This is a genomic window from uncultured Roseobacter sp. (genome assembly GCF_947491795.1).
Lineage (GTDB): Bacteria > Pseudomonadota > Alphaproteobacteria > Rhodobacterales > Rhodobacteraceae > Roseobacter.
Window position 1 is genome coordinate 1 of sequence record NZ_CANLKW010000006.1, and the last position, 56,493, is coordinate 56,493.

General features: G+C 62.7%; 55 protein-coding genes (1 of these 55 only partly in view). 18 read left to right on the forward strand and 37 right to left on the reverse strand.

Translation table 11 applies throughout. The annotated features are described in order from the left end of the window. Positions 1–48 precede the first annotated feature (48 nt). The 6 genes from bchY to Q1A34_RS19025 form a co-directional block, all read right to left on the reverse strand. Positions 49–1,620: a chlorophyllide a reductase subunit Y gene (bchY, locus tag Q1A34_RS19000; RefSeq protein WP_300038230.1), complete on the reverse strand. Its 1,572-nt coding sequence runs from the start codon at positions 1,618–1,620 to the stop codon at positions 49–51. Further along, the gene (locus Q1A34_RS19005; protein ID WP_300038233.1) at positions 1,617–1,793 is read right to left on the reverse strand and encodes a hypothetical protein; all 177 of its coding nucleotides are present in this window, start codon (positions 1,791–1,793) and stop codon (positions 1,617–1,619) included. Before Q1A34_RS19005 ends, bchY begins: the two co-directional genes overlap by 4 nt. Then, on the reverse strand, positions 1,780–2,784 hold the full coding sequence (locus Q1A34_RS19010; RefSeq protein ID WP_300038235.1) for a chlorophyllide a reductase iron protein subunit X: 1,005 nt from the start codon (positions 2,782–2,784) through the stop codon (positions 1,780–1,782). Before Q1A34_RS19010 ends, Q1A34_RS19005 begins: the two co-directional genes overlap by 14 nt. Beyond that, the gene (gene bchC / locus Q1A34_RS19015) at positions 2,781–3,722 is read right to left on the reverse strand and encodes a chlorophyll synthesis pathway protein BchC (RefSeq protein WP_300038237.1); all 942 of its coding nucleotides are present in this window, start codon (positions 3,720–3,722) and stop codon (positions 2,781–2,783) included. Before bchC ends, Q1A34_RS19010 begins: the two co-directional genes overlap by 4 nt. A gap of 125 nt (positions 3,723–3,847) precedes the next feature. Beyond that, positions 3,848–4,975: a methyltransferase gene (locus tag Q1A34_RS19020; RefSeq protein ID WP_300038240.1), complete on the reverse strand. Its 1,128-nt coding sequence runs from the start codon at positions 4,973–4,975 to the stop codon at positions 3,848–3,850. Continuing rightward, positions 4,968–5,855: a polyprenyl synthetase family protein gene (locus tag Q1A34_RS19025; protein WP_300038243.1), complete on the reverse strand. Its 888-nt coding sequence runs from the start codon at positions 5,853–5,855 to the stop codon at positions 4,968–4,970. The genes Q1A34_RS19020 and Q1A34_RS19025 overlap by 8 nt, the downstream gene beginning before the upstream one ends. Before the next feature lie 94 nt (positions 5,856–5,949). Between Q1A34_RS19025 and crtD the strand changes: the two genes are divergently transcribed. Both crtD and crtC read left to right on the forward strand, forming a co-directional pair. Next, positions 5,950–7,500: a 1-hydroxycarotenoid 3,4-desaturase CrtD gene (crtD, locus tag Q1A34_RS19030; RefSeq protein ID WP_300038246.1), complete on the forward strand. Its 1,551-nt coding sequence runs from the start codon at positions 5,950–5,952 to the stop codon at positions 7,498–7,500. After that, on the forward strand, positions 7,497–8,369 hold the full coding sequence (crtC, locus tag Q1A34_RS19035; RefSeq protein WP_300038488.1) for a carotenoid 1,2-hydratase: 873 nt from the start codon (positions 7,497–7,499) through the stop codon (positions 8,367–8,369). Before crtD ends, crtC begins: the two co-directional genes overlap by 4 nt. 29 nt (positions 8,370–8,398) lie before the next feature. Here crtC and Q1A34_RS19040 read toward each other — a convergent pair whose 3' ends face one another. The 4 genes from Q1A34_RS19040 to Q1A34_RS19055 form a co-directional block, all read right to left on the reverse strand. After that, positions 8,399–9,220 (reverse strand): prephenate dehydrogenase, encoded by an 822-nt coding sequence (locus tag Q1A34_RS19040; RefSeq protein WP_300038249.1) that lies wholly within the window; start codon positions 9,218–9,220, stop codon positions 8,399–8,401. 249 nt (positions 9,221–9,469) lie between these two features. Next, entirely contained in the window at positions 9,470–9,952 is a 483-nt protein-coding gene (locus Q1A34_RS19045; RefSeq protein WP_300038252.1) for a TspO/MBR family protein, read from the reverse strand. A gap of 3 nt (positions 9,953–9,955) precedes the next feature. Further along, positions 9,956–10,993 carry a 15-cis-phytoene synthase gene (crtB, locus tag Q1A34_RS19050; RefSeq protein ID WP_300038255.1) on the reverse strand — a complete coding sequence of 346 codons (1,038 nt, stop codon included), beginning with the start codon at positions 10,991–10,993 and terminating at the stop codon, positions 9,956–9,958. Continuing rightward, positions 10,990–12,534, reverse strand: a complete 1,545-nt coding sequence (locus Q1A34_RS19055) for a phytoene desaturase (protein WP_300038258.1) — start codon at positions 12,532–12,534, stop codon at positions 10,990–10,992. The genes crtB and Q1A34_RS19055 overlap by 4 nt, the downstream gene beginning before the upstream one ends. A gap of 105 nt (positions 12,535–12,639) precedes the next feature. On the opposite strand from Q1A34_RS19055, the gene crtA reads away from it, so the two are divergent. The 4 genes from crtA to bchO are packed head-to-tail and all read left to right on the forward strand — an operon-like array spanning position 12,640 to position 16,901. Continuing rightward, complete coding sequence (gene crtA, locus Q1A34_RS19060) at positions 12,640–13,356, forward strand: spheroidene monooxygenase (protein ID WP_300038261.1); 717 nt, start codon at positions 12,640–12,642, stop codon at positions 13,354–13,356. After that, positions 13,353–14,357, forward strand: coding sequence for a magnesium chelatase ATPase subunit I (gene bchI / locus Q1A34_RS19065; protein WP_300038264.1), 1,005 nt, complete (start codon positions 13,353–13,355; stop codon positions 14,355–14,357). The genes crtA and bchI overlap by 4 nt, the downstream gene beginning before the upstream one ends. Next, the gene (locus tag Q1A34_RS19070; protein ID WP_300038267.1) at positions 14,354–16,027 is read left to right on the forward strand and encodes a magnesium chelatase subunit D; all 1,674 of its coding nucleotides are present in this window, start codon (positions 14,354–14,356) and stop codon (positions 16,025–16,027) included. Before bchI ends, Q1A34_RS19070 begins: the two co-directional genes overlap by 4 nt. Before the next feature lie 4 nt (positions 16,028–16,031). Then, on the forward strand, positions 16,032–16,901 hold the full coding sequence (bchO, locus tag Q1A34_RS19075; protein WP_300038270.1) for an alpha/beta fold hydrolase BchO: 870 nt from the start codon (positions 16,032–16,034) through the stop codon (positions 16,899–16,901). Here bchO and Q1A34_RS19080 read toward each other — a convergent pair. Then, positions 16,885–17,952, reverse strand: a complete 1,068-nt coding sequence (locus Q1A34_RS19080; RefSeq protein ID WP_300038273.1) for a ParB N-terminal domain-containing protein — start codon at positions 17,950–17,952, stop codon at positions 16,885–16,887. The two genes, bchO and Q1A34_RS19080, sit on opposite strands and share 17 nt — an antisense overlap. Then, on the reverse strand, positions 17,949–19,253 hold the full coding sequence (locus tag Q1A34_RS19085) for an AAA family ATPase (RefSeq protein WP_300038276.1): 1,305 nt from the start codon (positions 19,251–19,253) through the stop codon (positions 17,949–17,951). The genes Q1A34_RS19080 and Q1A34_RS19085 overlap by 4 nt, the downstream gene beginning before the upstream one ends. A gap of 519 nt (positions 19,254–19,772) precedes the next feature. Between Q1A34_RS19085 and Q1A34_RS19090 the strand changes: the two genes are divergently transcribed. Next, positions 19,773–20,453: a hypothetical protein gene (locus tag Q1A34_RS19090; RefSeq protein WP_300038278.1), complete on the forward strand. Its 681-nt coding sequence runs from the start codon at positions 19,773–19,775 to the stop codon at positions 20,451–20,453. A 24-nt stretch (positions 20,454–20,477) separates the two neighbouring features. Here Q1A34_RS19090 and Q1A34_RS19095 read toward each other — a convergent pair whose 3' ends face one another. From Q1A34_RS19095 to bchF, 17 genes are all read right to left on the reverse strand, one after another. Continuing rightward, a complete protein-coding gene (locus Q1A34_RS19095) occupies positions 20,478–20,960 on the reverse strand; it encodes a YHS domain-containing (seleno)protein (RefSeq protein WP_300038281.1) in 483 nt (160 codons plus the stop codon). 67 nt (positions 20,961–21,027) lie between these two features. Next, positions 21,028–21,465 carry a cytochrome c gene (locus Q1A34_RS19100; protein WP_300038284.1) on the reverse strand — a complete coding sequence of 146 codons (438 nt, stop codon included), beginning with the start codon at positions 21,463–21,465 and terminating at the stop codon, positions 21,028–21,030. A gap of 83 nt (positions 21,466–21,548) precedes the next feature. Then, positions 21,549–21,974, reverse strand: coding sequence for a c-type cytochrome (locus tag Q1A34_RS19105; RefSeq protein WP_300038286.1), 426 nt, complete (start codon positions 21,972–21,974; stop codon positions 21,549–21,551). A 71-nt stretch (positions 21,975–22,045) separates the two neighbouring features. Then, complete coding sequence (gene hemA, locus Q1A34_RS19110) at positions 22,046–23,260, reverse strand: 5-aminolevulinate synthase (protein ID WP_300038289.1); 1,215 nt, start codon at positions 23,258–23,260, stop codon at positions 22,046–22,048. Beyond that, on the reverse strand, positions 23,250–24,086 hold the full coding sequence (gene puhE, locus Q1A34_RS19115; protein WP_300038292.1) for a putative photosynthetic complex assembly protein PuhE: 837 nt from the start codon (positions 24,084–24,086) through the stop codon (positions 23,250–23,252). The genes hemA and puhE overlap by 11 nt, the downstream gene beginning before the upstream one ends. A gap of 157 nt (positions 24,087–24,243) precedes the next feature. Further along, the gene (gene acsF / locus Q1A34_RS19120) at positions 24,244–25,380 is read right to left on the reverse strand and encodes a magnesium-protoporphyrin IX monomethyl ester (oxidative) cyclase (RefSeq protein WP_300038295.1); all 1,137 of its coding nucleotides are present in this window, start codon (positions 25,378–25,380) and stop codon (positions 24,244–24,246) included. Then, positions 25,377–25,673 carry a hypothetical protein gene (locus tag Q1A34_RS19125; protein ID WP_300038298.1) on the reverse strand — a complete coding sequence of 99 codons (297 nt, stop codon included), beginning with the start codon at positions 25,671–25,673 and terminating at the stop codon, positions 25,377–25,379. Before Q1A34_RS19125 ends, acsF begins: the two co-directional genes overlap by 4 nt. 19 nt (positions 25,674–25,692) lie before the next feature. Beyond that, positions 25,693–26,160: a photosynthetic complex assembly protein PuhC gene (gene puhC / locus Q1A34_RS19130; protein ID WP_300038301.1), complete on the reverse strand. Its 468-nt coding sequence runs from the start codon at positions 26,158–26,160 to the stop codon at positions 25,693–25,695. Positions 26,161–26,164: 4 nt separating this feature from the next. Continuing rightward, entirely contained in the window at positions 26,165–26,812 is a 648-nt protein-coding gene (gene puhB / locus Q1A34_RS19135) for a photosynthetic complex putative assembly protein PuhB (RefSeq protein WP_300038304.1), read from the reverse strand. A gap of 110 nt (positions 26,813–26,922) precedes the next feature. Beyond that, positions 26,923–27,690 carry a photosynthetic reaction center subunit H gene (puhA, locus tag Q1A34_RS19140; protein WP_300038307.1) on the reverse strand — a complete coding sequence of 256 codons (768 nt, stop codon included), beginning with the start codon at positions 27,688–27,690 and terminating at the stop codon, positions 26,923–26,925. 22 nt (positions 27,691–27,712) lie between these two features. Next, a complete protein-coding gene (locus tag Q1A34_RS19145) occupies positions 27,713–29,143 on the reverse strand; it encodes a PucC family protein (RefSeq protein WP_300038310.1) in 1,431 nt (476 codons plus the stop codon). Next, the gene (bchM, locus tag Q1A34_RS19150; protein ID WP_300038313.1) at positions 29,140–29,883 is read right to left on the reverse strand and encodes a magnesium protoporphyrin IX methyltransferase; all 744 of its coding nucleotides are present in this window, start codon (positions 29,881–29,883) and stop codon (positions 29,140–29,142) included. Before bchM ends, Q1A34_RS19145 begins: the two co-directional genes overlap by 4 nt. Then, the gene (gene bchL / locus Q1A34_RS19155) at positions 29,883–30,782 is read right to left on the reverse strand and encodes a ferredoxin:protochlorophyllide reductase (ATP-dependent) iron-sulfur ATP-binding protein (protein WP_300038316.1); all 900 of its coding nucleotides are present in this window, start codon (positions 30,780–30,782) and stop codon (positions 29,883–29,885) included. The genes bchM and bchL overlap by 1 nt, the downstream gene beginning before the upstream one ends. Before the next feature lie 94 nt (positions 30,783–30,876). After that, positions 30,877–34,449, reverse strand: a complete 3,573-nt coding sequence (locus Q1A34_RS19160; RefSeq protein ID WP_300038319.1) for a magnesium chelatase subunit H — start codon at positions 34,447–34,449, stop codon at positions 30,877–30,879. Further along, the gene (bchB, locus tag Q1A34_RS19165; RefSeq protein WP_300038323.1) at positions 34,439–36,001 is read right to left on the reverse strand and encodes a ferredoxin:protochlorophyllide reductase (ATP-dependent) subunit B; all 1,563 of its coding nucleotides are present in this window, start codon (positions 35,999–36,001) and stop codon (positions 34,439–34,441) included. The genes Q1A34_RS19160 and bchB overlap by 11 nt, the downstream gene beginning before the upstream one ends. Before the next feature lie 70 nt (positions 36,002–36,071). After that, positions 36,072–37,358 carry a ferredoxin:protochlorophyllide reductase (ATP-dependent) subunit N gene (locus Q1A34_RS19170; protein WP_300038326.1) on the reverse strand — a complete coding sequence of 429 codons (1,287 nt, stop codon included), beginning with the start codon at positions 37,356–37,358 and terminating at the stop codon, positions 36,072–36,074. Further along, positions 37,355–37,867: a 2-vinyl bacteriochlorophyllide hydratase gene (bchF, locus tag Q1A34_RS19175; RefSeq protein WP_300038329.1), complete on the reverse strand. Its 513-nt coding sequence runs from the start codon at positions 37,865–37,867 to the stop codon at positions 37,355–37,357. The genes Q1A34_RS19170 and bchF overlap by 4 nt, the downstream gene beginning before the upstream one ends. A gap of 296 nt (positions 37,868–38,163) precedes the next feature. Between bchF and Q1A34_RS19180 the strand changes: the two genes are divergently transcribed. The 10 genes from Q1A34_RS19180 to Q1A34_RS19225 all read left to right on the forward strand — a co-directional run bounded on the left by Q1A34_RS19180 (position 38,164) and on the right by Q1A34_RS19225 (position 48,394). Next, positions 38,164–38,946, forward strand: coding sequence for a cobalamin-dependent protein (locus Q1A34_RS19180; RefSeq protein ID WP_300038332.1), 783 nt, complete (start codon positions 38,164–38,166; stop codon positions 38,944–38,946). Next, a complete protein-coding gene (gene ppsR, locus Q1A34_RS19185; protein ID WP_300038335.1) occupies positions 38,943–40,370 on the forward strand; it encodes a transcriptional regulator PpsR in 1,428 nt (475 codons plus the stop codon). Before Q1A34_RS19180 ends, ppsR begins: the two co-directional genes overlap by 4 nt. A gap of 56 nt (positions 40,371–40,426) precedes the next feature. After that, positions 40,427–41,326 (forward strand): chlorophyll synthase ChlG, encoded by a 900-nt coding sequence (gene chlG, locus Q1A34_RS19190; RefSeq protein ID WP_300038338.1) that lies wholly within the window; start codon positions 40,427–40,429, stop codon positions 41,324–41,326. Next, on the forward strand, positions 41,323–42,627 hold the full coding sequence (locus Q1A34_RS19195; RefSeq protein WP_300038342.1) for a BCD family MFS transporter: 1,305 nt from the start codon (positions 41,323–41,325) through the stop codon (positions 42,625–42,627). The genes chlG and Q1A34_RS19195 overlap by 4 nt, the downstream gene beginning before the upstream one ends. 1 nt (position 42,628) lies before the next feature. Next, complete coding sequence (locus Q1A34_RS19200; RefSeq protein WP_300038345.1) at positions 42,629–43,810, forward strand: geranylgeranyl diphosphate reductase; 1,182 nt, start codon at positions 42,629–42,631, stop codon at positions 43,808–43,810. Beyond that, the gene (idi, locus tag Q1A34_RS19205) at positions 43,807–44,346 is read left to right on the forward strand and encodes an isopentenyl-diphosphate delta-isomerase (RefSeq protein ID WP_300038348.1); all 540 of its coding nucleotides are present in this window, start codon (positions 43,807–43,809) and stop codon (positions 44,344–44,346) included. The genes Q1A34_RS19200 and idi overlap by 4 nt, the downstream gene beginning before the upstream one ends. A 152-nt stretch (positions 44,347–44,498) precedes the next feature. Then, the gene (locus Q1A34_RS19210; RefSeq protein ID WP_300038353.1) at positions 44,499–45,137 is read left to right on the forward strand and encodes a paraquat-inducible protein A; all 639 of its coding nucleotides are present in this window, start codon (positions 44,499–44,501) and stop codon (positions 45,135–45,137) included. Positions 45,138–45,148: 11 nt separating this feature from the next. After that, positions 45,149–45,754 carry a paraquat-inducible protein A gene (locus Q1A34_RS19215; RefSeq protein ID WP_300038490.1) on the forward strand — a complete coding sequence of 202 codons (606 nt, stop codon included), beginning with the start codon at positions 45,149–45,151 and terminating at the stop codon, positions 45,752–45,754. After that, complete coding sequence (locus Q1A34_RS19220; protein WP_300038355.1) at positions 45,747–47,831, forward strand: MlaD family protein; 2,085 nt, start codon at positions 45,747–45,749, stop codon at positions 47,829–47,831. Before Q1A34_RS19215 ends, Q1A34_RS19220 begins: the two co-directional genes overlap by 8 nt. A gap of 2 nt (positions 47,832–47,833) precedes the next feature. Further along, positions 47,834–48,394, forward strand: coding sequence for an ABC-type transport auxiliary lipoprotein family protein (locus tag Q1A34_RS19225; RefSeq protein WP_300038358.1), 561 nt, complete (start codon positions 47,834–47,836; stop codon positions 48,392–48,394). Here Q1A34_RS19225 and Q1A34_RS19230 read toward each other — a convergent pair whose 3' ends face one another. Next, positions 48,395–49,522, reverse strand: a complete 1,128-nt coding sequence (locus Q1A34_RS19230; protein WP_300038361.1) for a pyridoxal phosphate-dependent aminotransferase — start codon at positions 49,520–49,522, stop codon at positions 48,395–48,397. It abuts the gene before it with no gap. A gap of 44 nt (positions 49,523–49,566) precedes the next feature. On the opposite strand from Q1A34_RS19230, the gene Q1A34_RS19235 reads away from it, so the two are divergent. Next, a complete protein-coding gene (locus tag Q1A34_RS19235; protein WP_300038364.1) occupies positions 49,567–50,319 on the forward strand; it encodes an N-acyl homoserine lactonase family protein in 753 nt (250 codons plus the stop codon). Here the strand turns inward: Q1A34_RS19235 and Q1A34_RS19240 are convergent. The 7 genes in view from Q1A34_RS19240 to Q1A34_RS19270 are tightly spaced (at most 11 nt apart) and all read right to left on the reverse strand, a layout consistent with a single transcriptional unit that may run on beyond the window. Then, on the reverse strand, positions 50,316–51,038 hold the full coding sequence (locus tag Q1A34_RS19240) for an SDR family oxidoreductase (protein WP_300038367.1): 723 nt from the start codon (positions 51,036–51,038) through the stop codon (positions 50,316–50,318). The genes Q1A34_RS19235 and Q1A34_RS19240 overlap by 4 nt on opposite strands. Then, the gene (locus Q1A34_RS19245) at positions 51,035–52,306 is read right to left on the reverse strand and encodes a flavin-dependent oxidoreductase (protein WP_300038370.1); all 1,272 of its coding nucleotides are present in this window, start codon (positions 52,304–52,306) and stop codon (positions 51,035–51,037) included. The genes Q1A34_RS19240 and Q1A34_RS19245 overlap by 4 nt, the downstream gene beginning before the upstream one ends. Then, positions 52,303–53,415, reverse strand: a complete 1,113-nt coding sequence (locus Q1A34_RS19250; RefSeq protein WP_300038373.1) for a CaiB/BaiF CoA-transferase family protein — start codon at positions 53,413–53,415, stop codon at positions 52,303–52,305. The genes Q1A34_RS19245 and Q1A34_RS19250 overlap by 4 nt, the downstream gene beginning before the upstream one ends. Then, positions 53,412–54,374, reverse strand: a complete 963-nt coding sequence (locus Q1A34_RS19255; RefSeq protein WP_300038376.1) for an oligopeptide/dipeptide ABC transporter ATP-binding protein — start codon at positions 54,372–54,374, stop codon at positions 53,412–53,414. Before Q1A34_RS19255 ends, Q1A34_RS19250 begins: the two co-directional genes overlap by 4 nt. Next, a complete protein-coding gene (locus Q1A34_RS19260; protein ID WP_300038379.1) occupies positions 54,374–55,354 on the reverse strand; it encodes an ABC transporter ATP-binding protein in 981 nt (326 codons plus the stop codon). The genes Q1A34_RS19255 and Q1A34_RS19260 overlap by 1 nt, the downstream gene beginning before the upstream one ends. Positions 55,355–55,356: 2 nt before the next feature. Then, positions 55,357–55,812, reverse strand: coding sequence for a DUF2059 domain-containing protein (locus Q1A34_RS19265; RefSeq protein ID WP_300038382.1), 456 nt, complete (start codon positions 55,810–55,812; stop codon positions 55,357–55,359). 11 nt (positions 55,813–55,823) lie between these two features. Continuing rightward, positions 55,824–56,493 carry the 3' portion of an ABC transporter permease gene (locus Q1A34_RS19270; protein WP_300038385.1) on the reverse strand. The gene runs 287 nt beyond the window's last position, so 670 of the gene's 957 nt are visible here — the last part of the coding sequence; its start codon lies off the right edge, out of view — the gene reads right to left on this strand; the stop codon is at positions 55,824–55,826.

A 56,493-nucleotide genomic window follows, 5' to 3' on the forward strand; every position in this document is an offset into this window, starting at 1 on the left:
CGCTGATCGCTGCCGCGCGCCGTGCGCGTTTATGATCATAAACGCGCATTAAATCATCTGCGCGGCTTTCGCCGCCCTTGCCTGTTTGTCCAGTTTCTTCTGATGCTGGGCACGGAAGTCCGGGCGCAGGTTTGGCGCGCCTTCCCAGACACCGGCGGTGTCGGCGTGCCCCACATCCTCGAAAAAGGCCTTCATCCTGTCCATACGGCCCTTGTTGGCGATGGCCGCATTGATCACCTGCGCGAGCGATCCCGCGCCGGCCACACCCATCAGCGGCCGGGCCGAAATCAGGTTGGTGAAATAGAGCCCGGGGATGCCCAGTTCCTTGGCCTTCTGCACAACAGGTGTGGTGCCGATGGCCAGGTCCGGCTGAACCGCTTCCATCGCGGCACAGTCATCTTCCAGCGACGCGCGGTATTTAACCTTCACACCTTTGGCTGCAAGCCATTCTGCGTCTGCGGCCGACCATTGGGATTTCGCACAGGCTGTCCCGACATAGGGCACATGCGCCCCGCTTTCGATCAGCAGACGCGCAACCAGAAGCTCTGATCCCTCATAGCCTGACAGCGTGATCGTCCCCTCAATGGGCGTCGCCGCCAGCGCTCCTTTGATCGCGGGCAACACGGCGTTCTGGGCCGCTGCGATCTGGTCTGCGGACACGCCATAGGTCTCGCCGATGGCCTGCAACCAGTCCGCTGTTCCGTCATGTCCTACAGGGGCGGATCCGACAACAGGGCGCCCTGCTGCCTGAAACTCACGGACTGTATCTGTATAGAACGGGTGGATTGCAGCCACGACCGAACAGTCGAGTGCTGCATAAAGCTCGCGCCATTCCCGACAGGGGATCACGGGCCCGGCCGCCAGGCCCATAGGTGCCAGCATCTGGCCGATCATCATCGGATCTGCGGGGAACATCTCTCCCAGCATCGCCACCGTGGGACGCGCGGATTTGCCACCGACAGGGGCTGCGACAGGTCCCGCCTCGGCCTCTGCGCGGGCATATTTCAGCATGGCACCCGCCAGCACATCCTTGGCCTCGGCATGGGTCGGAACCCCAAAGCCCGGCACGTCGATGCCCACGATGCGCACACCGTTGATCTCATCGGGCAGCAGCCGCAGCGGCACACCACTGGCGGTCGGCACACACAGATTTGTCACCACAATCGCGTCATAGCGGTCGGGATCGGCCAGCTCATGCACGGAATCGCGGATGTCTTCGTAAAGCTTGCCTGTCACCAGGCTCTCGGAATTGAACGGTACATAGCCGACAGAGCGCCGCGCACCGTAGAAATGCGACACAAAAGTCAGGCCATAGACACAGCAGGCGGACCCGCTGAGCACAGTAGCCACCCGCTTCATCCGCAAGCCCACCCGGAGCGATCCGAATGCCGGACACATCGACTGGGGCTTGTCATGCGGCCCCACCGGGTAATCCGCGCGGAACTTGTCCAGCAGCTCGGACTGACCGGCTTTGCGCGCCGCTTCTTCCATATCCGCACCGGAATGGCATCCCATCGCATCCGCAGGCGCGTCCGTGGCCACACGTGTCACCTCCCCATGGGGGTGACCTTTGATCACCTCAACCTCCGAGGCGTCGTCATATGTGACTTCTGATTTCATGTGTCCTGCTGCCAGTGGCGGTGTTCGGCGCGGCTGATATCGTCCAGCAACTTCTTTGCACGGGTCAGCACATCACTGGCATTCTCGACAATCCGCAATGATTGCTGGCCAAGATGCCGCGCGCGCTCCGTGGGTCTGGCCCCGGGCAGGTCGTCCGGATCAGGCCTCATCATAAACCACCTCCAGCGATGGCTTTGGTGCCGCGTTCTTGCCGCGCATATCCTCATCGGTTGCCGGTTCCAGCACAAAATCTCCGCCGGTTTCCGAGGCATCAAAAAGCCCCAGCAACCCATCCTGATCCAGCGGCGCGGGCCGCACCGGCGGGGCCACAGCGACATTGTCACCCAGGGCGGCAAAGAGATCGCCCCACTGAGACTGCGCCGTGCCGACGATCTGATAGTTTGCGGATTTCTTGCGCAGGTCATCATCCTGCGGGATTGCGGCCAGGATCGGAATGTCCACCGCTTCGGCAAATGCAGCTGCCTCGCCCGAGCCGTCATCCTTGTTGATCACCAGGCCCGCGACGCCGACGTTACCGCCCAGCTTGCGGAAGTACTCCACCGCCGAGCAGACGTTGTTGGCCACATACAGCGACTGCAGATCATTCGAGGCGACCAGAATGACTTTCTGCGCCATGTCCCGGGCAATCGGCAGACCGAACCCGCCGCAGACCACATCGCCCAGAAAGTCGAGCAGCACATAGTCAAAGTCCCAGTCATGAAAGCCCAGCTTTTCCAGCAGTTCAAATCCGTGGATGATCCCGCGTCCGCCACAGCCACGACCCACTTCCGGGCCGCCCAGTTCCATCGCAAAGACACCGCCGCGCTTGAAACAGACATCCCCGATCTTCACCTCTTCGCCCGCCAGTTTCTTGCGGGTCGAGGTCTCGATGATCGTGGGGCAGGCCTTGCCGCCGAAGAGCAGGCTTGTGGTGTCGGATTTCGGATCGCAGCCGATCAGCAGAACGCGTTTGCCCTGCTCGGCCATCATGTGGCTCAGGTTCGCCAGCGTAAAAGACTTGCCGATACCGCCCTTGCCATAGATCGCGATGATCTGGGTTTTGGACGTGGGCTCTCCCTGCGGGACTTCCAGCGTCGGCTCGGCCTGGGCCTCATCGCGCAAACGCTTGTCGAAATCCTTCAGGTTCGGGACCTCATCTTTCATGCCGCGTCCTTCCAGTTCAAAATCATTTTCAGGCACCCCGGATCAGAGAATGCCTGCGCATAGGCCGCCGGAGCTTCCGCCGCGGGGCGTGTATGTGTGATCAGCCCGTCAAGGCTCAGGTTGCCTGCCTCGACCAGCGCGCGTGTGGCGGCCAGATCGTCATGCGTCCACTCTGCCGCCACCCGGAACCGCGCCTCTTTCATAAAGGCGGGCGGAAAGGCAAAGCTGATCGGATCGGTGTAAAACCCGGCGAGGACGATCTCGCCGCCCCTGGCCACCCGCGCCACCAGTTCGTTGAGCACCTCAACACTGCCGGAGGCGTCATAGACAGATGTGTAATCACGGCGCGGATCTTCGGCGGGGTCGATGACCTCATAGCCTGTGGCACCGCCGCGACGGTCGGGGTCGGTTTCCCAGACGACCGGCGCCGGGGCACCTGCTGCCATTGTCAGCCGGGCCAGCAGACGGCCCAGCACGCCGTGACCCACAATCAGGTCCGGCACGGATTTGTTCAGACCCGCCATCGCGTGGCGCGCTGTTGCGGCCAGTGCCAGCAGCGCGCCTGCCGGGCCCAGCGTGGAATCGATTCGTGTCACACGGTCCGGGGCGGTGATCACCCGTGACGCCGCACCACCGAACAGGCCAAAGGCACCGTCGTAACAGTTGGCACCGGGAACAAAGACGCGGTCGCCCACGCGGTAGCCGGAACCGGTCGAGGCCTCGACCACTTCGCCCACGGCCTCATAGCCGGGCACCAGCGGATAGCCCATGCCCGGAAACGGCGGCATCTGACCTGACCAGAAGAGTTTTTCCGTACCGGTTGAAATCCCGGAATGAGAGATGTCCACCACCAGATCGTCCGCCCCCGGCGCGGTCAGCGTCAGGGTATCAACGTCCAGGTCCCGCGGACCTTTCAGAAGAACGGCGGTGGTTTGCAAGGCTCTCTCCCTCTCAGTTCCGGCGTGTTTTGATCTGCGTCAAAGACTCACCGGGATAGTCTGTTCTGATTGTCAGTTTAAACTTACATAACTGACTGTCAATTAAAATGGACACATTGGCGAAATCAGGCGCCGGGCTTTACGGCGGTCAGGGTCCGGGTCACATAGGCCCGCGCGGGTGCGGGGCTGGAAATGCCGGTAAATCCGGCATCGCTGCACAGCCTCGAAATCTCTTCTGACGACCGGGTCCGCCCGGTCTGCATCGCCATCGTGTAAAAGGCGAAATAGATATCACCCGCACGGTCCGGCGCGGCACCACCGCCCATCGGCTCGGAAATGATCAGCCGCCCACCGGCGGGCAGCACATCGAAAACAGCGCCCAGCAGGGCCGCGACCGTGTCATCGGCATGGTCATACAGGACCCGGATCAGCGACACCGCATCCGCGTCTTCTGGCAGCGGATCATCCCGGAACGAGCCGGGATGCAGCGTCACGCGGCCCGACATGCCCGCAGCGCCAAAGCGCTCGACAGCGCCGGGCGTCACCTGCGGCAGATCAAACAGCACCATCTCCAGGTCAGGCCAGGCCGTGCCTGCCGCCTCGAGAAACGCGCCCGTGCCACCGCCAATGTCCATCAGCCTGCGCACACCTTTCAGCGACACAGCCCGCAGCGTGTCCTCGGCCACCAGCTTCTGGCTTTGCGCCATCAGGTCGGAATAGGTCTCGGCCACGCCAGGATCAATGTCGCCCTGCGCGCCGAATACATAGGGCCAAAACTGCGACAGCTCTGTCGTCTCAGGCCCGCGCAGCAACCCGACGGGATCTGCCAGATCGGCGTAAAAGGCCCGGTGATGCCGGATCATCGCCTCCAGCCCCGGCACACCCATCAGGGCCGCGCCCTTGCGCGCCAGATGAAACCGGCCGGACCGGTCGCGCCGCAGCAGTTTCAGCGCAGCGGCCGCCTGCAACAGAATGGTCATCCGCTCCGCAGGAACACCCGTGGCCTGGCTCAGCTGATCCGCCCTCAGCGGACCACCGCGCAACCGGCGGGGCAGGTCCAGCTCGACCACAGCCATCAGAACCTGGCTCTGAACAAACCCCTGAACGATATCAAACAGCACCGCTCCGTCCCGCCGGGCCTGACCGCGCGTCAGCGGAAAACGGCTCGCCCAGCTCTGGAAACCGGGCCGGGCGACCAGCCGGTTCAGCCAGCCGCCGCGCCAGTCCGGCAAGCCGGTGCTGAGATCAGACATGGCCCGACCGCGCCGCGGCCACACTGGGGGCCACCGGCGTCAGACGTTCGGCATACATGCGCACCATTTCGGCGAGCTTTGCCTCGCCCGGGCAGGACGGAATGGAGGCAATCGCACCGCCCAGAATATCCTTGAGCCGCGAGACAGCGCCCTGAACACCCAGCAGCGTCACCGCATTGGGGCGACCGTGCAGATCATCCTGGCCCGCGGGCTTGCCCAGCGTCTCCGCATCATAGAGCGCGTCGCGCAGATCGTCCGCGACCTGAAAGGCCTCGCCGATACGTGCGCCCAGTTCAAACCAGGGCTCTGCGTCCTGACCTGCGGAAATCGCACCCATCTGGGTCGCCGCGATGAACAGCGCGCCGGTCTTGGCCTGGTGATAGGCAGACAGGTCAATCTCTGTCTCGCTTTCCCACCCCTGCCCTGCACAGATGCCACCGGGCATACCGGTACGCTGCGCCAGGGTCATGATCAGCTGCGCCACCCGGTCCGGTGCCTGCCCCGACTGACGCGCGAGAATTTCAAAGGCCAGCACGATCAGGCTGTCGCCGGTCAGCACCGCCAGCGGTTCGGAATAGGCTTTGTGCACAGATGGCTTGCCGCGCCGGATATCCGCATCATCGAAACAGGGCAGATCATCATGGACCAGGCTCGCGCAGTGAATAAGCTCCAGCGCCGAGGCCGCCGCATCCGACACTTCAGGACGGTCGTCGCCACAGGCCAGCGCCACCGACATACAGATCGTCGGGCGTATCCTGGCACCCCCCGGTTCGGTCGCATACCCCAGGGCCGAGGCCAGCCGGGGCGGCACGGCACCCCTGCCCTGACCCACCGCAACTGATTGTGCAATTGCCGTTTCGATCCGCGCGTTCATGCCCATCAGCCTGTCCTTTCAGAGATTAAGTGTCATTTTATTGCGACACTAAAGTGTAAATCATACTGGACAGTTTGCATTTGCGAGTCAACAATTGCCTATGCGCATCGAAACCGCCCCTCTGCTGCCCGATCGCCCGCGCGCCGTGGTGATCGGCGCCGGTATCGCCGGGCTCGCCACCGCCCTGCGGCTGGCCTGTGGCGGCATGGCCGTCACGCTACTGGAACGGCACGCCCATGCAGGCGGGAAAATCCGGACCCTTCCCAGCGCGGCCGGCCCGGTGGATGCAGGGCCCACCGTGCTCACCATGCGCCACGTGTTTGACGCACTTTTTGCCTGTGCGGGTGCGCGGCTCGAAGATCACGTCACCCTTTTCCGGCAGGAAACGCTCGCCCGGCACTTCTGGCCCGATGGCAGCTGCCTTGATCTGTCCGAAGATCCGGAGGTCAGCGCCGCCGCCATCGCCGGGTTTGCCGGACCCGGTGCGGCGGATGAGTTCCGCAGCTTTCACAAACGCACCGCCCGCCTCTTTGCGGCTTTTGACGCGCCCATGATGCAGGCGCCACAGCCGCGCCTGTCCGAACTGGTGCCGCATGTGCTGCGCCAGCCCGGGCTGATCCCGGACATGGCACCGCTGTCAACGCTGAAAACCTCTCTGGCGCGGCAGTTCTCCGACCCGCGTCTGGCACAGCTCTTCGGGCGCTACGCCACCTATGTCGGCGGCGCGCCACATCTCAGTCCGGCCATCCTGTCACTGATCTGGCAGGCCGAGGCCGCAGGCGTCTGGGTCGTGCAGGGCGGCATGCACCGGCTGGCAGGTGCCATTGCCGGGCTTGCCGCCGAAAATGGCGTCGACATCCGGCTGGGCACCCATGTCAGCGAAATCGCCAAGCGCCATGGTGCTGTGTCCGGCGTCATCCTGCAGAACGGCGCGCAGCTGCCCGCCGATGCCGTGGTCTATGCGGGGGACCCGCGCGCGCTTGCCATGGGCAGCCTGGGCGACAGCTTTACAAAAGTCGCCCCGCAAACGGCCACCCTGCCGCGGTCCTTTTCGGCGCGGGTGCACAGCTTTGCCGCCACACCGCAGGGCCTCGATCTGGCCCATCACAACGTATTCTTCGACGCGGACCCGGACAGCGAATTTGACGACCTGCACGCAGGCCGCATCCCGCGCAATCCGACGATCTACCTCTGCGCTGAAGACCGGGGCCAGAACACGCCCCCCCCCGACACCGAGCGTTTCGAGATCATTTGCAACGCCCCCGCAACAGATACACCCAACGACCCGACGGAGCTCACAGAATGGCACCATCAGATCATGCAGAAGATGGCGGATATGGGGGTGAGCTTCACACCCATGCCGACCGCGACGACCATCACGACACCGCAGACCTTCGCCGCGATGTTCCCGGACAGTCTCGGCGCGCTTTACGGGCAGACGCCGCACGGAATGACCGCCGCGCTCAAACGCCCGACAGCACAGACATCTGTCCCGGGGCTCTGGCTGGCGGGGGGCGGCACGCACCCGGGTGCCGGTGTGCCGATGGCGACACTCTCCGCCCGGCACGCGGCCGGGGCGATCTTACGCGCCCAAACTTTAACATCCCCGTTGCCCCCAACGGCTATGCCTGGTGGTATGTCGACGGGCTGAGCGACTGCGGCACGCGCGCGGTCTCTGTCATCGGCTTCATCGGCTCTGTCTTTTCGCCCTGGTACCGCTGGTCGGGGCGCAAAAACCCTCAGAACCACGTCTGTATCAATGTGGCCACCTATGGCCCCGGCGGGCGGTTCACCATGACCGACCGGGGCCAGGACGCGCTGCGCCAGACCGCCAGCCGGTTCGAGGTCGGCCCCTCGATGATGCGCTGGGAAAACGGACAGCTGATCATCGATATCGACGAGGTGTCGGGCCCGCCGGTTATCAGCCGCATCCGCGGGACAATCACCGTAACCCCCTCTGCGATCACCTCGGTCGAGCTGCCGCTGACACCCGATGGCGCGCATATCTGGCGGCCCTTTGCCCCCTGTTCGCGCATTGACGTGAACATCGACCGCAAAGGCTGGCAGTGGCAGGGCGAGGGGTATTTTGACGCCAATTTCGGCAGCCGCGCGCTCGAGGAGGATTTCAGCTACTGGACCTGGGGCCGCTACCCGACATCGCGCGGGGCCACATGCTTTTACGACGCGACCCGGCTGGACGGATCAGAGCTGGCCGCTGGTTTCCGCTTTGGCCACGACGGCCAGGCCTTTCCGATCCCCCTGCCCCCCAAAACGCGCCTGCGCCGCAGCCTCTGGGCCGTGGCCCGCGAAACCCGCGCCGATGCGGGTGCCAGCGCGCGCCAGACCCTCAACATGCTGGACGCGCCGTTCTATTCCCGCTCGGCGGTGGAAACCGTTCTGGACGGCGAACGCACGGTCGGCGTGCACGAGGCGCTGGACCTCAAACGTTTCCGCTCGCCCCTGCTCAAACCGATGCTGGCCGTCAGAGTACCACGCCGCAAAGGCTGGCGCTGGGACTGAAGGGCGGTTGTGCGCACAGGGCTGCGCCCTCAGTGTCCGGTGTCCCTGACAGGCAGTGACCTCAAAGCTGTTTCCTGCTCGACACTCAGACTTGCTGCCAGATCAAAAAACTGTCGCCGGACCGTCCCGGCGTAGGGATTAGCCTTCTCAATCGCTTCGAATACTTCCGGTGCATCATGCTGAACCATGGAAATCGCCTCAGACAGCAGGTCAAAGCTTTTGGTTGTCATGCGCGTCGGCAGCGGTCCCATCCGCAGCAGCACTTTGGCGATAAGGTGCGTGAGGCCCTGGACGACTGCGGCTTCCCGGTCGTGATCTTCAGGTGTCGTGACGATGACCGTCAGACCAAGTGCTTTACGTAAAAACGCGGCCACCCTCGCATGTCGTTTTCCCTGAATGGGGCAGACCGCAATTTTCAGACCCTCAATCCCTGTCGTGGCACTCTGAGGACCGAACAAAGGGTGAGTGGCCACGATGTCTGCATGGGCCGGCAGCAGCCGTCGCATAATCTCCGAGGGACCAACCTTGACCGAGCCGACATCGACAATCAGCGCGCCGGGTTTGCAGGCAACGGCGATCTCGCTGACAACCTGCTCAAATGAGGACACCGGTGCCGCGATGAGGACCACATCAGCCTGCGATACTGAGTTCAAGGATGACAGACGCACACCAAGGTGCCGGGCGGCTTTGGCAACCTCCGGGGACGGGTCATAAGCTGTAATGTCAAAATGCCGGCGCAAATGACGGGCTGCGAGCTGGCCAAAGGCACCAAATCCCACGATGCCCAGCGACGCGTTCTGATTATTGTTGTTGTTCATTTTTTCGACCTTTGAATATGCCGCCCGGCACAAGGTCGATTGTTTGTTGACCGCTGTCAGGGCAGCGGAAAAACAATGATGAATTGCCCGCAGCTATGGAAGCTGAGGGTAATAGTCCTGCAGTGCAAAGAACGGTTTCATCATGACGTCAGCGATAAGTCACCCGGGGCAGCAGTGTCAACGGTGTTGCCGCGCGGCGGGAGGTGATTGTGGCGCAGAATTCCGGCGGTATGGCCCCGGACGGGCCATCCACCCCCGTCCCTCCAAATCGGAGTTTCCCGCCTACCGCGGCGTCTCGGGCGGGTTGCGGGCGGCGTCAGGGTTCAGGCGCCAGACCTCTGCATTGAGCGCAGAGGCTATACTCACCCAGATCAGATAGGGCACAAAGAGCAGCCCCGCGATGCGGTCCACCTGCCAGAAAACCAGGATACAGGCCAGCACCACGACCCACAGAAACCCGACAACCGCCATGCCGAGCCGGATGTTCTGTTTTCCGAAAAACACCGGCGTCCACAGACCGTTGAAAGCGATCTGCAGTGCCCAGAGCGCCAGCGCCAGACCCGCGCCATCGGCCAGGGCAATGCGCGCACCCGCCGTGGCCATGCACAGGTAAAGCAGTGTCCAGGTTACCGGAAACACCCAGTCGGGCGGCGTGAACCAGGGCTTGTCCAATGCACGGTACCAGGGCCCGGGCGGGAAAAGCCCGCCTGTCGCCCCTGCGCCAAGGCAGGCCACCAGAAAGACACCAAACAACATCCAGAACATCGCTCAGATCACTCCCGCGCGGTTTTGCGCCACTCCGGCCCGCTTGTTCTGGCTGTGCTGTTCCAGCGTCGCCAGCACAGAGATCAGTGCATCGCTGCGCGACGTCTCCGGGGTGCCACGGGCAGCAGCCTCCACCAGAAAGCGGACCTCCTCCAGCGGTCTGGCATAGAGCACCGCAGAACGCGGCATGACCATGCTCGCCCCGCTCAGCAGCAGGGACTGGCCCAGCCAGCCGATCTTTTGCCATTTGTTCGTGCGCGCCCGCGCCGAGATCGAATCGTAATCCATCTGTCTGAGCTGACTGCCGATGCCTGCATAGATGAAACGCGCGCCATAAATGCCCGGGCGGCAGCTGCGCGGCAGCGCGCTGACCCCGGCCTCGGACCGCATGTACAGACGGTTGGCCTCCATCACCAGGCGGCGCACCATCAGACGCACGGCCTTGGTGGGCTTTGGATCCTCCAGGAACTGCTCTGTGTCCATCCCGGCCTCTTCCAGCCAGTCCAGCGGCAGGTAAATCCGCCGCTCCAGCGCATCCTCGCCCACATCGCGGGCAATGTTCGTCAGCTGCATCGCGACACCCAGATCGCAGGCCCGCGCCAGCGCATCGGCATCGCGCACGCCCATCAGAACGCACATCATCGCCCCCACGGCCGAGGCCACGCGGGCCGAATAATCCCGGACGCCTGACAGGGTCTGATATCGGCGCGCCTCTGCATCCCAGGCCAGCCCTTCGAGCAGCGCATCCGGCAGGGCGCGCGGCATCTCGAAATCCTCAACAATCGCGGCAAAGGCCCGGTCGGGTGCGGCATTCTCCGGATGGCCCGCATAGACCGCATCCAGCCGGTCGCGCAGCCGCAGGACCGACCCGACCTTATCCGCCTTCAGATCGACCTCGTCATCGGCCAGACGGCAAAAGGCATAAAGCGCCAGTGCCGGATCGCGCACCCGCGCCGGCAGCAGTTTCGAGGCCGCATGAAAAGACAGCGAGCCATGGCGGATCGCCTCGCGGCAGTGCTCCAGGTCCTGCGGATCAATCATCTGACGCCCTCCGGGTCCGGCACCAGTGTGTCCAGCACCTCTGCCGTGGAAATCACGCCGGGCACCCCGGCACCCGGGTGCGTGCCCGCGCCCACAAGATAAAGGCCCTGCGCCTCTTCGGATATGTTATGCGGGCGGAACCAGGCGCTTTGCAGGATGCGCGGCTCGATCGAAAACCCAGCACCAAACGGGCTGAGATAGCGGTCGCGGAAGGTCTCGGGGGTAAAGACCACCTCGGTGCTGATCCGCGCGCCCAGACCGGGCAGCAGCTGCTCTTCGAGAACCTTCAGCATCTTTGCCTTGTACTTCGGCTCTTCGACGGCCCAGTCAACACCGTTGTCATGGCCCAGATGCGGCACCGGGCTGAGCACGTAAAACGAATCGTCCCCTTCGGGCGCCACGGACGGGTCGGTGACAGAGGGGCGGTGCACATAAAGGCTCATGTCATCGCTCAGCGTGCCCTTGATGAAAATATCCCGCAGCAGACCCTTGTAACGCGGCCCGTTCAGAATGGTGTGATGGCCCACATCCGGCCAGTCGCCGCGCGTACCTTTCGTGCCGAAATACCACACGAACAGAGACATCGAATACCGCGTGCGGGCCAGCCGCTTTGGCGTCCAGCGGCGGCGTGTGTGGTTGCGCAAAAGGTGGTTGTAGGTATGCCCGGAATCGGCGTTGGACACGACAACATCCGCGCCCATTTCCAGCCCGCTTTTCAGACGCACACCGGTCACAGCTCCGTCGTTCAGAACGATCTCGTCCACTTCGGTATCCATCAGCAGCGTGCCGCCCTGCTCTTCAATCACCCGGCCCATGGCCTGCGCCATCCCCGCCAGACCGCCCATGGCGTAATGCACCCCGAATTCCTTTTCGAGATAGGCCACAAGGATATACATCGATGTGACGTGGCAGGGGTCACCGCCGATAAAAAGCGGATGAAAACTCAGCGCCATGCGCAGCTTTTCGTCTTTGACCCGGCTCGCGGCATGGGCATAGACCGACCGGTCCGCACGCAGCCGCGCAAAGGTGGGCAGCACGGCAATCAGGTCCATAAGCTTATGCATCGACCGGCGGCCCAGATCCTCGAAGCCGAACCAGTAGCGTTTTGCGCTGTCTTCCAGAAACTTCTCAAACCCGGCGACGTCCCCGGGGGCCAGGCGGGCCACTTCGGCGCGCAGCCGGTCGGTATCCTGACAGGCGGTGAATTTCGTGCCATCAGGCCAGCGGATCTCATAGAACGGGTCCAGCGCCTTGAGCGTGACATCCGCATCGAAATCCCGACCGCAGGCCGCCCAGAGTTCACGGTAAAGCTGTGGAACAGTGACGATTGTGGGTCCCAGATCAAAGCGGTGCCCGTCCTGCCAGATGGCCGATCCGCGCCCGCCGGGCACATCCAGCCTGTCGATCACCGTCACCCGGTAACCGCGCGCGCCCAGACGCATCGCCGCCGCCAGACCGCCGAGGCCCGCGCCGATGACAATGGCCCGGTCTTTCCGTCCGGAACCGGCAGCAACAGATTCTATGGGATCAACACGTGTCATCAATTAAGTACAGTAGATGTGTCCAGTTTGATTTACAATTGTGTTCTTCCCATTTGGGCAATTGCGTGTCAGACTTAGTTGACACTTTTGAGACCAGCGCGCGCCATGACGGACACTCCGATCGTAACACTGAGCTTTTTCCGCTTTGCCGGGCCGGTTGCGCGTGCCTGGGCCCTGGGCATGATGGGGGCTGCGCGTTTTGCGATGCCGCGCGTGCCGGGCATCGGCTTCTGGAAACTCTGCGGCTCGGGCACGGGCGAGGGGTTTACCCCCCTGCCCAACACCGCCGTCTATGCCATTCTGGCCAGCTGGCCCGACGCCGAAACGGCCCGCCGCCAGACCCGCGATGCCGCCATCTACCAGCGCTACCGCAGCCGCGCCTGCGAGGACTGGACCGTCATTCTGGAAACCAGCACCGCGCGCGGCCTCTGGTCGGGAACAGAGCCGTTCTTTCCCACCGGGCGCGCGCCCGACGGCCCCCTTGCCGCGCTGACACGCGCCACGATCCGCCCCGGCATTGCGCTGAAATTCTGGCAGCGTGTGCCCGATATCAGCCGCATGATCGGCTCTGACCGCAACGTCGCTTTCAAGATCGGCATCGGCGAGGTGCCGCTGCTGCATCAGATCACCTTTTCCATCTGGCCCGACGCCGGGGCCATGGCCGCTTTTGCCCGCACAAACGGCCCCCACGCCGCCGCCATCCGCGCCGTGCGGGACGGCAACTGGTTCTCCGAAGAACTCTATGCCCGCTTTGCCATCCTCGGCGACAGCGGCACATGGGGCGGCGACAGCCCCCTGAAACATCTGGAACTGCCTGCATGAAGACCCCCTTCCCATTTTCCGCCATCGTCGGCCAGACCGAGATGAAACAGGCCATGATCCTGACCGCCGTAGACCCCGGTATCGGCGGCGTTCTGGTGTTCGGCGACCGGGGCACCGGCAAATCCACTGCGGTGCGCGCCCTGGCCGCCCTGCTGCCACCCATCACCGTTGTCGAAAGCTGCCCCGTCAACGCCGCCTCCACCGCGGAATGTCCCGAATGGGCTGAATTAGGCTCGAAAAAGCGCGTCAAACGCCCGACCCCGGTGATCGATCTGCCGCTGGGTGCAACCGAGGACCGCGTCGTCGGTGCCCTGGACATTGAACGCGCGCTGACCCGTGGCGAAAAGGCCTTCGAGCCGGGTCTGCTGGCCCGCGCCAACCGCGGGTATCTCTATATCGACGAGGTCAACCTGCTGGAGGACCATATCGTCGATCTGCTGCTCGATGTGGCCCAGTCCGGCGAGAATGTGGTCGAGCGCGAAGGGCTGTCCATCCGCCATCCCGCACGCTTTGTCCTGATCGGCTCCGGCAACCCCGAAGAGGGCGAGCTGCGCCCGCAGCTGCTCGACCGTTTCGGCCTGTCGGTCGAGGTACGCTCGCCCACAGATGTCGCCGAGCGGGTCGAGGTGATCCGCAGGCGGGATGCCTTTGAAAGCGACCCGGCGGGCTTTATGGCGACCTGGACCCCGCAGGACGAAAACGTGCGGGACGCCATTCTCAGGGCCCGCAAAAAGCTGGCGAAAATCCAGACCCCGGACGAGATCCTGAACGACTGCGCCGAGCTTTGCATCGCCCTTGGCTCTGACGGGCTGCGCGGCGAGCTGACCCTGCTGCGCACCGCGCGGGCGCTGGCCGCCTTTCAGGGCGCGCGCAAGCTGAAACGCGCGCATCTGCGCGCCATTGCCCCCTCTGCCCTCTCGCACCGTCTGCGCCGCGATCCGCTGGACGAGGCAGGCTCCGGCGCACGGGTGAAACGCATCGTCGCGGATGTGCTGGGGTGAGTGTTCCCGCCGACAGCTGGCACCGCGCCGCGCTCGGCCTCAGCCTGCTGCTTTTTGACCCGCACCGCCTGGGCGGGCTGCACATCCGGATGCGCGCAGACCCGGCCCGCGACAGGGTTCTGAACGCCCTCGCCCCGCTGGCACCGCGCCGTGTCCACCCGGGCATCAGTGACGACCAGCTTTTTGGCGGGCTGGATCTGACCGCGACGCTGAGAACAGGTCAAGTAATTGAAAATACAGGATTTTTTTACCAGCCCTGCTGCATCATGCTGACCATGGCAGAACGCTGCCCACCCGGCCTTGCCGCGCGGATCGCACAGCAGATGGACACAGACGCAGGCCATTGTCTGATTGCACTGGACGAAGGGGCCGAACCGGACGAGGCCCTGCCCCCTGCCCTGTCCGAACGCCTGCCGCTTTTCATCGCGCCCGAGGGCCGGATGCCCGATCACTGGGGTCCTGTCCCCGCGGGGACAGATGCCTGCGACCCGGCCTGTGTGACCGCCACAGCACAGGACCAGGAGGCGCTCACGCTGCTGGCGGCAGAGTTCGGCATCGACAGTCTGCGCGCACCCCTGGCGGCTCTGCGCGTGGCCCGGGCACATGCAGCATTTCAGGGCCGGGGCAGCCTGTCCGGGGCCGATCTGGAAGTGGCCGTCACCCTCGTCTATCCGCAGCGCGCAACCCGGCTGCCCGATGACGCGCCCGAGGACACGCCCCAGGACGCGGACACACCGCCGCCCCCGCCGCCGGACAGCGATGAAAACGACCCCGGAGAGCAGGGCGAACCGGACAGTCTGCCCGACGGTGATATCCTCGTGGATGCGGTGCGTGCGCTGCTGCCTGCCGACCTTCTCGCCGGTCTTGTCCCCGCGGGGACAGCGCCCCGGTCGGGCGGTGCAGGGGCCGGCAAAGCGCGCAAGGGCAACCGGCGCGGGCGCCCCCTGCCCTCCCGTCCCGGACGGCTCGACGGCACCGCGCGGATTGATCTGGTGGCCACCCTGCGCGCCGCCGCGCCCTGGCAGCCGCTGCGCAGACAGGCGCAACCCGACGCACCGGGTCTGCTGATCCGCCCGTCGGACATCCGTGTGAAACGCTTTGAAGAGAAATCCGACCGCCTGCTGATTTTCACGGTGGATGCCTCGGGGTCTGCCGCCATGTCCCGCCTCAACGAGGCCAAGGGCGCGGTCGAGATGCTGCTGGCCCAGGCCTATGCCGCCCGCGATCATGTCGCGCTGATTTCCTTCCGCGGTACCGGGGCCGATCTGTTGCTGCCGCCCACCCGGTCGCTGGTACAGACCAAACGCCGTCTGGCCAGCCTGCCGGGCGGTGGCGGCACCCCGCTGGCCGCCGGTCTGGAACAGGCGGCGCAGCTTGCCACACAGAGCCGCGCGCGCGGCCTGTCGCCCACGGTGGTGATCCTGACAGACGGGCGCGCCAATGTGGCGCTGGATGGCAGCCCGGACCGCGCCGCAGCGGCAGAGGACGCGACCCGTTTTGCCGGGCTGATCCGGGCCGAAGGCATCGGCGCACTGGTCATCGACATGTCCGCCCGCCCGCAGGACGCCCTCAAACAGCTCGCGGCCCATATGGACGCGCCATACCTCGCCCTGCCACGGGCGGACGCACAGCGGCTCACAGGCGCTGTGAGCGCCGCTCTGGGGGCCTGAGGCCATGCGCTGGCCTCCACCCGGCGACTGGCCCCATGCGGCGCTCTCGCGGCAGGTTCTGTGCGCCCCGCACCGCTGGCATCTCCAGGAGACGGGAACAGGTCCGCTGGTGCTGTTGCTGCACGGGGCAGGCGGCAGCACCCACAGTTTCCGCGATCTGATCCCGCTGCTGGCCGGAACCTTCCGCGTTATTGCCCTGGATCTGCCGGGCCAGGGGTTCACACAGCTGGGCGCGCGGCACCGCTGCGGCCTGGATGCCATGGCGCAGGATATCGCAAAGCTCTGCGCGCATGAGGGCTGGCAGCCCACGGCCATCATCGGGCATTCGGCGGGCGGCGCGCTGGCCCTGCGGCTGAGCGGGCAGGTGCTGTCCCCGCGGGGACACACCCCGGATGTCATCGGGATCAACGCCGCACTGGATACCTTTCAGGGGCTGGCGGGCGTGCTGTTTCCGGCTCTGGCGAAAATGCTCGCGGCGGTGCCTTTTACCGCGCGTGTGTTCTCTGCGGCGTCGTCTTCGCCTGCGCGGGTTGAGGCTCTGATCCGCAGTACAGGCTCTGAATTAGACTCTGACGGGCTGGCGCTCTACCGCCGTCTGGTGGCCGACAGGGACCATGCGGATGCCACGCTGCTGATGATGGCACACTGGTCGCTGGAGGACCTGCTGGCAGACCTGGAAAACATCCCCGCCAGAACGCTTCTGCTGGCCGGGCGGCGCGACAAAACCGTCCCGCTGCCTGTGTCGGAAAAAGCCGCGCGCCGGATACCGGATGCGCGGTTTGTGCCGCTGGAAAACCTGGGCCATCTGGCCCATGAAGAAGACGCGGAGACCGTCGCAGGCCACATCCGCGATTTCCTCAGCCCGGGTCCTTGAGACTGTCGAGAAAGGCCCGCGCGGCCAGTTCCAGACGGCGCGGATCAACCGTGCCGAAATCATGATCCAGCAGCACCTCAAACTTACCCGCCGAGGCCGTGCAGCGCGCGACCCCTTCGGGCCGGTTCAGCCGGATCGTCGTGCGGGCGGATGACCGGGGGGCGACGGCCTTGCCGGGTTTTGTCTGCGCCTTTGCGGCACCGGCCACGGCCCCGCGCAGCAGGCTGACCTCGGTCGCGGCATCGCGGTCCGGCTGGCTGGTCAGAACGGCCCGCACCTGGGCCGCAAACCGGGGTTTTGCCTCGATCAGTTTTGCAATGCTGAGCCCGGTGGCCCGGGGGATGCTTTCGGGGTGTTTCAGCTCATCGCCCAGGGACGTCAGCAGGCGCACGAAATGCCCGATGTAATTGCGCTTCTGACGCGCGGCAGAGGCATAGAGCGTCTCGATCGCGGTGGTCACCGTATGGCCGCCGCGTTCTGCATAAGACATGGCCAGCTGCGCCATTTCGGCAAAGGAGATATCGCGGCGCACCAGGTTCTCATCGACCATGCGCCGGTACAGCTGGTCGAGCTGCACGCCGCGCGCCTGGAGCGTTGCGGGGATGCGCGCATAGGTGTCCCCGCCGGTTTCGGCCAGCAGTTCACGCCAGGCGCTGAGCCGCCGGAACCCCTGGATCAGCTCATAGCCACCTTCGACCTCTTCGACGTGGATCGGGTTGGACAGGCCGACATCGCGGATCGAGGCCTTGAGCTCATCGAGCTCCGGGTCGCGCCCGGGCATTCTGTCGCGCACCAGCTTGGAGGCGCTGATCAGCGCGGGATCAATCAGCCCCAGGATCTGACCGTTTTTCTTGAGCGCCACGTACTCATGGGCCAGGCGGTCATTCTCGGCGCGGATCTCGGCCTCGGCCGTCTGGCGGGCATTCAGCGCATCGGCATTTTCCGAAATGGCCGCCGCCATGGGGCCCCGTCGTGTGGCCGCAGGTTCTTCTGTCCCCGCGGGGACACCGGCCTCGTCAAAGTCGATATCAAAGACGCGTCGCTTGCTCATTGCTCATCCTCCAGCTCATCCCACGCTGTGCACAGGTGGGTTCGGAATTCTGCATAGGCCTGGTCAAAAGAGGCGCGGGCGCGCCGCCAGGTTTCCCGGGTCATATCGCGGTAATCGATCTCGTAGATCGACGACAGGAACCGCCCCGACTGTTCCACCGCGCGGGTCATCTCGATGGGGTGTTCGGCCACTCTATCCCCCCAGACTTTGATAAAGGCCTGCTGCATCGCACGGTGCAGATCGTTGTTCGGCTCGAACCTTGTGAGCAGGAAACGCAGGTCCAGAAACGCCTTGGGCAGGTTCATTGTCCCCGCGGGGACAAGCCCGGAAAACCGGCTCAGATCCTCCAGCGCTTCGGCCAGCTGACCGATAAAGGAGGTGGTCGAATCGTATTCCCAGTAGCCGGGGCCGGAGGGGATATAGAGCATATCGGCGGCAAAAACCGCGTTCATCGACTGGTAGCCGATGGCGGGCGGGCAGTCGAAGAGCACCAGGTCATAGGCGTCTGCGGGCAGCTGATCGAGAAAGCGCGACACCGCGGCAAAAAACGACCATTCGGGATTGAGGTGCCGGTACTGGGCAGAGGCAAATTCCACGAAAGCCGCATTGGCACAGGAGGGCACAATGTCGATGGTGGGCCAGTTGGTCGGCTTGATAAAGTCGGTGGTGCGCAGATCGCCCAGCCCCATGTCGGTGATGCTGGCGGGCAGGCGGCGGCGGGGCAGGGCGGTGCCGCTCTCCGCTCCTTGCGCGCTGCGGTTCATGCGCTCCGTCTCGGCGGCGAGATCGCGCGCCATGATGCCCCAGACGGTGTATTCCTCGGCCACGTCCGACAGGCCCATCGAATGGCTGAGTGTGGCCTGGGGGTCGAAATCGACACAGAGCACACGGTAGCCATCAAGCGCGGCGGCATGGGCGAAATGCAGCGCCACGGTGGACTTGCCGGCACCACCCTTGAAGTTGGCGATGGCCGCGCGCATCGCCCGTTTGCCCGCAGGCCGGTAGGGCATCAGCGATTTGCGGTTCACCTTGAGGCGGCGGCGCAGCTCGTTGATCTCTTCGAGACTGTACCAGTGCTGGCGGCCATCGGCCTCGACCGTGCCCTGGGGCAGGGTCGGGTCCGCGGCCAGCCGCCCGCGCATCGTCGACTGGTTCACGCGGAAGATCAGCTCTGCCACCTCCCAGCTGGAGAAGCGGCGCAGGGTCTTTTCGTTCTGCGGGCTGTAGGTCTGCTGGCGGATGAATCCCTGCATCCGGAGGGATTGCGCCTGCAGATGTGCGAGGTCTTTGTGCGTAAACATGCGCGGCCTGTCTGCTGTTTCTGTCCCCGCGGGGACGCTAATTCTTGTTTTTTCCAGATTTACGCGGATTTGCCCGAAAAAGCAAAAGAGAATATCATCTTTTGCGGGAAGCGGCGGGAAGGCCCGCACGCCTGTCGGTAAAGGGGCCACCGGGGTCTGCACTGATTCCCGCCACCGGACGCCAGGGTGGCCAGAAGGCCAGGGCAGAGGACAAAATATAGGGGACAGTTTGCGACGCCCTACTTGCAATAGGGGGACAAAAGGAGCCAAATAGGGGACATACAGGGCGTCCCCTAATACCTTATAACCGGATTCTTTTTCTTTTCTGAGGGGCGCATCCTTGCTGGCTCCAGGCAAAGACTTGACAGAATCGGCGTTTCGGACGCAAATCAGACATCGATTGCGAAAAACGGCGAGATCAGCCATGATGATCGCCAAGAGAGGCTGACACATCAGCCCGTTCCCGAGGCAGCAAGGGCCACAGCGCTGGTCCTGCATCACTGAAATTGAGGGCAGGCTATGCTTTCCACGAAACCCGTGGGTCGTGGCGCTTCTGCACGCAAATATGATCTGCTGACAGCGATGGGGGCTTTTGCCCTGTCGCAGGGCAAGCATGATCAGCGCCGCGTGCTGAGGCTGATGACCCTGATCACCGCCAGATACAACTGGGCCCGCGATGAGCTTGCCGTGGGCCAGCGCGAGATTGCGCGGCTGTGGTCGGTGGACGAACGCACGGTCAAACGCGAGATGGCGCTGTTGCGGGCGCGCAGCTGGCTGGTGGTGCGCCGCCAGGGTGCGCGGGGCAGGGTGACGGAATACCGTCTGGGCATTGAGCGCATTCTGGAGGACACGGCACCCCGGTGGGCCTGTGTCGGGCCGGATTTTGAGCTGCGCATGGGCGCGCCGGAGGCGCCGGATGTTGTCCCGCTGCCTGTGCGGGGCACTGTGCCTGCGCCGCAGGTATCAGACGGGACGGAATGGGCCCTGGCACAGGCCGTGCTGCATGCCGGGGATCCGGGCACCTATGCCTCGTGGCTGGCGGCGCTGGAGCGGACAGAGAGAGCAGGGGGGCGGCTGACGCTGCGCGCGCCGTCACGCTTTCACGCGGCCTATGTGCAAACCCATCTGGAACGCCGCGTGCTGGCGGCCTGCCGGGATGTGGACGCGGATGTGTCAGAGATCCGCATCATTGCCGGGTGATCCCCGGCGCGCACCGCTGACGGATCAGCCCTGCAGAACCTTTGGCCAGTTGGCGTCACCCGCCTGAATGCGCGCGGTCTCATCACGTTCCCATTTGCGCTGGAACCGGCGCGAATAGTTCAGAAAGAGACGGCCATCGACGATTTTCCAGGCCTCGGGCACGGTTGAGGCGGTGTAGCCTTCGCTGACGGCCCAGGCGCAGTAGCCACCGTATTGCGGGGCCCAGGCTGCGGGATCACCGGCAAAGGCGTCGCGGTTTTCTGCCGAGGCAAAGCGCCAGGTGGCCCCGTTCCAGTCCAGGGTGATGTCGCGGCTGCCGGGCACGGGCCTGCGTTCGGTGAAATAGGCAACCGGGTCGGAGCCGTCGATTGCAATGCCCCGTTCCATATAGACCGGGGGCAGGGCGGCCAGTGCGCCCCGCGCAAAGAGGGTGGCGACTGGCAGGGCGCCTGCTGTGGCCATCAGGGTGCGTCGTGTGAGGATCATCGTGGTCTCCGGTCGCGTCATGTCTGTGTCAGTCAGGTGGGGCCCTTTGCGGGCGGTGCAAGCGATCACACGCGCCTGTGACCGCCGGTTATTCCCGGAACCGTCCGTGGCAGGCTTTGCAGTTGGCGGCCAGCGCGCCCATGGCCGGGCGCAGATCGGCCGGAGAGCTGATGGTTTGCGCCAGCTCTGATGCCAGGACCTGCAGTTCGTCCGACAGCCCGGTAAAGGTGTCATAGCTGTCCCAGATCACGGGCAGAGCTTCTGATTTCGGATCGGTTTCCGGCGCTTTGAAGAGGGCAGGGACAGCGGCGGCATGCTCTGCGATGCCTGCTGCGGCGGCGCGCGCAGTTGCGGCGTCAAAGGCGCGTGTGCCTTTGGTCATCTCACCCAGGGTTTTCAGGTGCCCGGAGATGGCCGTCATGCCCTGCATGCGTGCCATGACCGCCGGATTGCTGACCCCCTGGTGGGCCAGAACGGCTGTGGCGGTGGCCAGTGTCAGGATCGTAGTGATGCAGGTACGTTTCATTCAGGTCAGTCCGGGTGGTTCACAAAAAAGCCGCTGCCCGGTGTCGGGGCAGCGGCCTTGGTGTTCTCCGGGCGGCGCCGGGATCAGCTTTGCGGGCCGACCGATGCCAGATAGGCCGCGACGTCCTCGCCACCCTTTTTCAGCTTGAAGGCCATTTTGGATTTGGCTTTGCTGTCGTCGAGATATTCGCGCAGGAAGGCGCGGGGGTCCTTGGTGTATTCCGCCAGATTGGCTTCGTCCCAGACGAGGCCTGCTTCGCCTGCGGCGACCAGATCGTCACCATAGCGGAAATCAGCTGTGCCCGCTGTGCGACCAATCACGCCATAGAGGTTCGGGCCGGTTTTACCGCCCTTGACGATGGTTTCGCCCGCATCGGATTCGATCATGTGGCAGGCTTTGCATTTGTTAAACTCTTTCTCGCCGGCGGCGGCGTCGCCTGTCGAGTGGCCGTCCGCGAAAGCGGGCGCTGCAAAGCTCAGTGCGATCAGTGCTGCAAAAGTGCGTGTCATCGGTATCTCCTACGTTTGTTACCGTACAACGTAGAAGATACTGACGAGAGTCAACAGTCACAATTGAGCGATTATGCCACCGCGTGGGAAATCGCGCATTGTCTCCACAGTTCCTTGAGCGCCAGCACCAGATGCTCGATGTCTTCGATGCTGTGCAGGGGCGAGGGCGTAAAGCGCAGACGCTCTGTGCCCTTGGGCACAGTGGGATAATTGATGGGCTGCACGTAGATGCCGTATTGCTGCATCAGATAGTCCGCGATCATGCGGCATTTGACCGGATCCTTGATCATCACCGGGATGATATGGCTGGGGTTGTCCAGATGCGGGATACCTTCCTGGTCCAGACGTTTGCGCAGATAGGCCACGCGTTCGCGCTGCAGTCTGCGCTCGGACGACGAGCTCTTGAGATGCCGGATCGAGGTCTGGGCCGCCGCCGCCACAGCCGGGGGCAGGGCGGTCGTAAAGATAAACCCGGAGGCAAAGGAGCGGATAAAGTCGCACAGCGCCTCAGAGCCGGTGATATAGCCGCCCATGACGCCGTAGGCCTTGCCCAGGGTGCCCTCTATCAGGGTGATGCGGTCTGCAAGCCCCTCGCGCTCGGATACGCCGCCGCCACGCGGGCCATAAAGGCCCACCGCGTGGACTTCATCCAGATAGGTCAGCGCGCCGTGTTTTTCGGCAACCTCGACGATCTCCTGCATCGGGCAGATGTCGCCGTCCATGGAATAGACACTCTCAAAGGCCACGATCTTGGGGGCGTTCGCGGGCAGGGCAGAGAGTTTGCGGTCCAGATCCTCGGGGTCGTTGTGCTTCCACAGCACTTTGTTCGCACGGGAGTGGCGGATGCCCTCGATCATCGAGGCATGGTTGAGCTCATCGCTGAGGATGACAGCGTCAGGGATGCGGCTGCCAAGGGTGCTGAGTGCTGCCCAGTTGGACACATAGCCCGAGGTAAAGAGCAGCGCGCTTTCCTTGCCGTGCAGGTCCGCCAGTTCGGCCTCGAGCAGTTTGTGGTTGTGGTTGGTGCCGGAGATGTTCCGCGTTCCGCCCGCACCGGCGCCGCAGTTGTCGATGGCGTCTTTCATGGCGCCGATGACATCGGGGTGCTGGCCCATGCCCAGATAGTCGTTCGAGCACCAGACCGTCACCTGGTCGGGGCTGTCGTCGTCATGGCATTTCGCCCGGGGGAAGGCACCAGCCTTGCGTTCCAGTTCGGCAAATATCCGGTAGTTGCCGTCGTCTTTCAGTGCGTCCAGTTGTGTTTGGAACAGTGCATCAAAGTCCATGATGTCCCCCTTCTGTTTTCCCTGTAGGTATCGTGTCTTCTGGTTTCGTGAATTCGGACGGACCGGCAGCCGGGATCATCCAGCGCCAGAGTTTTTCGTCCGGAATGGGCAGTACCATCATCCAGTGCTCAAAGAGTGCGAGTGCTGTAATGGCTGTCAGTAAAGCAAATCCTGCTGATGCGCCCGGTCCTGATGTTGCGGCGATGCGTTCCAGCCAGCAGGCGGCGGCAAATGTGAGCGCGGTCACAGAGACCGGAAAGAGCCAGTTCATCGTGCGGTGACGGAAATGGCTGGGCAGATGGGCGAGTGTTTCGGGCAGGAAATCGACGTTGATCTTGGGCACGCCCAGAAACAGGTTCAGCTTGGCCGAGATGCGGGCGAAAAAGAGCACCGCAAAGGTCCACAGACCAAAGGGGTTCACATGGTCCCAGCCCGCCAGGAACATGGCGATGAGCGTGCCCGCCAGCAGCATTTCGTGATAGGCCAGCGTGCCCCAGGCGCGGATGAACCGTTCCCATTCGGGCACATCGCGAGGCAGCGGGCTGGTGTTGGGGCCGGTGATGATGCCGGTCAGAAAGGCCAGCTCGATCCAGCCCCAGATCGCCAGTGCTGAAACAAAGGCCACATAGATGCTCAGCAGATCACTGCTCCAGAGCGTGGTCCAGAAGCCCAGAACCCCAAGGCCCAGCACGGGGAGCCCCAGCAGCACCGCCCGGCGGCGCGCGGCCAGGCCCCGGCGGTCGGCAGATTTGACCACCCACAGGATCGCACCGGTGGAAAACCACCAGGCAAAGAGCGCAAAAAGGGCAGGGATCCAGAGGCTCACGATGCGGCCCTCCTGCCCGGTGTGCCAGCCGGCACTGCCCGCCCCCACAGAGCGCCGGACACCGGTCGCAGACCGGATGTCCCGCACGCGCAGGGCCTCGTATGGCCCAAGGGTGCGCGCCTGTCCGCAGGTGCGGCGGTTATGCCGGCGGGCTGTTTCAATAGGCCGGCTCCAGGCGGGTCTGTGCAGGCACCTGATGCTTTTTCGCAGGGATCAGCAGCAACGAGACAAAGGCACTGACGGCGCGGGCCTGGGCCCCGAGTTTCGCAAAAAAGCGCCCGTCCTCTTTGGCCTGTGCCAGATCGGCGTTGGCTTTCTGCATTTTCTCCAGTCCCGGTTGCCAGCGCGGGTGTTCGATATCGAGCGTGATCGGGAAAATCTGCTCGCTGAGCTTGCTGGTCTTAGTAAAGACCTCATGCGCGTACCAGTCCGGGTCCACGCCGAGGGCTTTGTGAAAGGCCGGGCGCTGGTGGTCGCGCACATACATCGTGGAATAGACTGCCGTCAGGAAGAATTTGATCCAGAGGACGTTCTTTCCTTTTGTCAGTTTGGGGTCGGTTTTCATCAGCAGGGCAAAGGCTTCGCCATGGCTGAACTCGTCATTGCACCACTCTTCGAACCATTTGAAAATCGGGTGGAACCGGTGCTGGGGGTTTTCCTGCAGATGCCGGAAGATGGTGATGTAGCGTGCATAGCCGATCTTTTCCGACAGATAGGTCGCATAGTAGATGAACTTGGGCCGGAAGTAGGTGTATTTCTTCTTTTGCGTCAGGAACCCGAGGTTCACGCGCAGGCCCGCCTCGCGCAGGGCGTCATTGATAAAGCCTGCGTGCCGGGCTTCGTCCCGTGCCATCAGCTGGAACAGACGGGTGATGTCTTCGTTGTTGCCGCGCCGTTTCATCTCTTTGTAGAGCACGCAGCCCGAAAACTCGGCCGTGCAGGACGAGATCAGAAAGTCGATGAACTCCTTTTTGAGCTGCGGCTCCATGTTTTCCCAGTCCACGGTGTCCCAGTCGTCGTTCTTTTTGAAGTGGCCTTTGTTGGGGTCGGCCTCCATCTGGGCGATCAGCCGGTCCCATTCGCCGCGCACCGGCGAGACATCTATCGCGTCCAGCTCATCAAAATCGGTCGTGTAAAACCGGGGGGTGAGCAGCGTGTTGGACATCGCCGTCTCGGTGGCGAAATCGTCGTCGTATTTCGCCTGTTCTTCCTGAATGGCGAGACCTTCTTCGACGGTGGTCGCGTCGGCGGTGTGCTTGCCTTCGTACTTTTCGGGTGTGTTCTGGACGTTCACAGCGTGACCTCCTCTGAGAAGGAAAACTCGCACAGCTCCATGATCTCAAAGTCGCCGGTCAGGCGGGTCCAGAGCCGTTCGAGTTTGCTGGCGCGGATGATTGTGGCCTCGCGGTCTTCAGAGACGATCTCTCCGAAGGGGGCCATGATTTCTCCGCCGTGGACCTGGACTTCATCGCCCGGATAGATCACAGCGCCGTTGTTGAACCGCACATGCGCGTGCAGGCTCTCGAATTTATGGCTGATCTCGACGGTGCAGGGGGCCCGTTCGATCTCTTTTGTCAGTAGTCCCATGGTGGCTTCCTCCAATGGTTCAGGGTTGGACCAGCAGCCTGGCGAAGGTGCGGGTGTTGGATGCGCCAAAGCCCATAAGCTCGGCGGACCATCCGGTGACGGGGTCGTTTAAGGAAAGGCGGTTGCCTTCGCGCAGCTGCAACAGCACAGGGGCGGTGGTATCCGCACCCGACTTGCCACGCTCGCGCGCAATCACGCGTTCGATGCCGGCGACAAAGCCGCCCTTGTCCGACGCGAAATCGGCGATCACGGTGCCGGTCTCGTCCAGCACGCGGGCCGCACCCGATGCATCGCCCGACAGGTGGATGGCCCGCTGGGCGATAATGGCGCCCGCAGGCGGCTGGCTGTCCGGTTCGCGGCCCGTAAAGGTGGCGATGCTGACGATGACAAGGATCAGACCAACCAGGCCGAACATGACCCGCACAAGGATCAGCGGGACAAGCTCTTCGGGTTTGGCGTGGATGCGGGGCTGTGTCTGGCTTGCCATGATCTTACTCCGCCGCCAGAGCATTTGTGGCCGCCGGGCGGCTGACCACGGGCACGGAAATCCGCGCTTCTGCGGCCTCGGCCAGCAGGCTTGCGACCTCCTGTGCGCCGGGGATGCAGCGCAGGGCGGGCTGGGTGCGTTTGATATACCAGGGCCGCACGTGGGGCCAGCAGACCAGATAGCTCAGCCGGGTGTCGCCCATCGTCTCCAGCGCGATCGTGCCGGTGCCGCCCCGGCGCAGGTCGAGCATGGCATTGCCGATCTGGGTATAGGGCAGGTTCAGCGTCACTGTCAGGGCCGCCCCGATGCGCATGACCACGCGGGCGTCTGTGACAGTGTACATCGTGGCCCGGGCCTGGACCCAGGCAACGGCGAGGAGCAGGCCGCAGACCACGGCCCCCAGCATCAGGAAAGGCACTGTCGCCCCGATGGCACGGCCCAGCGGCAGCAGATCGGACACAGAGACAAACCGCCAGAGCGCCAGCAGCACAAAATACCCCGCCACCCATTTCAGTGCCAGCGCATCAACCGCCAGCGCGTGCCAGTCCGGGCGCCCCTGCCAGAGGATCTGCTCTCCGGCGGGTGGTTTTTCGGGCAGCCCCTCAACGGGCTCGATTTCAAAATCGTCGTGGACGTGGGGGTTATGAGACATGGCGAGTATCTCCTTTTGCTGTGCACTGTTCAGAATGCGCCACCCGGGACAGGCCGGACCCCGAAAGGGCCGGACCGGTTACCCGATATGACGCAGGAGGCATCACCGCCTCAGATCTTCGGGTCCGCACGGTTACCGGCAAAAAGCTTGCCGCCACCGTAGTAACCGGAGATTTTATCCTCCTCCAGGCAGGTCACCTGCCGGGGAGAGGCAATTGTCGGGATGGTCGCGAAATGTTTGCCGTGCAACGCGTGAACACTGACCCGGTCGGACCAGATGCGCGCAAAGGTCAGCGGCATCAGGCGCGTGCCCGAGCCCCATTTGCTGTCCAGTTCCATTTCCAGGTAGCGCACCATCTGCTCGGGCTCATCAATCCACATGTCGGTGATCTTGCCGACGATTTCACCGTCACCTGCGATCACCGGCAGCCCGCGCGGATCGCGGCCTGCGGCAACGCGGAACCCTTCGGCGCCTGACATCGGAACGATTTTCGGATGCCCGTGGCCATCCAGTTCCGGGGCATCGCGGCGCGGTGCCCAGGAGGCGGGGCCCACACCGTCGAGCATCGGATCGCCTGTGGGCTCCAGCGGATAGCCGTTGCCGGGGCCTGTGCGTTTAAGCGCGATATCGCTGCGTTCGGGGGTCTGTCCGCTGGGCACGGTCACGTCGCCGCGGCCATGGGGCAGTTTGAACGTTTTGTCCGCAGGCAGTGGCCACATGCCGGTGTTGGACGACGGGTTGCCCTCGTCATCTTCCAGCGGGTAGCCCTCGCGCATGTTCTCGCGCTGGATCCAGATGATCAGCGCCGCAAAGAATATGTAGAAAAGCCAGAGCGTTACGCTCGCCAGATCTACTTCGCCAAAGAATGTTCCAGTCATTGTGTTTCCTCCTGAAACGGGGTCATGTCGGGAAATCGGCAAGGCCCATCGGGCGCATGTCGCTTTCCATCGGGGTGAGGGGACCACTTTGGCGCACGAGCGGACCCAGGATGACGAGAGTGACGAAAAGCAGGCCAATCTCGGTATGGTAAACAAAGGAATAGCCGGTTGCGGGGCTGTTCAGCGCCTCGCCCAGCTGGCCGGATGTGGCCGCATGGCCGACCCAGTCGCGCAGCCCGCCGCCGATCGCGATGGACAGGCCCGCAGCGGTGGCCTGGGCGGCCCCCCAGGCGCCAAGCGCCAGACCGCGTCCGGCAGTACCGGTCGCCGGCATGGTCATCGCGGCAGTCAGTGTTGAAACCGCAAAAAGCCCGCCGCCAAAGCCAATGAGCCCCGCACCGGCAAAGAACAGCACGTCGGAATTCATGGGCGCGGCAAAGATCACCAGCGAAAAGGCCCAGATGCCCGCCAGAATACCGCCCCCGGCAAGGCGGAAAGAGTTGGAGCCGCGTGCAAGCCGCGCCCCGGCGAGAGCAAAGCCGATCAGTGCGCCCAGAGCCCAGAGCGCGGTCAGCAGTGTGGTCGCCGACACCGACAGCCCGAGGATTTCGCCGCCGTAAGGCTCCAGCAGCACGTCCTGCATGTTGAAGGCCATTGTCCCCACAAAAACGCACACAAGCAGTCGTCCGGCCTGACCACCGTTCGTAAAATCAGACCAGGCGTCGGAGAATTTCGGGCGCGGGGCGGCGCGTTCGGCGCGGCTCATGGGGCGGACGTGTTCCTGTTTCCACAGCGCGATCAGGTTCAGGCCGATGCCCACAACGGCAGCCCCCTGGATGACGCGGATCAGTTTCAGCGAGGTGAAATCGGTCAGCAGCGTGCCGATGATCACGGCAGATACGCCCATGCCCACCAGGAACATCACATAGAGCAGCGCGACAACGCGTGGCCGCGTTTCATCATCTGCGCGGTCGGATGCCAGGGCCAGACCTGCCGTCTGGGTCATATGCAGCCCCAGACCTGTCATCAGAAAGGCCAGAGCGGCCAGGACTTCACCGGCAAAGGGGATCTCGTGCACCACGTCCCCGCCCAGCACCAGCAGGGCAAAGGGCATGACGGCAAGCCCGCCGAACTGCCAGAGCGAGCCGAACCAGATATAGGGCACCCGTTTCCAGCCGATGGCGGACTTATGGGTGTCAGAGCGGAACCCCAAAAGGGCCCGGAAAGGTGCGATCAGCACCGGCAGCGCGATCATGATCGCCACGATCATCGCAGGCACCGAAAGCTCCACGATCATCACCCGGTTGAGCGTGCCCAGAAGCAGCACAGAGGCCATGCCAACAGAGACCTGAAAGAGCGACAGCCGCAGCAACTGGTCCATCGGCAGCCCGTCGCTGGCGGCATCGGCGAATGGCATCGCCCTGAGGGACATATTCTGCAGCCGTGCCTTCATGCGCGCAGCTCCAGGGCTTCGGAAATGTAGAACCCCGACGATATCCGGTCCACCGGACGCAGCATGCCGTTCACACCCTGCGACCGCGCGGCCTGGGCCAGCGGCTGGTGCGCATGGGGGATCATCACCGGGCTGCGGTCGCTGCGCGGAAAGAGTTTGCCCGCATACCACATCGCCATCAGCAGGCGCGTGCGCGGGGCAACGGTAAAGGCAATGGTGCGCGATGTGCGCTTTTCCAGTGCGGCCAGCGCGCGGCCGATATCGTCGGCGGTGTAGTAGATCAGGCTGTCCATGGCGATCACATGATCAAACCGCCCCAGCGCCGGGCGCAGCATGTCGCCAGAGGCAAAGCTGACCCGTTTACGCAGGTCGGCGGGCAGACGCTGCTCTGCAATCTCGACCAGTTGCGGCGAGATATCGACGGCCAGCACATCCGCGCCGCGTTTTGCCAGCTCGATGGTCATCTGACCGGCGCCGCAGCCCGCATCGAGCACCCGCGCGCCCGTCAGATCGGCGGGCAGACGGCTCAGCAGCAGCGCGCGCATCCGGTCACGGCCTTCGCGCACAGTCTGGCGGATCTTTGAAACCGGCGCGTCAGAGGTCAGCCGTTCCCAGGTGCGGGTGGCTGTTTTGTCGAAATAGGTCTCTACCCGTTCCAGAGTCGCGCCATATCCCGGCACCGGTTTTTCCGCCCGGGCCGGGATATCTCCCGCCTCTGCAAAGGTTGCCTCATCGCGCATCAGTCAAATCCAAGCAGTTCAAAGATTTCGCGGTCCGGCAGCGGGGCAGGGGCCAGCGGCTCTGTCCCGTTCCACAGGGTTTCGGCCAGACGGATGTATTCCTTGCGCACCTGGACGATCTCCTCGTCATCGGGCATCTCAAAGAGGGTCTTTTTCTTCAGACGCGAGCGGCGGATCGCATCAAGATCAGGCATATGCGCAATCCGGTTAAAGCCCACGGTTTTGCAATAGCGGTCCACCTCATCCGTCTCATGCGACCGGTTGGCCACACAGCCCGCCAGCCGCACCTTGTAGTTGGCCGATTTGGCCTGCACGGCGGCGATGATCCGGTTCATCGCATAGATGCTGTCGAAATCATTGGCCGTCACGATCAGGGCGCGGTCCGCATGCTGCAGGGGGGCGGCAAAACCACCGCAGACCACATCGCCCAGCACGTCAAAGATCACAACGTCTGTGTCTTCCAGCAGGTGGTGCTGTTTGAGCAGTTTGACCGTCTGGCCAACCACATATCCGCCACAGCCTGTGCCCGCCGGTGGCCCGCCGGCCTCGACGCATTTCACACCGTTGAAGCCTTCAAAAACAAAGTCCTCCGCGCGCAGCTCTTCGGGGTGGAAATCCACCTCCTTGAGAATATCGATGACCGTCGGTTGCAGCGTGCCGGTCAGCGTAAAGGTACTGTCGTGTTTGGGATCACAGCCGATCTGCAACACCCGCCGGCCCAGCATCGAAAACGCTGCCGACAGGTTGGAAGAGGTGGTCGATTTGCCGATGCCGCCTTTGCCGTAAACGGAAAAGACCTTGGCACCCTCGATTTTGGCGGTCTCATCTTGGTGGACCTGAACGGAGCCTTCGCCGTCCTGACCGCGCAGAGAGGGGGGTGTTCTGTCCAGTGGACTCATGTCAGTTTCCTTTCAGGAGGGCGCGCACCCCCCGCTTCTTCTGGCTTTAAATATCCCCGCCGGAGGCTCCCGCGGGCTGATGTTGCGCAGAGGATCATTGTGCTGCGATCCCTTCGAGCTGGTCCTCAAGCGCGTCGGCAGCATCCTGGAGGGCTGCCAGCGTCTCTGCGTCCGGGGACCAGTAATTCCTGTCATTGGCTTCCAGCAGACGGTTCGCCATTCGGCTCGACGCCGTCGGGTTCAGATCTGCGAGCCGCTGGCGCATTTCGGCGTCCAGCACAAAGGTTTCCGAAATCCGCTGATATACCCAGGGATCGACCTGCCCGGTGGTCGCCGACCAGCCCAGGGTGTTGGTCACATGCGCCTCGATCTGGCGGACACCCTCGGCGCCGTGTTTCAGCAAACCTTCGTAGAACTTGGGGTTCAGACTGCGTGCACGGGTCTCCAGCGCCACCTGATCTTTCAGGGTCCGCACTTTGCCCGCGCCGCGTGTCTGATCACCGATATAGACCGCCGCATCCGACCCCCTGGCCCGTTTGACCGCGCGGGCAATGCCCCCCAGCGTGTCAAAATAGTGATCAACGGTGGTAACACCCAGCTCAACCGATTCCAGGTTCTGATAGGCCACATCGACTTCGGCCAGCTGTGACTGCAGCAGACCGGCATTGGCCGAAGCTTTGCCGTCGGTGCCATAGGCAAAGCTTTTGCGCGCCTCATAGGCATCTGCCAGCTCGTCCTCGTCACCAAAAGCAGAGCTGTCGACCAGTTGATTGACGTTGGAGCCGTAGGCCCCTTCGGCGTTGGAAAAGACCCGCAGTGCGGCCTCTTCGATCCCGCAACCGGTTTTTTCCATATAGGCCAGCGCATGGGTGCGGATGAAATTCTGTTCGGGCGGCTCGTCCGCCTGCGCGCATTTCAGCGAGGCCTCGGCCAGCATACGGGTCTGCAGGGGCAGCAGATCGCGGAAAATGCCCGACAGCGTCATGATGACATCGATGCGCGGGCGTCCCAGCGCCTCCAGCGGGATCAGATCAGCCCCGGCCAGGCGGCCAAAGCTGTCAAAACGCGGCGTGCAGCCCATCAGGGCCAGAGCCTGGGCAATCGGGCCGCCGTCGGATTTGATGTTGTCGCTGCCCCAGAGCACCAGGGCCACCGTGCGGGGCAGGGTAGCATGTGTGTCCAGCAGCAGCTGCGCCTGTTTCGCGCCGTCCTGACAGGCAAAGGCTGTGGGCATGCGGAACGGATCAAAGGCGTGGATATTGCGACCCGTCGGCAGCACATCTGCAGACCGGATCAGGTCGCCGCCGGGCACCGGCGGGATGAAATGGCCGCCAAGCGCGCGGCAAATCGCGTCCAGCTCGGTTTCTTCCTGCAGCAGCTGGTCGACACGTGCGCGGGTCTCGTCATCGGCGTCCTGCATGATGCTGATGTATTCGGCACGCGCGCTGTCGCTGATTTTCTGGCCGACAACATGCAGCCCGTCCGGGATCAGCGCATCCTCGGTCTCCAGCAGCTTCAGCCAGAGCGCATCAGGGGCTGTGCCGCCCATATCAACGGCTTCCGCCTGATCGGCAATCAGCGCCTCCAGCTCTTCGCGTTCACAGGCACCGGGCAGCAGTGCGCGCCAGCGGGTCAGGCTGTCTTTGAGCTCCGCCAGCCCTTTGTAAAGCCCGGACTGCGCCAGCGGCGGGGTCATATGGGTCACGGTGACCGCTCCGGAACGCCGCTTGGCCAGGGTCGCCTCGGAGGGATTGTTCGAGGCATAAAGATAAACATTCGGCATCTCGCCGATCAGCCTGTCGGGCCAGTCCTGCGCGCCCGGGCCGGCCTGCTTGCCAGGCATGAATTCCAGCGCGCCATGCATGCCGAAATGCAGCAGCACATCCGCCTCGAATGTGTTTCGCAGCCACAGATAAAAGGTCATAAAGGCATGGGTCGGCGCAAAACCCTTCTCGAACAGGAGCCGCATCGGATCGCCTTCGTATCCGAACGCGGGCTGCACACCGACAAAGACGTTGCCAAACTGACGGCCCAGCACGAAAACCCCGCGCCCGTCTGATTGCACGCGGCCGGGGGCCGGGCCCCAGACGGCTTCGATCTCGTCCAGCGCGGGCGTGCCCTGAACAATCGCATCCGCACTCACATGGGCGGCAACATTGGCTTCCTGGCCGAATTCGGCGGCATTTCCCTCAAGGACTGCCGCGCGCAGATCTTCAACAGAGGCAGGGACATCCACCGAATATCCGTCCTCTTGGAGCCGCGCCAACGTGTTGAAAAGGCTCTGGAAAACGCTCAGATAAGCGGCGGTGCCAACAGCGCCCGCATTGGGGGGGAAACCAAACAGAACAATGCCCACTTTCTTGTCGGCACGTTCGCTGCGGCGCAGACGGGCCAGCCTGATGGTCTTTTCCACGAGGCTGTCGATGCGTTCGGGGCAGGGGGCCATGGCTTTGGCGTCAGAGACGCTGGCACAGCGATGGGCACAACCGTTGCAGCCCGCCTCTCCGTGACGACCGGCAAAAACGGTGGGGTTGGTCGCGCCGTCCAGTTCCGGCAGAGCAATAAGCATCGTGGTCTCGATCGGTCCGAGACCCTGCGCGCTGTCGGCCCATTGCGCCAGTGTCTGAAACTCCAGCGGATGGGCCGCAACATAGGGCACATCAAGGCCCTTAAGCACCTCAATCGCCGAGACGTTGTCATTATATGCAGGGCCGCCCACCAGCGAGAACCCGGTCAGTGAGACCATCGCATCAATATGAACGCCGTCGGCGTCTCTGAAATAGGCATCAACCGCAGGGCGCGCATCGAGCCCGCCCGCAAAGGCAGCCAGAACACGGATGCCGCGGGCCTCAAAGGCCCGGATGACGGCATCATAATGCGCCGTGTCAGAGGACAGCACATATGACCGCATCATCAGCAGGCCAACGGTGTATTGCGCCCCGTCCGGTGTGGGCAGGGCTGTGATATCTGTGGTGATCCGCCCGGGCAGATCCGGATGATAGAGCCCGGCGTCGGGGTACTCCACCGGGGCCGCGGCCTCTGGCGCGTTTTCCCAGCCGGTCCCTTTTGCGTAGCGGTTCAGCAGAAACCGGATCATCGCCTCGACATTATCGTCAGACCCGCCCAGCCAGTACTGCATGGTCAGAAACCAGGCACGCAGGTCCTGGCTTTTACCCGGAATGAACCGCAGGATCTTGGGCAACCGGCGCAGCAGCGCCATTTTGTCAGCACCCGAAGAGCTGGAGGGTTTTGACGAGCCGCGCAACTTTTTCATCAGACGGCGCGCGCCGGATTCAGGGGCCATCATGTCCAGACCGCCCATCCGGGTCAGCCGCACAACAGCCGCGTCAGCAATAATGCCGATCATCGCATCGCAGTGATCCCGCCGCGCCTCAAGAGCAGGCAGAATGCGCGCAATATGTTCTTCCAGAAAGAGCAGGTTCGACAGAATAATATCGCCTGTCTCCACCGCTTCGCGCGCGGCCTCAAAGGCGCCGGGGGTCTCGCCCCATTCGGCGGCCGCATGGATCGACAGGGACAGACCGGGATAATCGAGGCTCAGCCGGTCCATTGCCCGCATCGCAGGACCCGCAGCATGGCTGTCCAGCGTCAGGATCACGACGCGGTAGCCGGGCAGACGCCCCTTTATGCCAGCGTCATCGCGCATAATGGGCCTTTGCCTCATAAAGTGTGTCGACACTGATCTCCGCGACACCGCGCGCGCTGGCAAATGCTTCAGTATTCCGGCGCGCCTTGCCCCGCACAAAGAAGGGGATTTTCCGCAACTCGCGTTCGGCATCATCCAGCCAGATCACTTCGACACCGGACCCTTCGTTCTTCTGGCGGGAAATATCCCGGGGGGCAGGCGCAGCCTGGGGGGCTGGCCCCCCGCGGGCTTCCGGTTTTGGTGCGTGACCACCATGATGGGAGGGCCCGGCGGCATCATGAAACTCAAAATCGTCCCGGAACATATGCAGAAGATGCTCTTCAAGGCCCATGACCAGTGGATGCACCCAGGTATCAAAAAGCACATTCGCCCCCTCAATGCCCATTTGCGGGGAGTAGCGTGCCGGGAAATCCTGAACATGCACCGGGGCAGAGATCACCGCACAGGGGATGCCCAGGCGTTTGCCGATATGGCGCTCCATCTGGGTGCCGAGGATCATTTCCGGCTGCAGCGCCTCAATGGTCCGCTCGACCTCCAGATAGTCATCCGTGATCAGAGCTGTCACGCCATAGTCTTTGGCGAGGGTCCTGATCTGACGGGCGGTTTCGCGGTTGTAGCAACCCAGCCCCACAACTTCGAAGCCCATCTCGTCACGGGCCACGCGGGCCGCTGCGGCAACGTGGGTTCCGTCCCCGAAAAGAAATACGCGTTTTCCGGTCAGATATGTGCTGTCCACTGATTTAGAGTACCAGGGCAGGCGCAGACGGCTTTCGTCCAGCCAGGGGTCGACGCCCGTGATCTGTGCGACCTCTTTTACAAAATCGCGCGTCGCTCCCACGCCGATGGGCACGGTTTTCGTCCAGGGCTGATCCAGTTCGCGTTCCATCCAGCGCGCGGCGGATTCGGCGGTTTCAGGATACATCAGCACGTTGAAATGGGCCGCACCGATGCGTCTGATATCAGAGGGCGACGCGGTCATCGGGGCGACGACGTTGACGCTGATGCCCATGTCGGACAGCAGGGCGGTAACCTCGGTAATGTCATCGCGGTGGCGAAAGCCCAGAGCTGTCGGCCCGATCAGGTTGCAGGTGATCTGCCGCGTGCGCTCCATGGGCCTGGCAAGGGTGCGGACGATCTGAAAGAAGGTCTCATCCGCGCCAAAGTTCTCTTTGCGCTGGTAGCTGGGGAGTTCCAGCGGGATCACAGGCACGGGGATATTCATGGTCTCGGACATGCCACCGGGGTCGTCCTGGATCAGCTCGGCGGTGCAGGAGGCGCCGACGATCAGGGCTTCGGGTTTGAAGCGTTCGTAGGCTTCCTCGAGCGATGTTTTGAACAGATTGGCAGTATCCGAGCCCAGATCGCGCGCCTGGAAGGTGGTGTAGGTCACGGGCGGCCTGTGGTCGCGCCGCTCGATCATCGTGAAGAGCAGATCGGCATAGGTGTCACCCTGCGGCGCGTGCAGCACGTAGTGCAGGCCCTTCATGCCGGTTGCGACGCGCATGGCGCCGACATGGGGCGGGCCCTCGTATGTCCAGACGGTCAGCTTCATCTGCGGGCGTCTGCGAGGGGCCGGCCCCTCGCGCTCCCCGGGATATTTCCGGCCAGAAGAAAAAGCGGTCTCATTCAGCGGCCTCCACTCTGAGCAGGTCCTTGCGGCGGACCGGGCGCGAGAAGAGCCCGGCAAGATCCCCCGCCTGCTCGTAGAAATGCACCGGCGTGAAGACCAGTTCGATCGCCCATTTGGTTGCGAGCCCCTCGGCTTCCAGCGGATTGGCGAGCCCCAGACCGCAGACTGTCAGATCGGGGCGCGCGCTGCGGCAGCGGTCCAGCTGGAGGTCCACATCCTGGCCTTCTGAAAGGGTTGGCCCCTGGGCCAGCATATCGAGGTCCGGTCCGACGATGCCCTTGTGGATAAAGGGGGCGCCGACCTCGACCGCCTGCATGCCGCATTCGCGCGTCAGAAAACGGGCGAGGGGGATTTCAAGCTGGCTGTCGGGGAAGAAAAACACTGTTTTGTCGCGCAGGCTTTCGGAGGCCTGGGCGATGGCCTTGCGGGCCCGGGCGCGGGGCGCTGCGGTGACCCGGTCAAAGGTTTCGGCGTCTACGCCGAATTCATCAGCGATTTCGCGCAGCCAGGCGGTGGTGCCTTCCTCGCCAAAGGGAAAGGGGGCTGCGAGGTGGTGCGCACCGCGCCGTTCAAGGGCGGCATGGGTGTCGCCCAGGAAGGGCTGCGTGAGGGCAAAGACCGTGTTTTCGCCGATGCCCAGATCGCTGTCGGCGCGCGGGGCCGGCAGAACCCGGACAGGTCCGATACCCATCTGTGTCAGCAGGGAAACGGCCTGTTCCTCGACCACGTCTGGCAGGGCGCCGACCAGAAGCAGCTGGCGTTCTGTGGTTTCCGGCAGAACCGGCACCATCGAAGCAAGGCAGGCGTCTTCGCCCTGGGTGAATGTTGTCTCGATCCCGGAGCCGGAGAAGTTGAGCACGCGAACCGACGGCGCATATTTTTCGGTCATACGCTCAGCGGCGCGGCTGAGGTCGAGTTTGATCACCTCGGAAGGGCAGGAGCCGACCAGAAAGAGCTGTTTGATGTCGGTGCGGCGGGCCAGCAGCTGATCCACCACCTTGTCGAGTTCTGCCTGTGCGTCGGCCAGACCGGCGAGATCCGTTTCCTCGAGGATGGCGGTGCCGAACCTGGGTTCGGCGAAAATCATCACACCGGCGGCGGATTGCAGCAGGTGCGCGCAGGTCCGGCTGCCGATCACCAGAAAGAAGGCATCCTGCATCTTGCGGTGCAGCCAGATGATTCCCGTCAGACCGCAGAAAACCTCCCGTTGCCCGCGCTGCTTGAGAATCGGCTCGTCACGACAACCACCGGTAACCGGAAGGCGGGGAAGATCGTTCATGCGGCGACCCCCGCTGTCGTGTCAGAATGTGCGGCGGCCTGCAGTCGTGCGGCCCGGAGTTTCAGCACGAACTGAACTGCGTTCACCACATAGGCCGCGTAGGCCACGAGAGCGACGACCATCTGAGTGACCGGGTCCATCGCGCCGGAAAGCAGACCCCAGAGATAGAGCGTGTGCAGGGCGATGACTGCAAAGGAGAAAACGTCCTCCCAGAAGAAGGCGGGTGCGAAAAGGTACTGACCGAAAACGATTTTTTCCCAAATCGCGCCGGTCACCATGATCACGTAGAGCGCCAGCGTCTTGAGCAGCACGGAGACCGTTGCAGCCATATATCCGTCGCCTGTCCAGAGATAGCGCACAACCAGCACGACAGATGCGAGGAAAATTACAAACTGCAAGGGTGCCAGAATGCCCTGGACAGTGGTCCAGCCCGTAGCGTCACGGCGGGCGCGTTCCTCTGGGGAATACAGGCCCGCGGGGACGCTTTTTCGTGGCTTCTGGCTGTGCATCCGGATGGTGACCTTTTTTGCAGGCTGTTACCCGGAAAGGTGCGACTTTTGGGGAAAAGTGTCAACTATAACTTACACACTTGCGAATCTTCGATGACAATCCGGAATGACACTTTTTTAAGATGAAATTAACGAATACGTGGAAAATATGAGGAAAGCGCAGATCTTTAGCGCAATCCGGCCCGTCTTTCTGGGAAAACATGTCAATTTGATTTGACATTCATGGGGGAAGGGCAGACCTTTGACGCGCAAAGTAAGTCCGGGAGAACTGTACCCGGAGTACCCTGGGAAAAGCCATGTCGACGGATGATCATACTGACCCGCGTGGCGCCTGGCGCAACCGACCGGTTCATGTCGACGCGCTCGCAACGCGGGTAATATCGGTACTCAGTGACAGGCAGGCTGTGTCTGCTGACGGGCTCCGGCGCTTTGTGCTGGATCATCTGATGCGCGCCATTCTGTGCCCCGGCCCGTTTTCGGCGGGCAACCTTTTTGAAGAGCTACGCGGTCACCGCGTGACCACCGACGATATCATCGACAACTATGTTCCCTGCGTTGCGCGAGAGCTTGGCAGTGACTGGGTGGCTGACGACATATCCTTTGCCCAGGTGACGATCGGAACGCTGCGGTTGCAGTCTCTGGTCGGAGAAGCTGCCCGGACCATGCGGTTAGACCACAAAACCGATCAGGGCCGTTTACATGTGCTGGTCCTTGTCCCTGCGGGCGAGCAGCATTTTCTGGGGGCGAGCGTGCTGGACGCCCAGTTGCGCCGTATGGGCTGTGAAGTCAGCAGTTCCTATGATGAGGATGCGGGTTCCCTGACATTCCGTCTGATGCAGGATGCACCCGATCTGATTTTGATTACCTGCGCACGGTCCGAAACACTTGAAAGTGCGCGCAGGACGGTGCAGACCATTCGGAGCGCTGCCGGGAACGGGACAGTTGTTGCTCTGGGCGGTGCGATCGAAGGGGACGAAGAGGAACTGAAAGACCTGACGGGTGTGGACATTGTGACAAGGCGTGTGGCGGAGGCTGTATCGTTTTGTATGGCCAGATCTGCCGCGTCACTGCGTTTATGACTACTGGCGAAAATACGTTCTGGAGCAGCGGCGCAGTCCCTCTGATCGAACCGGAATTTCTGAGCAGCATCATTGGCGCCGCCTCTGACATTGCGCTCGTTGTCTCTGCCGAAGGGATCATCCTTTCGGTTGTTCTGAATTCGCACATCGACTCCTTTGGAAACCTGAAGCACTGGGAAGGCCGCCCGGTCACCAAGTTTCTGACCGTAGAGTCTGTGCCAAAGTTTGAAAAAGCCCACAGCGCCTATCTGGACGGAGAGGTTCCCGCCAAACCCCTGGAGCTGAACCACAGTGACAATGCGGTCTGGCAGTATCCTGTGCGTTATACATTCCACCGGTTTGGCCAGGAGGATGCCGCGCTGCTGCTCGGCCGCGATCTGCGGCCGATTGCGGAAACCCAGCAGCAACTGGTTCAGGCGCAGATAGCGCTGGAGCAGGGCTATGAGGCGCGGCGCGAATTTGACGCGCGCTACCGGGTGCTGATGTCGAACAGCTCGCAGGCGGTTGCCTTTGTTTCTGTCCTGACCGGGCGGATCGAGGATGCCAATGAGGCGGCTGCCGGGTTGCTGGGCCTGAGTGCCGAAGCTCTGCAGGGCAGTGCCTTTGCCCAGCATTTCGCGGATCGTTCGAGTGTCGAGCTGACGGAAAGCCTGATGAACGCAACCCTCGCCGAAGAGGGCGGGCAGGTCACGCTGAGGGCTACACGGACCGGTCAGCAGGTTGTGTTGCAGCCTGTCGTTTTCCGGGCGGCGGGACAGCGTGTTCTGCTGTGCCGCATGAGCAGTGATCCGGGCGCGGGAAAACCGGCAGAGGCCGGTGCAGGCCAGATGTTGTCGCTGTTCCGGTCCGGCGTAGACGCGATGCTGTTTATGTCGCCCAAGGGTGTTGTGCTGTCTGTCAACGAAAGCTTTCTTGACCTGGCGGGTGCCCCGCATCTGTCGGATGTCGTCGGGCGCAGCTTTGCCGATTTTCTTGCGCGCGGTCAGATTGACCTGGGTGTCCTGACGGACCAGCCGCAGCGGTCCGGGCAGATGCGGTTTTATACAACTCGTCTGATCAATGACCTCGGGACCCGTGTTGCGGTTGAAATATCTGCGACACGGCTGGACGACGGCGATGCGCCTGCAATCGGCTGTATCATCCGCGACGTCAGCAGGTCCGAGGCAACCCGCGGTGGCGGAAATGTCGCCGGTCCGGGCCAGATGCCCGCCGAGCCTGCGCGCAAGGTCATGGACCTGGTGGGATCTGCCTCGCTCAAGGATATCGTGGCTGAAACCACGGATGTTGTTGAGAAGATGTGTATCGAGACAGCGGTTGAGCTGACAAACAACAACCGTGTCGCGGCGGCAGAGATGCTCGGCCTGTCGCGCCAGAGCCTGTATGTAAAGCTGCGCAAGTACGGATTGCTGGCCAAAAACGGCTGACGGCTGCGCCCTTTCTTCCACTTGCACCGACTCGAAGTGTCAGCCATAGTTGACACATGTCTGTCACTCAGGTCATACAGTCGCGCCGTTTCCCTGAACCAGCCGCCGCACTGCGTCTGATCAAGCCGATCACGTGGTTTCCTCCGATGTGGGCCTATCTGTGCGGTATTGTTTCGTCAGGTGTGTCGCCGTCAGGGCAGTGGAGCCTTGTTTTTCTGGGCGTGCTGCTTGCAGGCCCGGTTGTCTGCGGGATGAGCCAGGCGGCCAACGACTGGTGCGACCGGCATGTGGACGCCATAAACGAGCCCGACAGGCCGATCCCGTCCGGACGGATACCAGGCCGCTGGGGTCTGTGGATCGCGCTTGCGATGTCCGTGCTGTCCCTGGTGGTTGGCTGGCAGCTGGGTCCCTGGGGTTTCGGGGCCACGGTGATCGGTGTCCTGGCCGCATGGGCCTATTCCGCAGAGCCGGTGCGTCTGAAACGCTCGGGCTGGTGGGGGCCGGGCCTGGTGGGTCTGAGCTATGAAAGCCTGCCATGGTTTACCGGGGCGGCAGTGCTGAGCGCCGGTGCGCCTGCGCTGCCGGTTGTGATTGTTGCCTTGCTCTATGGTATCGGCGCGCACGGTATTATGACGCTGAACGATTTCAAAGCGCTGGAAGGGGACCGGCAAACCGGGGTCAATTCCCTGCCGGTCACTCTGGGGCCGGCACGCGCGGCCCGCGTTGCCTGTCTTGTGATGGCAGTGCCGCAGATCATCGTAACAGCGTTGCTGGTCCTGTGGGACAGACCCCTGCATGCCATTGCGGTTGCAGCGGTGCTTGCGTTGCAGTTCTGGGCAATGACCATCATGTTCCGTGACCCCAAGGCAAAAGCGCCCTGGTACAACGGCACGGGTGTTCTTCTTTACATTACCGGCATGATGGTGACGGCCTTTGCGATACGGGGGCTGACATGAGGCCGCTGAGCTGGGCAGGGATCGCGCGGCTGGGGCTGGTGCAGATGGCACTGGGATCGGTTGTTGTGCTGACAACTGCCACGATGAACCGGGTGATGGTCGTGGAACTGGCACTGCCAGCGATCCTGCCGGGGCTGCTGGTGTCTCTTTATTACGGCACGCAGTTTCTGCGTCCCCGTTTCGGTCATGGCGCGGATCAGGGCGGTCGCCGCACGCCCTGGATCATCGCCGGTGTTGCGTTGCTGGCGCTGGGGGCCGTGTGCGCGGCCTTGTCTGTGGGTCTGATGGAACGCGCGGCCTGGATGGGGATCGCGGCTGCGGTGCCGTCCTTTCTGCTGATCGGGCTGGGGATCGGTGCGGCGGGCACAAACCTGCTGGCTCTGCTGGCCAGTCGCGTGAGCGAGGCGCGCCAGGCACCGGCGGGCAGCCTTGTATGGATCATGATGATATTCGGCCTGGCGGCAACCGGCATCACCGCTGGTCTGTTGCTGGATCCCTATACGCACAGCCGTCTGGTGGCTGTCACTGTGGGCGTGTGCCTTGTTGCTCTGACGCTTACCTGTATTGGTGTCTGGGGCCAGGAAGGGCAGGGCGGCATCAGTCAGGTCCGGGAAAAAGCGGCCTTCGGCGATGTGGCGCGGGAGTTCTGGAGCACGCCGCGGTTGCGGAACTTCACGGTTTTCGTCTTTGCCTCGATGCTTGCCTATAATCTCCAGGATCTGATCCTTGAACCCTTTGCGGGCCATGTCTTTGGCCTGACCGTCGGGCAGAGCACGCAACTGGGCGGGATGCATCACGCCGGGGCTCTGTGCGGGATGCTGCTGGTGCTTTTGTCCGGCACGCTGCTGGCGCGCTGGGTACATGTGCCGATCCGTTTCTGGGTTGTCGGCGGCTGTGTCCTGTCGGGTGTGGCGCTGACTGGTCTGGCCTGGGGCGGAACCCAGGCGGCGTCCTGGCCGCTGGGGCCCAATATCTTTACACTTGGTCTGGCCAATGGTGCCTTTGCCGTCGCCGCCATCGGGGCCATGATGCGCCTCTCCCGCGAGGGCGGGGATGGCCGTGAAGGTCTGAGGATGGGTCTGTTTGGTGCAGCACAGGCGATTGCCTTTGGCACGGGGTCGTTCATCGGCACCGCGATGGTCGACGTGATGCGCCAGATAACGACCAGCGATGCCGTGGCCTATGGGACCGTTTTCGCTTTTGAGGGCTTTGTATTTCTGATTGCTGCCGTGCTTGCGCTGCGGCTGACAACACCCCGCGCCAATCAGGCAGCGGGCACAGCAATGATGGCGGGAGAATGATATGCAATATGACGTAGTTGTCGTCGGCGGGGGGCCATCCGGTGCCACCGCAGCACTTGATCTGGTCAACTCCGGCCACCGTGTGGCGCTGCTGGACAGGGAGGGGCGGATCAAACCCTGTGGCGGTGCGATTCCACCGCGTCTGATGCAGGATTTTCACATCAGCGATGCGCAGCTGCTGGCCAAGGTGAACACCGCCCGGATGATTTCGCCCACAGGGCGTCACGTGGACATTCCCATCGAGAACGGGTTTGTGGGCATGGTGGACCGCAAGGATTTTGACCCGTTCCTGCGCCAGCGCGCGGCTGATGCCGGCGCGGACTATTTCACCGGGACATTCGTGCGGATCGACCGGCCTGATGGCACGCCGGTTGTGATTTACCGGGACAAGGCGACCCAGCAGGAACGCGAACTGCCCTGCAAACTGGTCATCGGCGCAGATGGCGCGAAATCGCGTGTGGGTCTGGCCGAGGTGAAAGACGCCGACAAGGTGCCACTGGTGTTTGCCTATCACGAGATCATCAAGGCCCCGCCCAAATCCGATGTGTATGATCCCAAACGCTGTGACGTGATCTATGACGGATCAATCTCGCCCGATTTTTACGGCTGGGTTTTCCCGCATGGGGACAGTGCCAGCGTCGGCATGGGCTCCGAGCTGTCGTCGGTGAACCTGAAAGAGGCAACTGCCGCATTGCGGAAGTCCTCCGGGCTGACCGACTGCGAGACAATCCGCAAAGAGGGCGCGCCGATTCCGCTGCGCCCACTGGACCGCTGGGACAATGGCAAAGACGTTCTGCTGGCCGGTGATGCCGCCGGTGTCGTGGCGCCATCGTCGGGTGAGGGGATTTACTATGCGATGGTCGGGGGCCGTGTCGCGGCGACGGCCTGTGCGGCCACACTTGCGTCGGGCCGGGTGAAGGATCTGCGTCTGGCGCGGCAGCTCTTTATGAAAGAGCACAAAATGGTTTTCCGGGTGCTGGGGTCTATGCAGAACGCATACTACCGCAGTGATGAACGCCGCGAACGGTTTGTGTCGCTGTGCCATGACATCGACGTGCAGCGCCTGACCTTTGAGGCCTATATGAACAAGAAACTGGTGCGGGCGCGGCCCATGGCGCACCTGAAAATCGGATTGAAGAACCTTGCACATCTGACCGGGCTTGTGGCAACGACACGCGTATGACGATCATGATCCCGGCCTGGGTAAACGGAACACTGACACCGGTTGAAAAGCTGGAGGCCCATGTCAAAGGCCTGCGGCACAAGGCTGTGTCCGTGTTCGTTCTCAAAGGGGATGCTGTGCTGATGCAGCAGCGGGCGATGTGTAAATATCATACGCCGGGGCTGTGGACGAACACCTGTTGCACGCATCCGCAATGGGACGAAGCGCCGCTGGATTGCGCCAACCGGCGGCTGGATGACGAACTGGGTATCAAGGGCCTGGCACCGGATCACCGCCACCACCTGGAGTACCGCGCCGAAGTCGGGGACGGCCTGACCGAGCATGAGGTGGTGGACGTCTATGTTGCCGAAGCGGGCGACAGCCTGGTGATAGAGCCGAACCCGGAAGAGGTGATGGCCGTGGAATGGATCCGGTTTCCGGATCTGATCGCAGCGGTCGCGCGGCACCCGGAGCGCTATACGCCCTGGCTGCAGATCTATCTGCGCGACCACGCGGCCACGATTTTCGGCGCGCTGGCGGAAACAGAACAGGGCTGAGAGCATCTGAGCTAGCCATAATCAGGGTTATGTTAATGAAACGCCTGCCCTTCAGCGCTGCGTGAACGTGATCTGCGGGCTTGCAGAGCATACCCCGGACAGCCGATACTGCAGATCAGTAACCAGAATTCAGGTACGGGCAGAAACGCTGAATGGATACGAGTGAAACACCGGTTCCCAGAACAGATCTGATCGTCTGTCCGCAGTGCGATGCGGCCTGGACACTTGCCCGGCCCGCCGCGGGCGAGCGCGCGATCTGCCAGCGCTGTGGGACTGTCCTGATCACACCACGCGCAAAAGCGGGCAAGCAGATCATCGCCCTGTCCATTGCAATTGCTGTCCTGATCCTGGCGGCTGCGGTCTTTCCGTTTCTCACCATATCCGCCGGCGGGGTGACCAACTCTGTGTCTGTTCTGCAGGCAGCACTTGCCTTCAGTGATGGCCCGCTGGTGGTATTGTCGCTGGCCACAGCAGCGCTTATCGTCTTTTTCCCGCTGACCCGCGTTTTGCTGTCTCTTTATGTGCTGGTGCCGATCGTCAGGGACCAGCCGCCTGCACGCTATGCCAGCCAGGCATTCCGTGTCTCCGAGGCCCTGCGGCCCTGGTCCATGGCAGAAATCTTTGTGATCGGCTGTGCTGTTGCTCTGATCAAAATCAGTGACCTTGCAGATGTTTCTTTCGGACCCGCCTTCTGGATGTTTTCAGCACTTGTTCTGCTGGTCATCGTCAACGAAACCTATTTGTGCAGATGGTCTGTATGGAACGCGCTGAGCAAACCGGCGGCATCATAAACGCCCGCGATATGGGTCTCGTCTGTTGCAGGCGGTGTGCACAGGTCTGGCCGGACACAACGCACCGCTGCGGGCGCTGCGGGCACAGGATGTCTGTGCGGGATCCGCATAGTCTCCAGCGTGTCTGGGCCATGCTTCTGATGGGCCTGATTTGCTACATCCCTGCCAATCTCTATCCGATGCTGCGCACACGCACGCTGTTTTCGGTGCAGCAGGATACAATTGTCGGCGGCGCGATCAGTTTTATTGAATACGGCAGTTACTTTGTCGCGGCTGTGATCCTGATTGCCAGCGTCGTGATCCCGCTGGCCAAGTTTATGGCCATCGGCTTTCTGGCGATATCTGTCACGCGGCCTTCGTCGGTGTCTGCGCATCAGCGTCAGCTGCTGTTTGAGGTCGTGGAATACATCGGGCGCTGGTCTATGATCGACATCTTTGTTGTTGCGATCATGTCGTCGCTGGTGCAACTGAATACTCTGGTTGCGGTCCAGCCCGGAATAGCCAGTCTGTTCTTTGCCCTGTCGGTCATCTTTACAATGCTGGCAGCACAGGCATTTGACAGCCGTCTGATCTGGGATGTCCAGGCACAAAGCGAAGGAGCGCAAAGGCATGAATGACAAGCCATCCCAGGTGGCCATCGAACCTGCGCGCTCTTCCGGCGTGGGACGGGCGTCAATCATCTGGCTGATCCCGCTGGCGGCTGTTTTTATCGCCCTGTTTGTTGCCTGGCAGTCGTTTAACGCGCGCGGCCCGCTGATCACCATTGAATTCGAGAACGGTGCCGGGATCACGGCCCGCCAGACCGAAGTACGGTTTCGGGATGTGAAAGTCGGCATTGTCGAAAAGGTTGGTTTTGCCGCCGGCCTTGAAGGCGTAGTGGCCGAGGTTCGGGTAAACAAGGACGTAGCACCCTATGTGGATGCCGGTGCCAGTTTCTGGGTTGTTCAGCCTGAGCTGTCGGCGCGCGGGGTCACCGGACTGGACACAGTGCTGAGCGGTGTTTTCATAGAAGGCTCCTGGGACGGAGAGATCGGACTGCCCCGCAGCGCTTTCAAAGGGCGGGCTACTGCACCGCTGTTTCAGTCAGGCGATGAGGGGCTTCAGATTGCCCTGCGCACCATCCCCGGCGGCACCATGTCTGATGATGTGCCAATCCTGTACCGGGGCATCGAGGTCGGGCGCGTCGGACCGGCACGCATTTCCCGGGAGGGCAGTTTCGCCATCGCGGAAGCGGTGATTTATGAGCCGCACAGAGGACTGATTACCCGGTCGACCCGGTTCTGGGATATTTCTGGTTTCAGTGTGTCCATCGGGCCGGGCGGTGCAGAGGTCGATTTCTCGTCCATCGCCTCTCTGGTCGGCGGGGGCATTACGTTTGATACCTTTGTCTCCGGTGGTTCACCGGTGGTGGATGGTACGGTTTTTGAAGTGTTCGGCGATTCTGTTACCGCCCGGAACAGCGTTTTCAATGCGTCCGAGGTTGAAGTGCTGGAACTGCAGATTGTGTTTGACGAGAACATCTCAGGTCTTGCGCTTGGGGCCCCTGTTGAGCTGAGCGGTTTGCGGATCGGGACTGTGGAAAGCATTTCAGGGATTGTGGATGAGGCCGCCTTTGGCGATGCGCGCGTCCGTCTGAATGCGGTGGTCGGTGTTCAGCCTGCCCGGCTTGGTCTTCCTGGCGAAGCCAGCCCCGCGTCAGCGCTTGATTTCCTCTCTGCCCGCGTGGCCGAAGGCCTGCGCGCGCGTCTGGCCTCTGCCAGTCTGCTGACGGGGGGGTTGAAAGTGGAGCTGGTTGAGGTGGCCGATGCCCGGCCAGCGGAACTGTCGATGCCCGAGGCTGGCCTGCCCCGTATGCCATCCACCGACAGTGAGATATCAGATGCCGCGGCGACGGTTGAGGGTGTGTTCTCGCGGATCAACAGCCTGCCGTTTGAGGATCTGCTGAACAGTGCCATCAGGTTTGTCGATGGTGCTGCGGCGCTGGTTTCCGATCCGGATCTGCGCGAGGCACCGCAGGATGTACGCGCCCTGCTGGGTGATCTGCGTGGTATTGTGAACGATCCGTCGGTTCAGGAAATCCCTGTTGCACTGACTGCTGCTCTGGGCCGTCTCGAAGCGCTGCTTGCGCAGCTGGAGGAAGAAAAGGCTGTGTCACGGATCGTCTCGGCGATTGATGCCGCGAACCTCGCAGCGGCGTCTGTCGCGGCCTCGGTCTCCGGGCTGCCGGATCTTCTGGATCAGCTGACGGAGGTTGCAGCCCGGGCGGCGGCCCTGCCGCTGGATGCGCTGACAGAGCAGGTCACAGATTTGCTGGGGTCTGTCGACGAGATCCTGAGTACGACTGCCGCACAGGACCTGCCTGCCTCTCTGGGTGCGGCCCTGGACGAGCTGAACGCTACGCTTGCGGAACTGCGCCAGGGCGGTGCAGTTGAAAACGTCAATGCGACGCTGAAATCGACGCGGGAGGCGGCGGATGCCGTGGCTCTGTCCAGCCAGGACCTGCCTGCACTTGTCGAACGGATCACAGAAGTGTTTGATCAGGCCAGCGCGACGATTGCGGGCTATAACAGGGGTGAGACCCTCAGCCGGGATGCCCAGGCGGCCCTGCGGGAAATCTCGGAGGCGGCAGAGGCCATCACTTCACTTGCGCGGTTGCTGGAACGTAATCCCAGTGCGCTGATCAGAGGACGCTGACCATGAAATATCTCGCTGTGTGCTGTGCGATCATTGCCGGTCTTGCCGCCTGCGCCCCTGCTCCCGACCGCTATGCCGTTCCTGTTGTCGCCCCGGGCATCCAGCAGCGTATTGCGTTCCGTGCCGTCGAGGTGCGCGAAGTGTCACTGCCTGCCTATGCTGCCGCAGATGAGATCGCGCTCGAGGATGAAACGGGCCGTGTTGTCAGTGACGGCGCCGTTCTCTGGGCGGATACGCCCGGTCGTGCAGTGGCCCTCGAATTCAGCCGCAATCTGGCGCAGATCACTGGTGCACGGGTTGCGTCCGCCCCCTGGCCGTTTGAGACATTTGCCGATGCCATGCTGGACCTGCGTTTTGAAAGGCTGGTGGCGGGCGCCGACGGTCAGTTCCGCGCGTCGGGTCAGTACTTTGTCGGTGTCCCGGACGGTCGGCGGGAACGTTCCGGTCTCTTCGATCTGAGTGCTGCCTTTGACCCGCTCGGCGGGCCGGCAGCCATTGCCGCAGCGCGCGCAGAGGTCATAGCCGAACTTGCAGGTTTTATTGCGCGCAACGGGCTGCGCTGACTACCCGGGCCAGTCTGCCAGCGCACGGCTCAGGCGTTCCAGACCCTGGTCGAGGTTGACAGACTGCCCCCCGCCAACACCGAGACGGATGTGCCCCGGCTGGTCATAAGCGCTGCCCGGCAAAAGAAATGTGCGGTACGGTTCGGTGAGCAGGAAGCGTGCGAAAGCGTCGCTGTCGATACCGTCTGGCAGCCGCCCCAGCCCGATCAGCCCGGCCTGCGGCGGCACCCAGCTCAGACCCGGCTGCGCTGCGATCCAGTCGTTCATATGGGCGAGATTTGCCCTGCCTGCTGTGCGCGCATTGTCCAGAACCGGGGCGTAACGGGCGGGACGCAGCGCAATCTCTGCGATGACCTCTCCCATGATGTTCATGATCTCTGAGGCGTTCTCGCGCAGGATCACAGCGTCCATCACCAGCCCGGGGTCCGGGCAGATCAGCCAGCCGGTACGCAGGCCCTGAAGCCCCAGCGCTTTGGACACTGATCCCGTCGTGATCCCACGCGCATACATCCCGGCCACAGAGGGTGCCCGGGGCCCTTCCCACTCGAGCCCGGCGTATACTTCATCAACGATCAGCCACGCCCCGACCCTGTCTGCGATGCGGACGACCTCTTCCAGCGCGGCGCGGTCCAGCATCCGGCCGGTCGGGTTGTTGGGGTTGCTCAGAAAGATGATCCGCGTGCGGGGCGACACGGCCTGTTTCAGCGCGTCAAGCGGCAGCGCCCAGGCCTCCTCTTCCCTCCGGGGGATCGGTACAATGTCCGCACCGACCGCGCGGGCCAGCACGCCTGCCTGAGGCCAGCCCGGTGTTTCGATGACGATCTCATCGCCGGGCTGCAGCAATTGCATGATGGCCAGATAATTTGCTTCTGCCGCGCCTGCAGTAATCAGTACGTCCTCTGGCGCGCAGACACCTGTCAGACCCGCCTGCGCCAGCACATGCGCGCGCAGTTCCGGCAAACCGCGAAAGTCGCGTCCGTTCCAGTCCAGCGGTAACGCCGGGTCAATATCATCCAGAAAATCGCCCAGTACCGGCGATTGCGACAGCGAGAAACCGACGATGGCTTCGGGGTCGGCATCCGTTGTCTCCAGCAGATACCGGAACAACGTGTGAATCTTGACTTTCATGGCCCTGCCCCCTCTGCTCGGATCAGAAAGCGACGGGAGATCATATGCAACCCCTTCTGAAAGGCAGACCGCACCGTCTGGCGATACTGGACTATGGCCTCTTTCAGGTGCACGCCAATGGGCGGGTGATCGGTATCTGCGGATATGTCGTGCAGACGACTGCCGGTGAAACGGTGCTGATCGATACGGGATTTCCACCAAAGTACGCCGAAGATGCCGCAGCTGCCTCAACCGAGGATGATCTGAACGGTTTTGGCCGTGTGCTGTCGCTGGGCCCTGAAAACCTGGCAACCGCACAGCTGGCCAAACTGGGCCTGGGGACAGGCGACATTGATCTGATGATCCAGAGCCACACGCATATCGATCATGTCGGTTTTATGGATGCGTTCCCGGACGTGCCGATTGTGATCGCGGCTGCAGAACGCGCCCTGCCCCGCCCGCTCTACTGGTCCGGAAAACAGGCGATGGAATGGCCGTTGGCAGAATACCTTACTGTGCGCGGAGATTTCGATGCGGGACCGGGTTTCAGAGTTTTCCTGGTGCCGGGGCATGCACCCGGGCAGCTGGCCTTTTTGCTTGAGTTACCGGAAACCGGCCCGGTTCTGCTGACCTCTGATGCGATCAGCCGTGCGGAGGAAATTGATGAGAGGTTCGCCGGCTCATGGGACGAGGTGATGGCCATCGAAAACGGCGCGCGGCTGATGCAGATCGCAAAGGCGCGGGATGCAATGGTGATCTTTGGCCACAGCCCGGAACAATGGTCAACGCTGCGCAAAGCGCCCCACTGGTACGACTAGCGCACATCACGCCCCTGGTTGAGAATAATCACATTTCCGCTGGAGACATCCCCGGCGGGCGAGACCAGAAAGCCGACCCAGGCCGCAATCTCCACCGGCTGCATGGCGCGACCATGGGGCATCTGCGCAAGAGCAGCGTCCAGAACTTCCTGACTGACCACACCAAAGAGCGGCGTTTCTGTCATGGCGGGTGCAATGGAGTTCACGGCAATCTTCTCGCGGGCATACCGTCGGGCCAGGTCTTTTGTCAGAGTGTCGAGTGCTGCTTTGGACGCCCGGTAATGCGGCGGGTCAAAGACATCAAAGTTATAAGCCCCGTTAGAGGAGATGTTCACGATCTTGCGCACACCGTCACGTCCCTGCATCAGCCTGACAGCCGCCTGTGAGCAGTGAAAGGCGCTGGAGAAATTCACGGACATCTGGCGTTCAAACTCATCCACAGGAATGTTTGGAAATTCCGACATGAAACAGGTGCCTGCGTTGTTGACGAGGACATCTATGCCGCCGTGGGTTTTGTAGATTTCTTCAAAGACCTCTGCGATTGCTTCCGGGTCAGTCAGATCCACTGGCATGCCCGTAAACTGTGATCCCTGCATCTCCGCCAGACCGCCTGCGTCTTTGTCCAGACCGCAGACATGCAGGCCGTCGGCTGACAGTCTGGTGCTGATGGTACGCCCGAGGCCGCCTGCGGCCCCGGTAACGACGGCGATACGGCTCATGACAATTCCTTTTGGTGCTTTGCCGCGATGATCGCGGGCTGAGTATTGAGTGTTTCAGGATCAAACCCGGCGAGTTTTTTGTACTTTGCCGAATGTTCTGCCAGTTCGCTGACCGGGATGACATCACCGATATCGTCAAAAACACCCCCGCAGAGGTCTTCGACTCTTTGCAGAATGGCGTCCGGGCCACTGCCCCTGTTTGCGCGGGTTACAGCGGTGGTCCGGGGGCGTATCTGTGCCTCATAGGTTTCGAGGGCCCGGTGTGTCGTGCCGTGTTCGGCGATTGCAGCACCGATTGTACGGGCATCAACGATGGCCTGGCTGGCACCGTTTGAACCGACCGGATAGGTCGGATGTGCTGCATCCCCCATCAGGGTCACGGTGCCGTCTGTCCACCGGTCGACCGGGTCACGGTCAACCATCGGGTATTCAAAAACCTCGGACGCGTCGCGGATCAGTTTGGGTACGTCCAGCCAGTCAAATCGCCAGGTTTCAAAGTCTGGCAGAAAGTCGTTCTTGTCAGCAGCGCGGTTCCAGTCCTCGCGGCGCCAGCTATCCGCAGAAGGTACCCGTTTCTCGGCAATCCAGTTGATCAGCACGTCGCCGGTCGCCGGATCCGGTGCAGAGATGGGATAGGCCACAAAGCGCTGTGTATCATGACCCGCCAGGATCATGCCGGGTTTCGTGCTGTGAGGACGCGCTGTGGTTGTTCCGCGCCAGAGAATGGCACCTGCCCAGACCGGATCGCCCTCGCCGGGGTACATCTGTGCCCGCAGCGCTGAATGGATGCCGTCGGCTGCGATCAGCAGACTGCCTTTTGTGCGCGTTCGGCCATCTGGTCCGTCCAGGATTAAAGTGGCACTGGTATCGCTGGCGGCGTATCCGGTGGCGCGGTGGCCTGTCAGAACACTCTCGGGTCCGGCACGTTCGAGAAGCGTCCGGTACAGCATCATCTGCAGGTGCCCCCGGTGCACAGAGACCTGCGGCCAGGCGTATCCTGCATCAAGCCCGCGTGGTTCAGACCAGATTTCGCGCCCTGATTTGGAGAAAAAACCAAGTGAACGCGTCAGAACCCCGGTCTCATGCAGGTCCTGCCTGAGGCCCAGGTCATACAGCTCCCGCACCGCATTGGGTTGCAGGTTGATGCCGACACCGAGCGGACGGATTTGCCGGACCGCTTCGCAGATGCGAAAAGGCACACCGATCTGATGCAGCGTCAGGCCCAGGGTCAGCCCGGCAATGCCGGCCCCGGCGATCAGAACAGTCATGTGATCTCCCCGGCTTCGCGCATTTCCCGCAGGATCCGGGCTGTATAGCCAAGACCTGAGAGGACCTGATCGGTTGCGGCGCCGGGTGCCTGAGGCGCCTGCGGTTGTTGCACCGTACTGCGTGAAAACCGGGGCGCCGGGCTGGCCTGGGTTACGCCGCCCGGATCCTGGAATACACCGCGTTGTGCATTTTGCGGATGCGACGGTGCCTCGTCAAAGCTCAGTACCGGGGCGACACAGGCGTCCGACCCTTCAAACAGGTTGGCCCATTCATCCCGGGTACGCGTTCTGAAGGTTTCGGCGAATTCCTCGCTGCGCGCGGGCCAGGCCTGCGGATCATTCTGGTCGCCGTCATGTTTCAGCCCTGCAATCTGCAGAAATTCTGCATAAAACTGCGGCTCCAGTGCACCGACGGCGATGTACCGGCCATCTGAACATTCGTAGCACCGGTAAAATGGTGCTGCTCCGTCCAGCCAGTTGGCGGCCCTGTCCGTGGTCCAGGTGCCGCGTGCCAGCATGCTGTGGATCAGTCCCATCATCGCGGGAACGCCGTCTGACATAGCGGCGTCGACGACCTGGCCTTTGCCCGAAGCACCGCGCTCGAACAGGGCCGACAGAATGCCGAACAGCAGAAACATCGTGCCGCCACCAAAGTCAGCGACCAGATTCAGGGGTACGGGCGGTGGCGCATCTGCCCGTCCCATCGCGTGCAACGCACCTGTCAGGGCCAGATAATTTATGTCATGACCGGCGGTCTGGGCGAGCGGGCCGGACTGTCCCCATCCGGTCATCCGCGCATAGATCAGGCTGTCCGGACAGTCATCCGGGCCAAGCCCAAGCCGTTCCATGACGCCCGGCCGGAAGCCTTCGATCAGAACATCTGCGTTCCCGATGATCTTGAGCACGGCGGCACGCCCCTGTTCCGACTTCAGGTTCAGAGCCACCGATTTCTTGCCGCGCCGGTTGATGTCTGTGGGGTCCGCAGGGCCGGTCGCCCGGTCGATCACGATAACTTCGGCGCCCATATCGGCCAGCAGCTGGCCCGCCAGAGGTGCGGGACCCAGACCGGAAAACTCAACCACCCGCAGGGACGCAAGCGGCCCGGTCATTCCACCATATGACAGGCAACGCGCGCGCCGCGCAGGTCGCGCATGACCGGTCTTTCCCGGCTGCATATATCAGCGGCAAGAGGGCAGCGCGGATGATAGGCGCATCCGGGCGGCGGATTGATCGGATCGGGGATTTCACCTGTCGGTGGCGGGACTTCGCGGCCAAAGTTGTCGAGCTGGGGGGCTGCGGCCAGCAACATCTGCGTATAGGGGTGTTTGGGATCATCAAATAGCGCATCCGGATCCGCTTCTTCGACAAGGCGGCCAAGATACAGCACCCCGATCCGGTCCGCCATGTGCTGCACCACCGTCAGATCATGGCTGATGAACAGATACGTCAGGCCAAACGCGTCCTTGAGATCGCTCATCAGATTGAGAACCTGCGCCTGGACAGAAACATCCAGCGCCGACGTCGGTTCGTCACAGACAATCAGTTTGGGCTCAGAGGCAAGAGCGCGGGCGATACAGATGCGCTGGCGCTGACCGCCGGAAAACTCATGCGGAAATTTGCCCGCGTCCCGCGCTGCCAGACCCACCTGTTCGAGCAGACGTTCGGCCATGCCTTCGGTGTTGCCGCCACGTGCTGCAACTGGTTCAACGATGATATCGCGCACGCGCCAGCGTGGGTTGAGCGAGGCAAAAGGATCCTGAAAGATCATCTGAATGTCGCGCCGGACTGCGTCAACTTTGGCGGCGTCTTTCTCGCGGGCCAGATCAGTGCCGCGGATTTCCACCGACCCTTCTGAGGGGCCCAGCAGCCCGACAAGCATCTTGCCAATGGTTGATTTACCCGATCCGCTCTCGCCCACCAGAGCGTAGACGCTGCGCTCGGCGATCTCAAAGCTGACATCCGAAACAGCCGTCAGATAGGCCTTTTCGCGGCGTTCCACCATGCGGTTGAGCCATGGTTTGGAGACGTCAAAAATGCGCGTGAGGTTGCGGATATTCACCATACCCATCAGGCCACAGCCTCCTGTTTCAGAGGAAACCAGCAGGCCGCGCGCCCGTCGCCGTCTGTAATCCGGGGTCCGGGGTCAGACTTGCACCGGTCCTGGCCATACGGGCAACGGGGATGAAAGGCGCAGCCATCGGGCAGCGCATCAAGCCGGGGCATAGCGCCCGGGATCTGATGCAGACGGTCGCGCCCGCGTGAGGCCAGCGGCGTCGATCCCATCAGGCCGTGGGTATAGGGATGATGGGGTGCGGTCAGCACGTCCCGCACAGGGCCAAGTTCGGCCAGCTGACCTGCGTACATTACGGCGACGCGGTCGGCTGCTTCGGCAATAACGCCCATATCGTGGGTGATCAGCATGACGGCAGTGCCCCGGTCGCGGCAAAGCCGTTTGAGCAGCGAGATGATCTGTGCCTGGACAGAGACATCCAGCGCAGTTGTCGGCTCGTCTGCAATGATGAGCGAGGGTTCGGCGCAAAGTGCCAGGGCAATGACGACACGTTGCCGCATGCCGCCCGAAAATTCATGTGGAAAGCTGTCGACCCTTTCGGCGGCCCCGGGAATACCCACTTCCTCCAGCGCTGCAACAGCCCGTTTTTCTGCCTCGCTGCGCGAGATATCGAGGTGGGCGAGCATCGTTTCGGTCAGCTGGTCACCAATACGCAAAAGCGGGTTCAGTGAGGTCAGAGGGTCCTGGAAAACCATGCCAATCTCTTTGCCGCGCAGACGCCGCATTGCCTCCCCCTGGAGGCTGTCAATACGGGTGCCATTCACAAGAATCTCGCCACCGGCAATGTGGGCCGGCGGGCTGAGCAAGCCGATGACTGCGTTTCCCGCCATGGATTTGCCCGCGCCGGATTCGCCCACGACGCCAAGAATTTCACCGGCGGCAATGTCATAGCTGACACCGTTGACCGGACGCAGAATGCCGTAGCGTGTTGGGATTTCGACGGTCAGATCGCGTATAGAGAGGACAGGCCCGGCCATTCTCAGTTTGCCAGTTCTGCCTGAAGCCGCTCTGCCATGCGCTGCCGGGCTTCCCGGAACGTCGGCCCAAAAGAGCGCAGTGTCAGCGTCTGGAAAAGCTCCGTTTTGGCCACCGCCGAAGCTCCGGCGTCAGAATTGTAAAACGCGGTCAGTGCGGCAATTTCTTCTGCCGTATATACCTCTGCCGCGGTCTCACTCATTTCCTTTTCCAGTGCGGGCCGTATTTGGCCCAGTTCTTCCGCAATAATCTCGCGAATGACTGGTTCTTTTCCGTCGGGTATTTTGTCCGGGGTCAGACCTGTCTGGCTGAGCACCCGTTCGACGGACAGCATTTTGTCCAGTACGGCCTGCTGGCCCGCGCTGTCAACGAAACCTTTTGCTGCCTGGAGCTGTGCTGCGTCCTGTGCAGACGCCATGCCGGCAAAGGCCACAATAAAAAATATGTTCAGAAACCGCATTGGGAAATCCTTTATCGCAGGCGTGGGTTCAGCGCATCGCGCAGCCAGTCACCAAGGAGATTTACAGAAAGCGCCAGCGCCAGAAGCGTCACCGCAGGAAAGAGAAGAATCCACCATTCCCCAGAGAACAGAAAACCCTGCCCGATACGGATCAGAGTCCCCAGACTTGGCTGTGTCGGGGGGGCGCCTACGCCGAGAAAGCTCAGCGTGGCTTCGGCAATGATCGCCAGGGCCAGTGAGATCGTCGCGATCACCAGAACGGGAGACAGAACATTGGGCAGGATATGGCGCAGCATGATCGCGCCGGACCCGCGGCCAATCAGCCTGGCAGCCTGTACGTATTCCTTGTTCTTCTCGACCAGGGTGGCACCACGCACGACGCGCGCGAACTGAACCCAGTCGCTCAGCCCGATTGCAATGATCAGGACCCAGATGGCCATCTGGTCGCGGTATTCTATCGGCGTAACCCCCTTGGCGATCCCAAAAATCAGCATGGCCACCAGAATGGAGGGGAATGTCAGCTGCACGTCCGCGACCCGCATGATGATTGTCTCCGTCCACCCGCCGATATAACCGGCCAGCAGCCCCAGCGTGATCCCCAGCACCATGGCAAAGAGAACCGCAGCAGCGCCGACAAACAGCGATATGCGCATACCGTACAGGATCGTCGAAAAGACGTCG

Coding starts and splice junctions, on each gene's coding strand:
- Q1A34_RS19215 (WP_300038490.1), top strand. CDS start 45,149: ATGGGTCTCGTCTGTTGCAGGCGGTGTGCACAGGTCTGGCCGGACACA.
- crtD (WP_300038246.1), top strand. CDS start 5,950: ATGCGCATCGAAACCGCCCCTCTGCTGCCCGATCGCCCGCGCGCCGTG.
- Q1A34_RS19170 (WP_300038326.1), bottom strand. CDS start 37,358: ATGAACGATCTTCCCCGCCTTCCGGTTACCGGTGGTTGTCGTGACGAG.
- hemA (WP_300038289.1), bottom strand. CDS start 23,260: ATGGACTTTGATGCACTGTTCCAAACACAACTGGACGCACTGAAAGAC.
- Q1A34_RS19100 (WP_300038284.1), bottom strand. CDS start 21,465: ATGAAACGTACCTGCATCACTACGATCCTGACACTGGCCACCGCCACA.
- chlG (WP_300038338.1), top strand. CDS start 40,427: ATGTCTGTCACTCAGGTCATACAGTCGCGCCGTTTCCCTGAACCAGCC.
- Q1A34_RS19250 (WP_300038373.1), bottom strand. CDS start 53,415: ATGACCGGGCCGCTTGCGTCCCTGCGGGTGGTTGAGTTTTCCGGTCTG.
- bchY (WP_300038230.1), bottom strand. CDS start 1,620: ATGAAATCAGAAGTCACATATGACGACGCCTCGGAGGTTGAGGTGATC.
- puhA (WP_300038307.1), bottom strand. CDS start 27,690: ATGACTGGAACATTCTTTGGCGAAGTAGATCTGGCGAGCGTAACGCTC.
- puhC (WP_300038301.1), bottom strand. CDS start 26,160: ATGGCAAGCCAGACACAGCCCCGCATCCACGCCAAACCCGAAGAGCTT.
- idi (WP_300038348.1), top strand. CDS start 43,807: ATGACGATCATGATCCCGGCCTGGGTAAACGGAACACTGACACCGGTT.
- crtB (WP_300038255.1), bottom strand. CDS start 10,993: ATGATTGATCCGCAGGACCTGGAGCACTGCCGCGAGGCGATCCGCCAT.
- bchF (WP_300038329.1), bottom strand. CDS start 37,867: ATGCACAGCCAGAAGCCACGAAAAAGCGTCCCCGCGGGCCTGTATTCC.
- Q1A34_RS19105 (WP_300038286.1), bottom strand. CDS start 21,974: ATGACACGCACTTTTGCAGCACTGATCGCACTGAGCTTTGCAGCGCCC.
- ppsR (WP_300038335.1), top strand. CDS start 38,943: ATGACTACTGGCGAAAATACGTTCTGGAGCAGCGGCGCAGTCCCTCTG.
- bchI (WP_300038264.1), top strand. CDS start 13,353: ATGAAGACCCCCTTCCCATTTTCCGCCATCGTCGGCCAGACCGAGATG.
- Q1A34_RS19230 (WP_300038361.1), bottom strand. CDS start 49,522: ATGAAAGTCAAGATTCACACGTTGTTCCGGTATCTGCTGGAGACAACG.
- Q1A34_RS19240 (WP_300038367.1), bottom strand. CDS start 51,038: ATGAGCCGTATCGCCGTCGTTACCGGGGCCGCAGGCGGCCTCGGGCGT.
- Q1A34_RS19080 (WP_300038273.1), bottom strand. CDS start 17,952: ATGAGCAAGCGACGCGTCTTTGATATCGACTTTGACGAGGCCGGTGTC.
- puhB (WP_300038304.1), bottom strand. CDS start 26,812: ATGTCTCATAACCCCCACGTCCACGACGATTTTGAAATCGAGCCCGTT.
- Q1A34_RS19005 (WP_300038233.1), bottom strand. CDS start 1,793: ATGATGAGGCCTGATCCGGACGACCTGCCCGGGGCCAGACCCACGGAG.
- Q1A34_RS19095 (WP_300038281.1), bottom strand. CDS start 20,960: ATGACGCGACCGGAGACCACGATGATCCTCACACGACGCACCCTGATG.
- Q1A34_RS19045 (WP_300038252.1), bottom strand. CDS start 9,952: ATGTTCTGGATGTTGTTTGGTGTCTTTCTGGTGGCCTGCCTTGGCGCA.
- Q1A34_RS19055 (WP_300038258.1), bottom strand. CDS start 12,534: ATGACACGTGTTGATCCCATAGAATCTGTTGCTGCCGGTTCCGGACGG.
- Q1A34_RS19085 (WP_300038276.1), bottom strand. CDS start 19,253: ATGTTTACGCACAAAGACCTCGCACATCTGCAGGCGCAATCCCTCCGG.
- Q1A34_RS19145 (WP_300038310.1), bottom strand. CDS start 29,143: ATGAAGGCACGGCTGCAGAATATGTCCCTCAGGGCGATGCCATTCGCC.
- bchB (WP_300038323.1), bottom strand. CDS start 36,001: ATGAAGCTGACCGTCTGGACATACGAGGGCCCGCCCCATGTCGGCGCC.
- Q1A34_RS19245 (WP_300038370.1), bottom strand. CDS start 52,306: ATGACTGTTCTGATCGCCGGGGCCGGCATTGCCGGGCTGACCCTGGGC.
- Q1A34_RS19195 (WP_300038342.1), top strand. CDS start 41,323: ATGAGGCCGCTGAGCTGGGCAGGGATCGCGCGGCTGGGGCTGGTGCAG.
- bchM (WP_300038313.1), bottom strand. CDS start 29,883: ATGCGCGATGAGGCAACCTTTGCAGAGGCGGGAGATATCCCGGCCCGG.
- Q1A34_RS19160 (WP_300038319.1), bottom strand. CDS start 34,449: ATGCGCGATGACGCTGGCATAAAGGGGCGTCTGCCCGGCTACCGCGTC.
- Q1A34_RS19235 (WP_300038364.1), top strand. CDS start 49,567: ATGCAACCCCTTCTGAAAGGCAGACCGCACCGTCTGGCGATACTGGAC.
- Q1A34_RS19200 (WP_300038345.1), top strand. CDS start 42,629: ATGCAATATGACGTAGTTGTCGTCGGCGGGGGGCCATCCGGTGCCACC.
- Q1A34_RS19020 (WP_300038240.1), bottom strand. CDS start 4,975: ATGTCTGATCTCAGCACCGGCTTGCCGGACTGGCGCGGCGGCTGGCTG.
- bchO (WP_300038270.1), top strand. CDS start 16,032: ATGCGCTGGCCTCCACCCGGCGACTGGCCCCATGCGGCGCTCTCGCGG.
- Q1A34_RS19225 (WP_300038358.1), top strand. CDS start 47,834: ATGAAATATCTCGCTGTGTGCTGTGCGATCATTGCCGGTCTTGCCGCC.
- Q1A34_RS19260 (WP_300038379.1), bottom strand. CDS start 55,354: ATGGCCGGGCCTGTCCTCTCTATACGCGATCTGACCGTCGAAATCCCA.
- Q1A34_RS19220 (WP_300038355.1), top strand. CDS start 45,747: ATGAATGACAAGCCATCCCAGGTGGCCATCGAACCTGCGCGCTCTTCC.
- bchL (WP_300038316.1), bottom strand. CDS start 30,782: ATGAGTCCACTGGACAGAACACCCCCCTCTCTGCGCGGTCAGGACGGC.
- crtA (WP_300038261.1), top strand. CDS start 12,640: ATGACGGACACTCCGATCGTAACACTGAGCTTTTTCCGCTTTGCCGGG.
- Q1A34_RS19090 (WP_300038278.1), top strand. CDS start 19,773: ATGCTTTCCACGAAACCCGTGGGTCGTGGCGCTTCTGCACGCAAATAT.
- Q1A34_RS19025 (WP_300038243.1), bottom strand. CDS start 5,855: ATGGGCATGAACGCGCGGATCGAAACGGCAATTGCACAATCAGTTGCG.
- Q1A34_RS19265 (WP_300038382.1), bottom strand. CDS start 55,812: ATGCGGTTTCTGAACATATTTTTTATTGTGGCCTTTGCCGGCATGGCG.
- Q1A34_RS19255 (WP_300038376.1), bottom strand. CDS start 54,374: ATGGGTATGGTGAATATCCGCAACCTCACGCGCATTTTTGACGTCTCC.
- Q1A34_RS19210 (WP_300038353.1), top strand. CDS start 44,499: ATGGATACGAGTGAAACACCGGTTCCCAGAACAGATCTGATCGTCTGT.
- Q1A34_RS19180 (WP_300038332.1), top strand. CDS start 38,164: ATGTCGACGGATGATCATACTGACCCGCGTGGCGCCTGGCGCAACCGA.
- Q1A34_RS19010 (WP_300038235.1), bottom strand. CDS start 2,784: ATGAAAGATGAGGTCCCGAACCTGAAGGATTTCGACAAGCGTTTGCGC.
- Q1A34_RS19125 (WP_300038298.1), bottom strand. CDS start 25,673: ATGGGACTACTGACAAAAGAGATCGAACGGGCCCCCTGCACCGTCGAG.